The sequence below is a fragment of the Synechococcus sp. M16.1 genome, assembly GCF_014279895.1.
GTDB lineage: Bacteria > Cyanobacteriota > Cyanobacteriia > PCC-6307 > Cyanobiaceae > Parasynechococcus.
The window spans coordinates 815,035-866,174 of the sequence record NZ_CP047954.1; the positions used below are offsets into that span (position 1 = coordinate 815,035).

Here is a 51,140-nt window from a genome sequence, read left to right on the forward strand (position 1 = left end):
GCCACTTCCACGATGGGTCGTGCAGCCCCCAAAAGGCAATGAGCACGACAGCTGATTGCCGTCGGTCGCATCGCTGACGAGAGTGAGTGCATCTAGATCGGAGGAGCCCATGACGGCCGACACTCCACCTGAGCAAACCCCAGAAGCAGACTGACTTTCTGGCCCCTGCTCCAACAGTTTCCACCCATTCGTAAGCGATTCGTCTGGCGCGACAACGAAGAGCGTCAAGCCAGTCGACTCCCCTCTGCATCGTTCGTAGGTGCCCCGCAGGAGAGCCGCTTTACACCTGGACCCGATGGCCCCAGGGTGCCTTGAGCCAGACGCTTCGACCTTCCTGTCTCAGTTCCATTGCTAGAGGAGATTTTCCAAGACATCAGACACTGAAGTTGAGGTCGATTGCCATGCGCAAACGAGCGAGTTAGGCCGTCTTTCCATCGGGAAGGGCGGCCTTCCTTTTGTTCGTTAAAGCTCAGTCCTGGAAATCAAGCTTGTTGGCTGATCCTCCGCGGCCCAGTCGTTTGCGGGAGGGCGTGGCGTTCGCACGCTTCACCAACCAGTAAGCCGCTGAAAGTGAGACGACAGCGATCCCGAGGCCCACCAGCAGCTGGGGTTTGTTTTCAGCACCGGAGGGCAGCACGATCACCTTTCGAGCCACAGCCGTCAGCGCGGTGACCAGAACCAGTTCGATCTGCACCACGTGGCGCCTCAGGTAACTGGTGATGTTCTGCAGCACCTCCAACGCGATCAACACGGTGAGCAGATTGCCGAGGATCTTGATCAGGTCATCGCCCAACCACGTTGCCGCTGACCCAGTCAGCAATTTGGAGCCCAAGGAAACAATCAGCTGGATGATGGCGGCGCTGATCACCACGGCTGTGATCAGGGTGAGCAGTCGGGCGACTTCGCGCTCACCTGCATCAACGAAACCGAGAAAACTTCTCTTGGAAGGCGTGGGTTCACTCACGGGCTTCAGTCGTTGAAGGGGTTGTAGTAGGGGCGAGCCTTGGTGTCGCTGGCCGGGTTGACCACCTTGGTGTCGCAGGTGACGGAGCCGTCCTCTGCCTTGATGCAATCGGCTTCAATCTTGCTGTCTTTGCCTGTGGCGCTGCCAGGTCCCCGCAGCCACCCCTCGGTTTGCGCCTGGGCCGAGGCGGCGCCGAACACCGACATCATCAACAGAACAGAGGCGCTGAGGAGGTGATTTCGCGTCATCGGAGCGATATCTGAGCCACCACTTTGCCCGTGTCGGCCGTTAATCGGTGCAGTCGTCTCGAATTTCCTGCAAAAGCAGATCAAGTTGCCCGAACGGATCGTCGTCGGCCGTTGCCACACCGGCAGGTTCGCTGGAAGGCTGGCCGTGCCATTCGGCTTCAACGCTGCAGAGCCGATCAGCCAGTCCAGCCAGTCCACGCATGTTGTGTTCGCGCTCAAGCACCTCAAGCAGGGCGGGCATTCGGGTCGACACAGCGCGCAGGTTTCGACGCAGGTCGGCCTGGGTGCGCCCTTGCTGCTTCAACCAGTCCTTCAGCAGCAGAGTGAGATCCGCTTCAAATTCAGGGGTCCAGCCAGACATTGATCAGCGATTCAGTTCAGCGATTCAGTTCAGCGGTTTCAGTTCAGCGATTCAGGCCGCCAGGGGAAACCAGCGATCCAGTTTGCGCCGAGCTCGCATCCGGATGGCTGGAGTGACGTGATTGCTCCACAGACCCACCATGGCCGTAAGCGCCACCAGATCATCACTGAAACCGGCCACCGGCAGCAGGTCTGGAATCAGGTCGGCCGGCATCAGCAAATAACTCAGGGCAGCGAGCATCGTCAGCCGCGCGGCTGAGGGGGTTCCGGGGTCAAGCATCAACTCCAGGGCTTCCAGGGCTGGGGCGGCCAGACCTCTGCCGGCCCGCTGCAACAGGCGCCGCAGCAGGTTTTCGTCGATCACCTCCCGTTCAAGCACGTCCGCTTCAACGGTGGTTCGCGCAGCCTGGTCAGTCATGCGAAGGGAACCGGTTGGATCCACTCTCCCCAGTTCCTCCGCAAGACGCCAGCGGGGCGTGCCGATCTTCAGGGTGTGGATTCCACGAGTCCGCTTTGAATGCCCGTCTTGCGCAGTTTGCGCAGGGCCCGCTGCACCACCTGACGGCAATACTCCCGTGAACAGTTCATGTGGCGAGCCACCTCGGCAAGGGTGCGCCATTCGTTGGTGCCATCCAGCCCAAAGCGCAGGGTCACAACGGTGTGTTCTTTCGGGGTGAGATTGGCTTTGGCCAGCAAAGACCACACGGACGCGGTGCGTTCAGCGATCTCGGCCCGTTCCAGCGGCGGTAGCTCCTCGCTTGGCAGCACATCCACCAGCTCGGAGGGATCTGATTTCGATTTCACAACCCCCTGCAGGCTCACGGTGACGCTGCGCAGTTCACAGGCCAGCAGATCTTCCACCTCAGCGATGGGGATCTCCATGAACTCCGCGAGTTGCTCTCCGCTGGGGCTGAGGCCATTGCGCTGCATCAAGCGTGCCTTGGCAGCCCGCAATTTGGTGAGCTTTTCGTTCACATTCACAGGAATGCGAATCGTGCGGCTTTGGGTGGAGAGCGCTCGATTCAGCCCCTGCCGAATCCACCAGTAGGCATAGGTGGAGAAACGATGGCCGCGGGTGGGGTCGTATTTCTCGACGGCTCGGGTGAGGCCAAGGGTGCCCTCTTGAATCAGATCGAGAAGATCCAGACCCTTGCCCTGATAACGCTTGGCCAGATTGACGACAAGACGAAGGTTGGAGGTAATCATCTGATTCTTGGCCCGTTCGCCACGGCGAATCACGCCTTTTTCTTCATCGCTGTACTCACAGGCTGGGCCACTCCCGCCAGCCAGATGACAGCGTTCTGTGATGGTGACCATCGCCTGAACCTTCCTCCCCATCATGAGTTCCTGCTCTGGAGTGAGCAGTTGATGGCGACCAATTTCGCCGAGAAAAGCACTCAGAGAACTCGTCATCATGACGATACGGCTGAATTGAACCTAGAACCAAAGTGTTTTTTTCTGGCGGTCATAATAAAGACTCCCGAATTAATATTTTGTGCGCTATTTCACTCTTTCTTCCTGTTACTGAAGTGAATCTTTCATTGTTAATTCAATTGGGTGGCTAAGGTCGCCGCACCTTCCGCCGCCACGCCCATGCCCCTGGCCGTCGCTCTCACGTCCGACATCGCCAAAAACGCCGGCGTTGCCTACGTTCACTACCTCAGCTTCATGCTCTGCTTTGGCGCTCTGGTGCTGGAGCGGAAGCTGATCAAAGCGGATCCGAATCGCCAGGAAGCCACGGCGATGGTGATCACCGACATCGTTTATGGCATCGCTGCCCTGGCTCTTCTTGTCAGTGGAATCCTGCGGGTGATCCACTTCGGCCAAGGGGCTGAGTTCTACACCCAGAATCCGCTGTTCTGGTGGAAGGTTGGTCTGTACCTTTCCGTGGGAGGCCTGTCGCTGTATCCCACGATCACCTACATCCTCTGGGCGATTCCCCTGCGCAAGGGTGAGCTGCCGAAGGTGAGCGAAGCCCTGGCCAAGCGTCTGGCCTGGATCATCAACATTGAACTGGTCGGCTTCGCCAGCATTCCGTTGATGGCGACCCTGATGGCCCGCGGTGTGGGTCTTCCCGCCGCCTGATGCAGCCCGAGCTCTGTCCTCCACAACAGCAGGTTCGAACCCTGCAGGTGGCTTTGGAACGCCAGCCTCCAGGCCAAAGGCCGGGCTATGCCTCCTCCATCGCCACCACCTCCCTGGGCCCTCCGGTGTTGAAGCACTGGTGCGTGTGGGTTCAGCCCGCCGCCGCCACTCCGGCCAACCGCTGGGACCAACGCTGGCTTGATCAAGTGTCATCGGCGCTGACCACCTGGCGTGCACTGGTTCCGCTCACGCTGGTGGACAATCCGGACCAGGCGAACGTGTTGATTCACCGGCAGCGTCCGGCCCGCCGGCAGGTGGCTGGGGTGTGGCGCGCCAGCAACGGACGCACACAACTTCAGGTTGTGGACGTGCAGCGCCAGGGCCGCCGAAGGCTTGAACCCCTGGTGAAGGTGATGGTGTCACCAGGGCTGCGAGCTGAAGCACTGCAGGCCACCGCTCTGCATGAACTGGGTCACGCCTTCGGCCTCTGGGGCCACAGTTCGGTTCCCACTGATGTTCTGGCCATCAGCCAGGGCGAGCGTCCGGTGTTGGTGCCATCGCAGCGGGATCGCCTCACGCTGGCGTGGGTCATGCAGCAGACCACCCGTTTCGGTTCAACGCTTCGGAAGCCCATCGAACCGGCCGAATCTGAATCACTTGAGTGACGTCACCATGCGGGCGCGGCATGCTGCCGGCAGTCGTGGTTGATCGATGCACCTGGTCCGTTCTCTGGCGCTGGCTGGTCTGCTGCTGAGTCTGGTGGGTTGTCGTTCCAACAACAGCCTGCCCCAGCAGAACCCACAGGTTCGAGCACCGATTCGGATTCAGCTGGATGGCAGCAATCCAGCAGCCAGTGAAGGTGTGTTGGATCGTGCTGAGGGGCCGTTGCGTTTCACCGTTGGCCATGGTCGCCATGGCATTGCCTGTGAAGGCACCACCTTTGAAGAGGGCGTCACTCCGCTTGGAACCTTTCAGGTCAACGCCATCCTCAGCAACGACCGCTTCGAGATGGATCCCGCACTGGTGGAGCAATCCGGCAAATCAAAAGAGGAGCTGCGCGAGAGCCTCTTCACCAACATGAACTCCATCGACTTCAAAGGTGATGGGGAAACCGGGGAATACGGCATCGGTTACATCAGCCTGGCTCCTGTGCCTGCCACAGAGCAGCCCTTCCGTTTCAACACCTACGACGGCGTCTTCCGCTGGTACAGCTTCGCCATTCACGGCACCAATGACGAGTCCCGGATCGGCAAGGCGGTGACTGGCGGTTGCATCAATGCCGGAAAGCTCACGATGGGGGTGTTGTTGGACACCGTGGAGCTTGGCGATGAAGTTGTGATCAGCAGCGACAGCCCCTGTCTGCCTTAGTGCCGGCGCGGGGCACCACGACGTGCGGCCAGCACTTCCTGCACCTGCCGCCAGCTCACGCCGTGATGGGCCAGAGCTACCTGCATGTGGAAGACGATGTCCGCCGCTTCGCCGGCGATCTCGGCGGCGTTGTCGTCTTTGCAGGCCATCACGAATTCAGCACTCTCCTCGCCGATTTTCTTGAGGATGCTGTTGTCTCCCCCCGCCAGCAGCTTGTTGGTGTAGCTGCCTTCCTCAGGCTGCTCGCGTCTCCCCTCGATCACCCGGAACAGTTCGGTGCAGGCATCCGTTGGCGGCGCTAGAGCCTCGGCTCCACCTGGGGTTCGTGCATCGCTGTTTTCGTAGAAACAGCTGCGGGAGCCGGTGTGGCAGGCCACATCCCCAGCCTGCTCCACGGTCACCAGCAGCACGTCGGCATCGCAGTCGTAGCGGATCTCCCGCATCGTCTGGATGTGCCCGCTGGTGGCCCCCTTGTGCCAAAGCTCCTGGCGTGAGCGGCTCCAGTAATGCACTTCACCGCTGCGCAGGGTGGCTTCGATGGCCTCCCGGTTCATCCAGGCCACCATCAGCACCGCCCCGTCCAGCCAGTCCTGGGCCACAGCTGGTATCAGCCCCGCTTCGTTAAAACGGAGTTGGTCAATGAAGGCGGGGCTGAGGGGCTGCATCAGGCCTCGGACATTCGGGCAACGCCTGAATCTTCCCGCAGCGTGCTCCATTCCGCGTTTTCACCCCTTGCTCGTTTCTCCGACCCCCTACAGCTGCAGCAAAGCCTTCAGCGGCTATCCCTGCTGTCACAGGCAGTGGCGCCACCAGGGCCATTGCCGCTTCGTGCATGGCTACAGCCGCAGTTTCAACCTCTGGTTCGCCGCAACGGAGCTGGATGCCTGCGGGTTTGTTGTTGATTTCTCCAGCCTTCGCCCCTTCGAAGAACGCCTGAGGCAGCAGTTCGACCACACCTTTCTGGTCAATGCCGACGATCCACTGCTGGCGGAATGGCAGCGGTTGCATGACCTCCAGGCCATTGATCTCCGCGTGATGGAGAACGTGGGCATGGAGGCAACGGCGGCCTTGATTTGGACCTGGGCCAATGAGCTGCTGCGGGAGCGGGACGGCGGTCGCACCTGTTGCTTTGGTGTGGAGGCGCGGGAGAACAGCCGCAATGCCGCCACCTACAGCGCTGTTCCCGCCTGGTTTTCAGCGCAGAGCTAACGCGTCCGCTTCCAGCTCCACGCTGATCGCCTGCCCCTCGCTGTAACGACCCGCCAGGATCGCTTTGGCAATGGGTGTCTCCAGTTCCCGCTGCACAGCGCGTTTCAGCGGTCGTGCCCCGTAGACGGGGTCATATCCGGCATTGGCGAGCCAGTCGGCGGCCCCATCGCTCAGGCTGAGCTCCAGCTTGCGCTCAGCCAGCCGCTGGCGCAGACGTTCCACCTGAAGGGTGACGATCTGGCGCAGTTCCTCTCGCCTGAGGCTGTGGAAGATGATCTGATCGTCGAGGCGATTGAGGAATTCCGGCCGGAAATAGGCCCGGAGAGCGTCATTCACCCGGCTTTCCATCGCTCCATGCTGCTCGGGATCGCCGGCCAGCTCCAGGATCGACTGGCTACCGATGTTGCTCGTGAGAATCAGCACGGTGTTGGTGAAGTCCACGGTGCGGCCCTGCCCATCGGTGACACGGCCGTCATCGAGGATCTGCAACATCACGTTGAACACATCCGGGTGGGCTTTCTCCACCTCGTCGAACAGGATCACGGCGTAGGGCCGACGACGCACCGCTTCGGTGAGCTGGCCACCGGCCTCATAGCCCACGTAGCCGGGAGGTGCCCCGATCAAACGGCTCACGGTGTGCTTCTCCATGTACTCCGACATGTCGATGCGAACCATGGCGTCATCGCTGTCGAACAGCCGGTTGGCGAGGGCTTTGGAGAGTTCCGTCTTGCCCACACCCGTGGGGCCGAGGAAAAGGAAGCTGGCGATGGGGCGGTTCGGATCGCTCAGCCCTGCCCTGGACCGTTGAATCGCATCGGCGACGGCGGTGACGGCCTGGTGCTGGCCGATCACCCGCTGATGCAGATCATCTTCGAGTTGCAGCAGCTTCTCCATTTCGCTCTGCACCAGCCGCGCCACAGGGATTCCGGTCCACTTGGCGATCACCTCGGCGATGTCGTCTTCACTCACCTCCTCTCGCAGCAAGCCTTTCTCGCCCGGCTCCTCTGAGGCGATCTGGGCTTCCTGTTCGAGCAACTGCTTCTGCAGCGAGGCCAGTGTGCCGTATTCCAGTTCCGCTGCTTTGTTCAGGTCGTAGCTGCGTTTGGCCTGTTCCACCTGCAGCTGCACCCGTTCGATCTCTTCCTTGAGCGACGACAACTCATCGATCGCTCCTTTCTCCTGCTGCCATTGGGCATTCAGGGAACTTTGCTGTTCGCCCAGTTCCGCCAGTTCCCGTTCAATCCGTTGCAAGCGTTCCTGGCTGGCACTGTCGGATTCACGGCCGAGGGAGAGCTTCTCCATCTCCAGCTGCAGGATCTTGCGATCGATTTCATCGATCTCCTCCGGTTTGGAGGTGATCTCCATCTTTAGGCGAGCGGCTGATTCATCCACCAGATCGATCGCTTTGTCCGGCAGGAAGCGGTCGGCGATGTAGCGGCTGCTCAACACAGCAGCTGCTACCAGGGCACTGTCGGCGATGCGGACGCCGTGGTGCACCTCATAACGCTCTTTCAGGCCACGCAGGATGGAGATGGTGTCTTCCACCGTGGGTTGATCCACCAGCACCTGCTGGAAGCGTCGCTCCAAGGCGGGGTCCTTTTCGATGTGCTGGCGGTGCTCGTCGAGGGTGGTGGCGCCAATGCAGCGCAGTTCCCCCCGGGCCAGCATCGGCTTGAGCAGATTGCTGGCATCCATGGCTCCACCGGTGGCGCCAGCGCCCACCACCGTGTGGATTTCATCGATGAACAGCACGATCTGGCCTTCCGAAGCGGTGACCTCCTTAAGGACTGCTTTGAGCCGTTCCTCGAACTCACCGCGGTATTTCGCGCCGGCGATCAGGGCACCCATGTCGAGGGCGATGAGCTGACGGTTCTGCAAGGCCTGGGGCACATCGCCATTCACGATGCGCTGCGCCAATCCCTCAACAATGGCGGTCTTGCCAACCCCGGGTTCGCCGATCAGCACGGGGTTGTTTTTGGTGCGCCGGCTGAGGATCTGGATGGTGCGCCGGATCTCCTCGTCGCGACCGATCACCGGGTCCAGCTTTCCGTCACGGGCGGCGGCCGTCAGGTCCCGTCCGTACTTCTCAAGCGATTCATAGGTCCCTTCTGGGTTTTGATCGGTCACCGTCTGGTTGCCTCGCACGGCTGTAATGGCTTCTTTGAGTTTGCTGGTGTCAACGCCCGCTTGGCTGAGCAGTTGCCTGCCGCAGCGTTCATCGTCGGCCAGGGCCAGCAACAGATGTTCGATGGCGATGTAGCTGTCACTGAATCCATCGCGGGCTGTTTCGGCGCGATCCAGGCAGCTGTTGAGGGAGCGTCCCAGAAACACCGATTCCGGTGGAGAGCCAAGACTGGGCTGCTGTCTGAGATGGCTGTCGACGGCTGCCTGGAAATTGCCGACGTCGACCCCTGCTTTGCTGAGAATGCGTCCAGCCAGACCGTTCTGCTGCAACAGCGCAAGCAGCAGATGCTCCGTTTCAAGTTGCTGATGCCTGGCGCTCTGCGCCAGTTGCTGGGCGGCGACGATGGCGGCCCAGGCTTGTTCGGTGAACTGTTCCGCCGTGGGTTGCATCTCGGATGCGTTTCAACTGGGTTCACCGTATGGGGCTTGTTCCGTTTTCAGTGGGGGCAAACCGAAGCCTTTGGATCGGTCCCCACGCCAGGGAGCGGCAAACCGGGGTGTCTTTTTAGAGTTTGCCGAACCCTTGGATGCCAATGCCTGATCAGCCGCTGGTGGACTCCCTCGTGCAGCAGGGTCTGGCGCTCGCAGCAACGGCTGGCGGTGAGCTGGAACGCAGCTGTTGGATGGTGGTGCATGAGCACCACCACGGTGTGAAACCCACGGAGTACGACATCCGGGAAATTGACGAGGATCTCTATCTGGCTGTGTTGCAGGCGGCCAAGCAGGCTCAGTCCGCCGTTTAATCAGCCGTTGAGCAGCTCCCGTAGAAGCGCGCGGTGAGCGTTTTCGGCTTCGATGCTCTCCCGCATCTCTTTTGGGAGGCGGGCTTCAAGGATGTCCTGTTTTTTCATCTCCGTGGCATAGCGGCTGCTGAACGCGCTGAAGCGATCGATATACGACCTTGCGACCTCTGGGGTGAAGGCAATCACCTCCAGAGCGTGTTTGAAGTGGAGGTAGGACACGGTCCACTCCACCAGCTCGTCAAAACTCTGCAGGCCAAGCGGGTTCTCAGGAAGCGTCATCGCTGCATCGCCCATGGCTTCAACCAAAACCCTTGGCTTTGGCCTTGGCCTGGGCCGTTAGGTCCTTCAACCGGCCGTTGAGCAGAACATCGCGTTCACGGTCTGCTCCCACATGGGGTGCGATCTCCACCCCAGCGCTCCGCATGGCCTGCAGCGCTGCTGCTTCCTCAGCTGAGCCCGTGTCACTGCCGAGGTAGCGCTCCACGGCCGCAGCCCCTGGGGCGTCCGCAGCGAAGTACACCGTTCCCGGACCTCGCCGCTCGATGGTTTGCTGCCGCTGCCGGCGGCGCTGCTGCACGATCGCCCAGAGCCGGCCTTGATTGGCGGTCATGAAGGCGTTCAGATCCGCGGCGTCGGTGTCTTCCGCCAGGGCCATGCTGGTGCCGTCGATGAAATCACTGAGCAGGGTGACAACGGCCATCAGGTCTTTGGTGGTTGCGGGGCTGTTGATTGGGAGGCTGTTGATTGCGAGGGATTTGATTGGAAGGGTGGTGATTGAAACGAGCGCTGGATCCGGCTGGTTTCGAACCAACGGGTGATGGCTGATTCGCGGGCGTCGTAGCAGAGATCCCGCTGGATCACATTGAAGCCGTGGCGGCGTGCCAGGGCCAACAGTTGATCGTCATCACGGCATTGGGCCGCATCACGCCGCAAGCCCTGGTGGTGCTCCACAGCCCGCAAAAAATCGCGAAGAGCTTCACGACTCATCGCCTGGACCAGCCCAATTCGGCCCGTTGTTCCACGTAGGTGGCCACCGCCATGATCTCCTCTTCACTCAGTTTGTCGGCATAGCTGGGCATGGCATTCAGCCCATCCTCGATCTCATGCTCCAGGGCCTCCAGCGGGGAGCTGGAGTAGGCCTCCACATGGTCGTTCAAGTCGCTGATCTTCAGTGTTCTGTTGGCGCGGATCACATTGCCGCCCCCCATGTGACAAGCCGCACAGTTGCTGTTGAAAATCTGCTCACCTCGCTCCAAGGCGGAGCTTTCGATCGTGTCGATCGCCATCGCCGGAGCAGACAGCAGGCCTGTTGCGCCAACGATCAACAGCAATGTCAGCATCAGGCCTGATAGGCGTGCCATCGCAACCCCCCTCAATGCCCCAAGCTATCCATCGTTGCCGGCAAAAAAAAGAACCCCGGGCTGTGGTTGATACACAGCCCGGAGCTTTCAGTTCAGTTTGAGATGTTCAGAGATTTCCTCAGAAATCAAGGAATCACTCAACGATCACCTTGCCAACCATGCCAGCACCGCGGTGGGGCTCGCAATAGAAGTCGTAGGTGCCAGCGGTGGCGAAGGTTTCCTCCCAGGATTCGCCGGGGTTGAAGGCGAGGTCAGAGTGGCTGTACTCGTCGTGGCCTTCGAAAACAGCGTTGTGAGGAGCCAGTTTGTTGTTGACGAACTTGACGGTGTCGCCGGCCTTGATGTTCACGGTGGCGGGCTCGAAGGCGAGCATGCCGCCGTCGGTGCCGAGCTTCACTTCAACAGTGGCGGCTTGAGCGCTGCCGACGTTGAGGCCGATCAGCATCAGGAAGGCGCAGCAGGCGGCTGCAATGGTGCGGATGACGGAGCGCATGAAAGTGCTAGGTCGATTCATTGACCTTACGCGCGGGTCTGGTGGTTCCGCGGTTGGGTAGGCCGGAATCGCTAAGAACTGTTGCCAAGTCAGGGGCATGGCTGCTGCCGCCGAAACGTTCCGGCTGGGTCACAGGGTCATGAATGAAGTGGCGCTGGCGAATGCTGAACCGGTCCCAGGCATTCACTTCGATCGGCAGAACGCGGATCAGGGTCTCAATCAGCCATGGCCAGAGCGGAATGCCGGGCGTTCGGGCCACACCGCGCCAGCGGCAGAGGGTTTTCACGGTGTCGTTCACCGAGATGGCCGCTTGTCCCATCACCACCCGACGCAGGGCGCCTTGCCCGGGTTCTCGGTTCGGTTCATGGGGGCGGGTGGCCAAGAGACCACAGATGCGGGCGATGTCTTCCGCATGGATGAAGTGGAAGCTCGCATCCACCCGAAGCCAACGGGCCAGCCAGAGCCAACGGCTGACTTCAGCCAAACCTTCGGTGAGGTAGCTGGTGGGGAAGGGACTGGTGCCGTCGACCCTTCCACCGAACACCAAGGTGGGAAACACCGCCACGACTTTGCTGGCCAGAGGGTGCTGCTCAAGATCCCTGAGGCAGCGAGCCTTGGTTTGGATGTATTCCGTGCCGTAGGCCAGAGCTTCCGGCAGGGGGCGCAGGTGCCGGTCGAGCACGCTGGCCGTGGAGAAGTAAATGATCTGCTCCAGTTTGCTGGGATCCAGAAGCGTCAGCATCCGTTTCACCGCCACCACATTCACCTGTTCGGCCCGCTCGGGGTCACCCCAGGCTGTGGCGGTGTGAATCACCCGATTCACCGAGGCCAGCTCTTGGGCAAAACGGTCGGTGTCCCGCAGGTCCCCGACCAAGAGGCGGATGCGGGGATGGTCTGCTGGAACAGCGGTGAGTTTGGCGGGATCCCTCAGCCAGAGCAGCAGCTCGGCATCCGAGTGGTCCAGAAGCCAGCGGGAGACGTACTGACCGACGCATCCGCTGGCGCCGGTCACCAGGATGCGGGTCAAACGACAGCCCCGAGACGGTCCATCACGCTCTTGCCGGCCCGGAAGAAGGCTTCACCGTTTTCTTCCGGTGTACCCGGCAGGATTCCATGGCCGAGGTTGAGGATGTGCTTCCGGCCGCGGGCCTTGCGCACGCAGTCATCGATGCGGGCCTCAATTGCCTCCGGGGTGCCGAACAGCAGGCCGGGATCCACGTTGCCCTGAACACCAACGTGCTCCGGCAGACGTGCCAGGGCTTCGGCCATGTCCACGGTCCAATCCAGCGAAACGATGTCAACACCGGTGTTGGCCATCCGCTCGATCACGCCGGCGCTGCCGGAGATGTAGAGGATGAAGGGGGTGTCGGGGTGCGTCTGCTTGACCAGATCCACCACTTTCTTCTGATAAGGCGCAGCGAAGGTGTCGTAGTCCGCTGGGCTCAGCTGGCCCGCCCAGGAATCAAACATCTGCACCACCTGGGCGCCGGAATCAATCTGATAGCGCAGGTAGTTGGCGATCGACTCGGCGAAGTGGTCGAGCAGCTTGTGCAGGATCTCGGGTTCGCGGAAGGCCATGGCCTTGATCACCGCGTAGTTCTTGCTGCTCTTGCCCTCCACCACGTAGGCGGCCAGGGTCCAGGGGGCACCAACGAAGCCGAGAACAGCTGCTTCGTTGCCAACGCTCTGGCGCAGACGACCCAGTACTTCACCCACAAAGGGCATCGACTCGGCGGGGTTGAGGGGGCGCAGGGCATCCACCTGGGCCATGCTCCGGATTGGATCGCCGATCTGGGGGCCTTTGCTCTCGATGATGTCGAAATCGATTCCCATCCCCGGCAGGGGCGTGAGGATGTCGGAGAACAGGATCACGCCATCGGGCTTGAAGGCGTGAAACGGCTGCATGGAGATCTCATAGGAGAGATCAGGGTTTTCGGAACGCTCACGGAAGCTGGGGTACTTGTCCCGCAGGTCCCGGTAGATCTTCATGTAGCGACCGGCCTGGCGCATCATCCACACCGGAGGACGCTCCACCGATTCACCGCGCGCAGCACGCAGGAGCAGGGGTAAAGAGTCGCTCATCAAGCCCGGTCAGGTCAGCCGGAAACCTACCCGAATTGAGGCCTTGGCTAGAGCTTTACCCCCTCTTTGTCATCACGTTCGTCACACGATGTTGTCCGGCTCGCTGCTGCTCAGGCTGCGTTTCGGGTCGTGCTTGAACACCATCAGGCTCAGCGGCGGCAGGCAGAGATCCAAGGAGTTCTCGTAGCCGTGGATGCCCCATTCGTCCGTTGGTTTGCCGCCCATGTTGCCGAGGTTGCTGCCGCCGTATTTGGCTGCATCGGAGTTGAAGATCTCCTCGTAGAAGCCGGAGAGAGGAACGCCCACGCGGTAATGGGAGTGACTTTGGGGCGTGAAGTTCGCCACCACCACCAGCCAGGTGCCGCTGGCACTCTCCCGACGCATGAAGCTGATCACGGAGTGGCGGTTGTCGTTGCAATCGATCCACTGGAAGCCGAACTGGTCGAAGTCGTCCCGCCAGAGGGCCGGTTCTGCCTTGTAGAGAACGTTGAGGTCATCCACCAAACGCTGGATGCCCTTGTGGGGTTCGTAGTTCAGCAGATCCCACTGGAGATCGCCCCACACATTCCATTCAGCCCGCTGGCCGAATTCCATCCCCATGAAGATCGTCTTCTTGCCGGGGTGCGTCCACATGTAGGAGAGCAACGCCCGGGTGTTGGCGTACTTCTGCCAGTCATCTCCCGGCATCTTGTGCAGGAGATGGCTCTTCCCGTGCACCACTTCATCGTGGCTCAGGGCCAGCATGAAGTTCTCGGTGTAGGTGTACCAGATCGAGAAGGTGATGTTGTTCTGGTGGAACTGGCGGAACCACGGGTCCAGCTCGAAGTAATCGAGCATGTCGTGCATCCAACCCATGTTCCATTTGAGGTTGAACCCGAGGCCGCCGCTGTCCGTGGGCTGCGTCACCATCGGCCAGGTGGTTGATTCCTCCGCGATCGAGAGGGCCCCTGGGAAGTGCTGGAACAGCACGTGGTTGGCCTGCTGCAGGAAGCGAACGGCTTCGGTGTTCTCCCGACCGCCGTTCTCATTGGGGAGCCATTCCCCGTCGGGACGCAGGTAGTCGCGATAGAGCATCGAGGCCACGGCATCCACGCGTATGCCATCGATGTGGAACTGCTCGAACCAGAACACCAGGTTGGCGACGAGGAAATTACGAACCTCGTTGCGGCTGTAGTTGAAGATCAGCGTTCCCCATTCCTTGTGTTCCCCGATCCGGGGATCACTGTGTTCATAGAGATGGGTGCCATCAAAGAAGGCCAGGCCGTGGGCATCCTTCGGGAAGTGGCCCGGAACCCAGTCGATGATCACGCCGATGCCTTCGGCGTGACAGCGATCCACGAAGGCCCGAAATTCATCGGGCGTTCCGTAACGGCTGGTGGGGGCATACCAACCCGTCACCTGATAGCCCCAGGAGCCATCGAAGGGATGCTCGGTGATCGGCATCACCTCGATGTGGGTGAAGCCCCTCTCCTTGACGTACGGAATCAGGCGCTCGGCGAGTTCGGCGTAGGTGAGCAGGCGAGCGCCGGGTTTCATCTCCGCGGCGGGAACGGGCGTCCGAGGGGTGCCGTCGGGTTGAATCCAGGGCTCATCCGCTGATGCGTGGATCCAGCTGCCCAGGTGCATTTCATACACCGAGATCGGTTGATCGAGCGCGTTGCTGCTGTCGCGCTTCTGCATCCAGCCCTGATCGGACCATTGGTATCCGCCCAGGCGAGCCACAACGGAGCTGTTGTCCGGGCGAACCTCGTGCTGGAAGCCGTAAGGATCAGCCTTTTGGTAGCAGTGGCCTTCTTGGGTACGGATTTCGTACTTGTAGAGATGTCCCTCCTCGAGGCCGGGGATGAACAGTTCCCAGATGCCCCCGACGCGCTGCTGCATGGGGTGGTGACGTCCATCCCATGAATTCAGATCTCCAATCACGGAGACCGTGAGAGCGCTGGGCGCCCACAGGCAGAACATCACACCCCTGACCCCGTCACGCTCGGTGAGGTGGGCACCCATCTTTTGCCAGACGTGGTGATGGTTGCCTTCAGCGAACAGGTGGCGATCCATTTCGCCCATCCATTCGCCGCGGAAGGCCCAGGGGTCGTGTTGTTCGTGCACGATCCCGCCCCGCTCAACCCTGACCCGGTAAGTGCAGCCGGGGTCTCTGTTGAGCTGTGCCTCGAACACCCAGGGGTGGTTCGGCGTTGTCATGGCGATCTCGTCGCCAGCCTGCAACAGGGTGACTGTTTGGGCTTCCGGCATCCAGATCCGCACGGTCCAACCCTGATCAGAGGGTTGAGGACCAAGCACCGCAAACGGGTGGTCATGGCGACAATTCGCCAACCGTTCGCCGTCCTGCACCATCCAGTCGAGGACTGCGGCGACACCCATGGGAGATCTGTGAATTGGGCGAGATGTTAAGCCCGATTTACGAAACAGATCCGCTGTTGATCAGACGAAGTCTCGGGAAATGTCGACGTTGATGATCCGACCGCTTGCGTCAAAGATCACGAACAGGTTGGTGGTGGCCTGGCCGAAGGCGACAGCCACCAGCACGAGCTGCTGATCGCCGCCTTGATGGGCGATCACAGCGTCCTTGACCTTGCGGAACCCACCTGACACCTGGCTGAGCTTGGTCCATTTGCGTTCCAGATCTCCCGGGGCCAGCTCCTCCTGGAGTTGGAGGGACATCTTGGATCGCGCGGCAATCCAGCGTCCTGCTGCCAGGTCGCGGGTGAAGTCGAGGGCCGTTGTCTCGATCGGCTGGATCCGGTCGCTCCACTTCCAGGCGAGCAGTTTGCCGTCCTCATCCAGCACCATCAGCACCCCTTCGTCACCGGATGCAGTGGTCACCACCGCATCGATGGTTGTTGTGTTGTAGCCAGGGGTCACGCTGACAACGCGGGTTGCATCAATGGCCGCGAGTTGGTTCAGGCGTGCCTGGACGGTGTTCATATCAACGCTGGTCTGAACCGGGGCTGCGAGAGCGTCATGCATGACGTCTCCCTGGCGATTTTTGAGCGCCTCCAGCAGCAGTTCAGCCGCCGCCGTTGGCTGGGCTGGGGTGAGTTCGGTTCTGGTGAGTTGCTCCGCTGCTGCGGGACTGATCAACTCCATGGGAGCCGACAGAGCGATGGCCAGCAGGGCAGCGGAGAGCTACAAAGCACAAACGTCAGTCGAGCTTCAGTCTGCCGGAATTAAAGGGGTTCAGCTGCAGGGTGGAGCCAGCAAGTTTCAGTGTCAGTGTCACCACACGATGCTCTGGGCTTGGTGCTCCGCAGGCAACGGCATCGTGGCCAGGGTTGACGCCAATGGCGGGCCACGCTGCTGCGGCAACGGAGATCCTCAGTCGATCGCCACAAGCCAGGCTCGCGTGCAGCGGCTGGAGGATCACGCTGCGCCTGGCTGGCTGCAACGCCTCCTCTCCGCGAACCCGTACGACTCCCGTGCTCAGTTGATCAACGCTGTTGGTTTCCGCGGGCAGGCGCGAGAGGCTGATGCAGAGATCAAACCCGGGCTGGTCCGCTTCGGCGTCCAACAGGAGGTGCGGTTGACCTGACAGCAGAAGCTCATCGACCAGGGGTGCGGTGGTGAATGTCGCAACGTCGCTGCGTTGATCCACGGCCGTGCGCTCAGCGGGGCCAGGGTTTGTTCCGAGGTGTCCCCCGATGGCCGGAACCGGTCGCCAGGGGTCATGAACGATGACCACGCTTCCTTCTCCTTCTCCATCCGCCACAAGGGCGCCTTCACTTGGGTCGATGCAGGCCAGTCCATTGCTCCGCAGTCCCCATGACGCTGACCTGCCCGTGGCGGGTGCGGGGATCGCGTTCCACTGATGCTGGGTGATGTTCCAGAGCTGGTGACTGGGCTCCGGTTCCTGCGGGGGGCGATCCTGCAGATGTTGTTGGAAGAACTGAAGCATCAGCTGCTGGGTTTCCGGCCACCACTGCAAATGGGAGGCCGGCCCGATGTGCAGGGAGGGCTGCCCGCCGGCCGCTTGGCTGCGATGCCAGAGGTCCAGCAGACCCACCAGATGCGGATCCCACCATCCACCGATCAACAGCATCGGCCGCTGGAGCCAGCTCTCCGGGGCGTGATGAACCGTCCACTGCTGATCGTTGCTGGGGTCGTTGTTCAACCAGCTCCAGGCCATGCCTTCGGGGTCATGGCGCTCCAGCAGGGTTGGTCCGTCCCGCAAATAGCGGTTGTCTTCAAGGCTTCGGCGGATCTCCAGCCAGGCCGTTGCATCTCCGCGTCGCTGGGCCTGGAGGGCCGCCAGCTGCAGCCCCCATCCCAGGCCGAGGTGCCACCAGTGGGCACCGCCTTCACAACTCCAATGGCGTCGTTCGTCCAGGCCGGTCATCGCCGGAGCTGTGCACTCCGGCGGTGGGGCCGATTCCGCTGCGGTGAGCTGGGTCAGGCCCTGATACGAAAACCCGTAGACCCCCAGGCGTCCATTGCATTCCGGCAGCTGCCGCACCCAGGCATGGGTGGCGGGGGTGTCGGCTGCTTCCTGACCAAACCCCCGGAAACCTCCCTCCGACTCGCCTTGTCCTCGGACGTCCTGAACGACCACCAGGAAGCCATGGGACGCCCACCAACTGGGGTGGGCGTAGGTCACGGTTGAGGCGATGCGGCTCCCGTAGGGCTGCCGCATCAGCAGGGCAGGCCAGGGGCCTTCGCCGCTTGGATGCCACAACCGTGAACGCAGCACCACGCCATCGGCCGTCCTCAGCGCTGCAGACCGGCAGACAATTCCGCTGGTCTCAGCGGACATCGGCGCAATGCATCCCCACGATGTAGGTCATGAGGATTTCCGCATCCTGAAAACTCAGCTTCTCGCTGGCGGCGACCTGGTTGATGTAGGGCTTGGAGAATGGCGATCGGCCGTTGGCGTTCATTTGCCGGAACGAACGGCACATGGCCTTTGCTTTTTCAGGATTGCGTTTGACGCTGTTGAGCAAGTCCGAGTCAGCGGCAACCACGAGCAATGGTGAGCCCAGTAGCGCCAGAGCGATCAAAGCTGTGCGTAGGAGTTTCAAGCCCATAACAGGTTCATACGCAGGTTTGGATGCCAAGGCAGGGTGGCTGGGGTCAGTTCGCCAGTTGCCTGGCGCGGCGGATCCAATCGCCGGCCACCCGCAGATCCACCACGGCAGGCCGTTTGGTTCCAAGGCTGCGCTCCAGCCTTCCGGTCTGGCGCACGAGACGTTCAGGGGTGCATGCCGCAAGAGCGGCGGGCGTGGCGATGCCCGCATGCATCAGCAGCGCGGCGTCCTGGGGAGGCAAATCCAAGCGGCAGACCAAATCGGCCATGCCCCGCAGCCGCTTGAGGTTTCGGGCCGAAGCCTGGCCACTGCGGGCGAGTTGGCTCAGTTGCAGATCCGTTAGATCACGAATGCTGGACCAGCGCTTGATACCGGCCCGATCCAGTTCCTGTTGTTCCCTGCGAAACGACTGGGGGAGCTCCTCGATCGCGTCGTTGAAGTTCGGCATCAACGCAAGGTCTTGCTCACCTCGCCCAGGATGACGGGGCGTCCCAGCCCATCGCCCTCCGCCTGGATGCCTCGCAACCGCACCAGCACGGTGCTGCTGGAGCGACCTGAGCCGCGCAGGTTGCCCTCCAATTGCTCCAGGGTGGCTTGAACTGTGGTTGGGGCAAGGTCGGCAGGAACCTGGGCGACCACCAGGTCGTTGCCGTTATCGAACACGATCGGTGCCCGCACCGCACCCTCCACCACCACTGGCGGTGTGTAGCTCACGCCGAATGCCCAGCAACTCACGGCCAGCAGCAGGGTGAAGCTGCTCACGCCGACCAGTCGAAACCGAATGCCCCACTTGGTGAGGAAGGCAACTGCCGTTAGTGCTCCAAGCCCAAGCCCAGACCAACCCAGCCAGGGAGCGGCAGTAAGCAGCAGCTGATCGAAGGCCATGGGGTCTGGTGGACTGAAAACAGTCTCCTTATATTGCGCGAGATTCCGGGGAGACCGCCGCGTCTGATGGGAAAAACGCGGCGCAGGACCTGGTTGGTTGCGGGAAGTTTTGTTCTGGTCGGGGCTGGAGCAGCAGGCTTGATCGCCCTTGACCGCGCTGCCGAAGGCATCCTGAGCCGGGCGCGCCCCAGCTTGGAGCGCACGTTGTCGGGTCCTCTGGGCCACGACGTGGATCTTGGCCCTTACGAAGGACTTCGCCCCTTGGGCCTGGGGATCGCCATCGGGCCGAGTCGAATCTTGCCGTCGGCGGCGGATCGTTCTGAACTGAGCCTGGCGGGGCTGGAGGTGGGCCTTGCTCCCTTAGCGAGTCTTCGGCGTCTGCAACCGGTTCTGCAGATCACGGTGCACAGGCTGCGTGGTCAGTTGCAGGCCAATGAGGCTGGTCGGTACTGGACCTTTGGGCCCCTGAGCGGCGACGGCACCATGCCGCGACTTGGCGTGCAGTACCGGTTGGCCGATCCTGCATTGCTCCGTTTCGGTCCTCAGCAGCAGACCCTTGAACTCCGCAGTCGGGGCGCAGTGCGGCTCGGGGAGGCTTTTTTCAGTACCGCATCGGAACTTCGCTGGCTCGACGCAGAAGGGGTGCTGCGGCTAGATGCACAAGGGCATTGGGATCGCCCTCGCTTCAGGCTTCGAACGCGGCTGGATCGGCTCAACCTGAAACCGTTGGGGGCCGTCATCGCCCCCGCTCAGGATCTGGATGCCTCTGGAACCTTGGAGGGAGATGTTCAGATTGGCTGGGCCGATGGGTCGTTGAACTGTCGAGGTGGGCTCAGCCTCAAGCGTCTCGAACTTGCTGCGCTGAACAGCAATCGCCTCAGGGTCGCTTGCAAGGGCGATCAACTCACCTTGCAGCCCGCAACACTGCGTTTTGGAGCCTTTGAGGCTCGGGCCTCAGGGTCCGTTGCCTTTGACAAGAGCTTTGATCTCCAGGCTGACGTTCGCCATACAGACCTCAGCTCTGCAAGCCAGGACCGGTTGAAGCTCAGGATCCAGGGCCCCTGGGGGGAGCCCCGGTGGAGTGCAGATGGTGAGATCCAGCTGCCTGAGGCCACAGGGCTCAACACAGCCCTGACGCTGGACTCTCAGTGGCGCACCCCCTGGTTGCAAGACCAGCAACCGTCTGTTGCCGTGGACAGGCTCCGCCTCAGTGCCCCGGGACTGCGCTTCGGGCTGGCCGGGACGATTGGATCCCGATTGGATCTGCGCAGCACGGAGCTGCAGATCGATCCCCGCTTCTGGTCTGCGCTGCCGACCCTGCAGGCCGTACTGGGCCAAACCGCTCCGCTCCTTGGAAGCGTCGACGTCAGTGGTGGGTTGGCCTCACCGGAGCTGAGCCTGAAGCTCGGCCAGGCAGCCAACCCGATGCTGGACGAGTGGTCGTTTCAGACCCGATGGTCCTCGCAGGACTCCGCCCTGGTGCTGGATCACTTCACCAGTCCGCTGTTGCGGGCGGAAGCGCGCCTTCCTGTGCAACTGGCGCAGGGGCGGTTGCAAACCGGTGAGCTTCAGAGCGGCTTTGAACTCCAACCTTTCAGCCTGAGCCGTTTCACCCCCTTGATCGGTACGCCGCTGGGCGGGCAGGTGGCGGCGCGGGGTCGCGTGAAGGGTCCTCTGTCGGGGCTTCAGCCCGACATCAGCCTGACGCTGAATCAACCCCGCGTTGGTGCCTTGCAGGTTCCCGAACGCTGGCAAGGCAGCCTCAACGGTGAACTGGGCCTTGGGGCTCGTCTGGCGATGGCGGCCCAGCAGCCTGTCGTGCCCGGCTCGCTCGTGGCTGAACTCGATGCCGATGCTTGGCCCAAGACCGTGCTCTTGCGCCGGGGTGAGGGGCAGTTGCGCTTGCACGGGCTGGATCCGGCTGGAGAGCAACGCCGCTACCACTGGCGTGCAGCGGACCTCAACATCGATGGACTTCGTTTCATCGTGCCGCCGCTCAACCAGCCCAAAGCGGTGGCAGGTCAGCTCTCGGGTGCAGGGAGCCTTGCCATGGGCCCCCTCGCGATCCGTGGGTCTGCCGTCATTGCGGACGGCTCGATGGCGGGAGTTGCCGTGCAGAGCCTCGAGCTGGAGGGTTCCCTCGGGGATGGCCGTTTTCAGGCCGATGCAGCACTGACGCCATTGCAGGGCAGCATTCGGCTGAAGGCCCGTGGCGATCTGGGTGGCTGGATGCACAGCGGCATCGAGGCCGAAGGCCTGGATGTCACCTGGCTGACGCTTCTGGCCCGTCAGTTGAGAGGGAGCGATCCCGAACCGGGCCTGGCCCCCGGCCGTGCCGAGGATCTCGGAACCCTGTTCATCAACACCTTTGGTGGGTCGCTTGATGGTCAGTTGCAAGCTCTGGCGGCATCGCGCCGGGCGATTGAGGCCTATGCCCTGGCTCACCCCCGCAAGGGCCCTGAGCTGGAGCGTCTGGAGGGGCGGGTCAATCTGTCGGGAACGATCGACGGTCCTGATCCAAAGCGCCTGAAGGCCGATCTGATCGCCAAGGCCCACCTTTGGATTGAAGGGGATGACCAGGCCAAGGCACTCCAGCTTGAACCGATGGTCGCCACGCTTCGCGGCCCGTTGCTCGGTGGATCCGGTGACCTCTCCCTGCTGCAGGTTCCGCTCTCTCTGCTGGCGTTGTTGGCTCCTGTGCCGCCGCAGCTCCGCGGCAGTGTTGGCATCCGCGGCCGCTACGACCTCAGCGGAACGGCCCCCCTGCTGGTTTCCGATCTGCTGCTCGACTCCGCCAGCCTGGCGGGCCAGCCCCTGCAGTTGGAGCAGCGATCGGTTGTCGTTGAGCGTGATTTGATCCGCCTGAACCTGGCCCTGAAGGGAGGCGAGAGCAAGGAAGCCGTCACCGTGGCCGGCACGCTGCCCTTTAATCCTGATTCGGATTTGAACCTGAGGCTGGAAAGCCATGGGGATGCTCTTGGCGTTTTGACGCTTCTCGCCGGAAATTCCTTGGCCGTGAAGCGGGGGAGCACCAATCTGCGGCTGTTGCTGCGCGGGCCGTTGAACCAACCGCAAGCCAATGGCTTTGTGGTGGTCAGCAATGGAGATCTCAGCATCGGTGAACAGGAGCTGAGTCGGATCAACGCCTCGATCCTGTTCGATTTCGATCGCGTCTTGGTGCAACGCCTGGAGGCTGAAGTGGGCCGCGGCGGCTCGCTGCGCGGTTCAGGAAGCCTTGGCTTGTTCACCCCCCAGAGCGGAGCTTCACCGCTCACCCTGCAACTCAGCCAAGCTCAGATTCGTCAGCCGATCGTGCAGTTCCAGGCCGATGGCGAACTGCAGGTGTCTGGAGCTTTGCTGCAACCCGTCCTCTCCGGAAATCTGGAACTCTTGCGGGGCACGCTTCGGCCCCAGTCCGGTTCCTTCGGACTTGTACAGCGGGGTGGACTTAAGCGATTGGTCCCCAACAGTGAGGAGGGTGCCACTACTGCGGAGCAGCCCGGTCCCCAATCGTTCAAAACACTTCTGGAGGAGGACTGGGATTTCAAGAAACCTCTGGTCCTGATGGGATCCAAAACAACCATCCAGGGCCCAGGTCAGCCCCAACGGTTCATGCCGACGCTGCCGGCTATCCGATTTGAAAATCTTCGGCTGGCCCTCGGCCCTGATAGCCGGGTGCTATTGCCCTCGATCAGTTTCAAAGGGGGTGGTGTGGTGACGTTGAACGGCCCCTTGGATCCCTCTCTGCAGGCAAGGGGCTTGATTCGGCTCAATTCCGGCAGGATTTGGATTCCCCCTCTCGCTCCACTCCGTTTGGATCCTCAGGAGGAGAACGTTGCAGTATTTACCCCCTCTTTGGGGCTCGTCCCCTACGTGGATATCGCTTTGCAAGCCAGGGTTTCCGACACCGTCAGCGCGGGCACCAGCGATCAAATCACCACTGCAAATCTATTCGCATTGAATGGCACGGGTAGCTCTCCCGCCGGGGTTGGTCAGCTCCGGCTGGTAAAGGTCATGGTCCAGGCCACAGGCCCGGCAAACCGTCTTGGTGACAGCAAAAATCTTGTTTTGCGTAGCTCCCCACCGATGAGCGAGCAGCAGCTGTTGGGTTTGATCGGTGGTAACTCCTTGGCTTCTTTAGGCAGTACTGGTGGTGCCGCTTTGGCCACAATGCTGAGCCAATCGCTGCTCTCACCGGTACTGGGCACGTTGACCGATGCCATGGGTCAACGGCTCCAGATTGCGATTTTCCCGACCTACGTCAATCCTGAGGTCAAATCAGAGGAGGAGCGCACCTCGGGCCGTGTATCGCCAACACTCACATGGGTTACTGAGTTCGGTGTGGCATTGACCGACCGGTTCAACCTTTCCGTTCTGATGGCACCGAACACAACCGATGTTGATGTTCCTCCCCAAGGGACTGTCTCCTATCGGTTGACGCCGAACACGACCATGTCTGCGTCGATGGATGCCGATGGCACCTGGCAGAGCCAGTTGCAGGTGTTCTTCCGGTTCTGAGCCATGCCCTCCGCGCAGGTGATTGGAGTGGATCTCGGGGGCACGGCGATTAAGCTGGCCCGGATTCGTGCTGATGGAACGGTGCTGGCGGAGGCGCAATGCCCCACACCGCAGCCCGCCGTACCTGGCGCCGTGACGATGGCCCTGTGTGAAGCCATTGAACAGATTGATCCTGAGCATGCGGCTGAGGCGGTCGGCATCGGCCTCCCCGGTCCCATGGATGCGGCGGCTCGGGTGGCCCGGGTTTGCATCAACCTGCCCGGCTGGGAGGACGTGCCGCTGGCGGATTGGCTGGAGTCCAGGCTCAATCGCCAGGTCACCCTCGCTAATGACGGCAACTGTGCGGTGGTCGGTGAGGCCTGGCTCGGCGCAGCCCGTGGTGTTGATGATGTGGTGCTGCTGACCCTCGGAACCGGTGTGGGAGGGGGGGTGCTTCTAAGGGGTGAGCTGTTCACGGGCCACAACGGCGCTGCAGCGGAACCCGGTCTGATCGGGGTTCAGCCCGATGGTCCGGCCTGCAACAGCGGTAACCGTGGCTCCCTGGAGCAGTTCGCCAGCATCACCGGCCTGCGGCGCTTGTGTGATCGCGATCCCCGCGAGCTCAGTGCAGAGGCCGATGCTGGTGATCCGGAGGCCCTGGAGGTTTGGAGCCGTTACGGCGAGCGCCTGGGCTGTGGCGTTGCTTCGCTGGTGTACGTGTTCACGCCGCAGTTGGTGTTGCTGGGTGGCGGCCTGGCCGGTGCTGCCCGCCACTTTCTGCCAGCGGTGCGCCGCGAGGTGGAGTCGCGGGTTCAGGCCGTCTCAAGGGAGGGGTTGCGGATCGAAGCCGCCTGTCTGGGGAACGGCGCTGGACGCCTGGGGGCTGCGCGACTCGCTCTGCAGCGGCTGAACGGGATGATGGCTCCAGATTGATTGCCTTGATGTCCAGCGTTCCAGAGCCTTCTGCTGCGTTGCTGCAGCGTGCCGCGGCTGTCCGCCGTGCTGCTGTTGATCTGGGGCAGACCGATGACGGTCAGAGAGCTCAGGCGCTTCAGGCGATGGCGGACGCGCTGACCGACCGTGCGGAAAGCATCCTCGCGGCCAACCGTGAAGACCTCCAACGCTCTGCAGCTGAGGGGTTGGCGCCGGCTTTGATGGCGCGGCTGAAGCTGGATGACACCAAGTTGGCGGCGGCCATTGATGGCGTCCGCAAGGTGGCCAGCCTCAGTGACCCGCTGGGTTGTCGTCAGTTGCATCGGGAGCTGGATCAGGGCCTGGTGCTGGAACGGGTCTCCGTTCCGCTCGGGGTGGTGGGTGTGATCTTTGAAGCCAGGCCGGATGCGGTGATGCAGATCGCCTCGCTGGCGATCCGTTCGGGCAACGGTGCTCTGTTGAAAGGGGGCAGTGAGGCTCGCTGCACCAATGAGGCTGTGATGGAGGCCCTGCAGGCAGGCCTGGCGGCCAGTCCGGTGTCTGCCGATGCCCTGGCTCTGCTTACCACCCGTCAAGAAAGCCTGGCCTTGTTGCGTCTCGATGGCCTCGTGGACCTGATCATTCCGAGGGGAAGCAACGAACTGGTGCGCTTCATCCAGGACAACACCCGCATTCCGGTGCTGGGCCATGCCGATGGGGTCTGCCACCTCTACGTGGATGCGGCGGCCGACATCGACAAAGCCGTTCGGGTGGCGGTGGACAGCAAGAGCCAGTACCCCGCCGCCTGCAACGCCATTGAGACCTTGTTGGTGCACCGCTCGATTGCGCAGCCTTTTCTCGCCGCGGCGCTGCCGGCCTTCGCTGCTGCCGGGGTGCAGCTGCGGGGCGATGCCGAGAGCGTGGCCCTTGGTGTGGCGGAAGCGGCCATGGAGGAGGACTGGAGCACGGAGTATCTGGATCTGATCCTGGCGGTGAAGCTGGTGGACGATCTCGAGGCAGCCACCGATCACATCCGCTCCTATGGCTCGCGTCACACTGAAGTGATCCTGACGGAGGATGCCCAGGCGGCTGATCGTTTCCTTGCGTCGGTGGATAGCGCAGGCGTCTATCACAACTGCTCCAGCCGCTTCGCCGATGGCTTCCGTTACGGATTCGGCGCTGAGGTGGGCATCAGCACCCAGACCCTGCCGCCCCGCGGACCCGTTGGTTTGGAAGGGTTGGTGACCTACCGCTATCGGTTGCGCGGCGAGGGCCACATCGCTGCCGACTACGCCAACGGCAGCCGCGTCTTCACCCACATCGATCGGCCGCTCTGATGGATTGCATCGGTGTGAGGGACCTGCGGTTGTGGGCCCACGTCGGGGTATTGGAACACGAACGTCGGTATGGCCAATGGTTCAGCCTTGATTTCAGTGTTCAGCTCGATCTGAAGGCTGCTGCCGTGGCCGACGATCTGAGCCGGAGCCTGGACTACGGCGTGGCCATTCAGGCCCTGCAAGGCTTGTCCCGGAAGGTTCGTTGCCTCACGATCGAGCACTTCAGCGAGCAGATGCTTGATCGGCTGGAAACGTTGTACGGGCCCATCCCGGTCTGGCTGCGATTGACCAAATGTGCTGCACCGGTTCCAGGATTTAACGGCCGCGTGTTCGTGGAACGCTCCCGCCATGGCGGTAGATCAGCCCTGTGAGCATCCCGTTGGTGCTGGTCCATGGTCTTTGGGACACGCCCCGCCTCTTTCATCGATTGATTCAGGGGTTGGACCAGCCCGATCGCCCGCTGCTGGCGCCGCATCTGCCCCATGGTCTGGGTTGGATTCCCCTGCGGCAGCTGGCCTCTCGCCTGGATCAGCACATCCAGCAGCGCTTTGGTGCTGACACCAGGGTCGATCTTCTGGGGTTTTCGATGGGGGGCGTGATCGGCAGGATCTGGCTGCAGGAACTGGGGGGGGGGCAGCGCACCCGGCGCTTCCTCAGTGTGGGCAGCCCGCAGCAGGGCACCCTGGCTGCTCAGATGATTCCCCGCCCGCTCCTCGCCGGTGCGGCAGACATGAAAGTGGGAAGTCGCCTGCTGCGCGAGCTGAATCGCCAACCCGATGCCCTGGCTGGGGTCGAGTGCTCCAGTTTCTTTTGCCGCTGGGATCTGATGGTGTGCCCCGGCTGGAGGGCCGTTCTGCCCATGGGCCGGTGTGAGGAAATACCGGTCTGGACCCATCAGCAACTGATCAGCCACCCCGCCGCGATTCGACGGCTCTGCAGCAGCATGCGCGCCTGAGATCAGGCCGCGGGCACCAGGCCGGAATGGCGAATCAAGGCTTCGGTGCTGGCAGGACGGCCTCGGAAGGCTTCAAACACCTCTGCTGGAGATCGGCTGCCACCGAGGCTGAGCACGGTGTCGCGGAAGCGGGCTCCCGTTGCACGCACCTGATCCTCCTGATCCAGACCCACCTCCTCAAAAGCGGAGAAGGCATCTGCGCTGAGCACCTCAGCCCACTTGTAGGAGTAGTACCCAGCGGAGTAGCCCCCCGCGAAGATGTGGCCGAAGGCACAGAGGAACTGATCCTCCGGGATGGGATCCATCACCGTGGTGGTGGCCGCGATCTCACGGCGCAGTCCGTCTGGGCTGACGCCGAGTTCCGGGGTCCACTGGCTGTGGAGACGAAGGTCACTCAAGGCAAAGTGAACCTGCCGCAGGGTGGCGAGGCCTGCATTGAAGGTGCGGCTGCTGCGCAGCTTGTTGAATTCCGATTCAGGCAGGGGTTCACCGGTTTGCCAGTGGCGCGCCATGCCCATCAAGGTGGCGTGATCAAGGCACCAGTTCTCCATGAACTGGCTGGGGAGTTCCACGGCATCCCATTCCACGTTGCTGATGCCGGCGGCTTCCGGTTCCTCAACGGTGGTGAGCATGTGCTGGAGCCCATGGCCGAATTCATGGAAGAGGGTCTCTACTTCCTCAAAGCTCATCAGGCTGGGCGTGTCGCCCACAGGTGGGGTCTGGTTGCAGACCAGGTAGGCCACCGGCAGCACCACAGAGCCATCGGGTTTCTTGCTCAGGCCCAGGCATTCATCCATCCAGGCTCCGCCGCGTTTGCTGGCGGGCCTGCTGTAAGGGTCGAGGTAGAAGCCGGCAATCGGTGTGCCATCGGAGCGCTTCACCCGGAAGAAGCGCACATCGTCGTTCCAGGTCGGTGCCTCGCCGTCGGCGGCAACGATCTCGACGTCGAACAGACGCGTACAAAGGCTGAACAGGCCTTCGAGCACCTGCGGCAGCGGGAACCAGGGACGCAGCGCCTCTTGGTCCAGATCGAACCGGGATTGGCGCAACTTCTCCGACCAGTAGGGGATGTCCCAAGGGGCCAGCTCATCGGCTTCGGGGGCCTTGTGCTCCCTGGCGATGGCTTGGAGATCCTGCAGCTCTTGCTCAGCTGCTGGGTATGCCGCAGCGCGCAGTTCTTCCAGCAGTGCTTCCACCGCCGGAACATCGTCAGCCATCTTGGCGCTGAGGCTGAGGTCAGCCCAATGGGCATAGCCCAGGCGGGACGCTTGCTCGCGCCTCAGGGTCAGGATCTCCTCGATCAGTGCCCGGTTGTCGAGTTCGCCTTCACTGGCCCGCCCCACATGGGCGCGATAGGCCTTCTCCCGCAGGGATCGGTTGTTGGCGTGGGTGAGGAAGGGCAGATAGCGGGGCATGTCCAGTCCCAGCAACCACGGTCCGGACTCCGCAGACGCATCAGCATCCCCTGCTTCACGCGCTGCGGCGGCCAGTGCCTCCAAGGCCCGTTGCGGCAGGCCTTCCACCTCATGGGGCTGGCTGAGTTTCAGGGTCCACTGCTGCGTTGCATCGAGCACGTGGTTGCCGAACTGGGTGGAGAGAGCAGCCAGGCGTTCACTGGTGCTGTTGAAGGCTGCCTTCTCATCGCCACTGAGGCCAACACCGCGCTGCTGCATCGAGAGCAGCTCGGATTTCAGGATCCGCTCCTGGGTTGGGTTGAGCGGTTCGGAGGGATCGCTTTGGAGGGCCATCAAGGCCCGATGAAGAATCTGGCTTTGGCCAAGCCGGTTGCTGAGGCGCACAACATCCGGTTGCTGGGCCGCATGGGCATCGCGCAGCTCAGGGGAATTGCAGACGCCATTGAGGTGTGACACCACACCCCAGCTCCAACGCAGCCGTTCGCCGATGGCCTGCAGCGGTTGCATCACCCGATCCCAGGACAGCTTTGAGGGTCCGGCGAGAGCTGTCTCAAGAGCCTGCTCGAGCGCAGTGAAGTCCTGATCCAGCTGTGCGAGCAAAACCGGGATGTCTGTGCTGACGAGCTCAGGGGAAATGGCCCGGAACTCGGGAAGCCCTTGGCCGCGCAGGAGGGGGGAAACAGTCGACATCTCAGCTGGCAATGAACTGCAGGGCCAGAGCGTTGGTGGAAGCTTCGTAGAGGTCCATGGCAATGCGGGGCCAGATGCCGATCACCAGGGTTGGCACCAGCAGGCTCAGGCCAATCACCAGCTCCCTGGGGCGCATGTCAGCGACGCTGGCCAGGGCCGGAATCCTGGGGCCGAAGAACACCCGTCGGCACATGGAGAGCAGATAAATCGGTGTGAGCACCAGTCCGATGGCGGCCAGCAGAACGGTGATCGATCGGAACACTGACGTGAAGGCTTCCTGGCTGGTGATGCCGAGGAACACGGTGATTTCACTGATGAAGCCACTCATGCCCGGCAGCGCCAGCGACGCCAGGGAGCTGGCCAGGAAGAAGGCAAACGTGATGGGCAGTGCCTTGGCCAGTCCGCCCATGTTGGGGATCGAGAGGGTCTTGGTTCGCTCGTAGAACACCCCCGTCACGAAGAACATCGCGGCTGCGATCAGGCCATGGCTCACCATCTGGAGCATGGCTCCACTGATTCCCAGGGCATCAACGGCACCGATCCCCACCAGCACAAAGCCCATGTGGCTCACGGAACTGCAGGCGATCCTGCGTTTCACGTTGTCCTGGGCGAAGGCGTTGAGCGCGCCGTAAACGATGTTCACGATCCCAAGGATCACCAGGGCTGGCGCCAGGGTGGCGTGCGCTTCGGGAAGCATCTGCACGTTGAAGCGCAGCAGGGCGTAGCCGCCCATCTTCAGGAGCACCCCGGCCAGCAGCATCGATACCGGAGCGTTGGCCTCACCGTGGGCATCGGGCAGCCAGGTGTGGAGCGGGAACATCGGCAGTTTCACGCCGAAGCCAATCAAGAAACCCAAGTAACACAACAGGCCGAAGCTGCCGCCGGGAGAACGGGCCGCCAGTTCCGTGATGTTGAAGGTGAACGTGTCACCGGAGAGGGCCAGTGCCAGGCCGCTGATCAGGATCAGCAGAGAGGCCAGGGCCGTGTAGAGGATGAATTTGGTGGCGGCGTACTGGCGGTTCTGTCCGCCCCAGATGGCAATCAGCAGGTAGACGGGAACCAGTTCCAGCTCCCAGGCCAGGAAGAAGAGCAGGAAGTCCTGCGACAGAAACACCAGGCCCTGGGCCGAGGCCTGAACAAGCATCAGGGCGAAGTACAGCCGTGACTTGCGCTGAACCGACCAGCTGGCCGCCACAGACAGAAACGTGACCAGGCCGCTGAGCACCACAAGCGGTGCTGAAAGACCATCCACACCAAGGGACCATTCGAGGCCGAGTGCCGGGAGCCAGCTCACCCGCTCCACCAGCTGCAGCCCTTCAGTGCTGGGGTCGAAGCGGGTGGCAAACACCCCCATCATCAAAAGAAGATCGACCAGAAGGACGACCAGGGTGATGATCTTGGGCGCGGGGGAAGGCTTCTCTTCGCTGCTCGGAACCAGTGGCAGCACCAGAGCTGCTGCCGCCGGCAACAGCACAATCAGCGACAACCAAGGGAAGGGACTGCCCGAGACAGCAAGCTCTGCTAACCCAGCATCCATTCCGTGTCCGCAATCTTTAACAAAGCTAACAGGGCTGAATGCCCTGTTTAGGTGGATCTACTCATCGTCGGCCGGTTGCCAGTGGCTGCCTGAGGTCTGCAAATTCAGCACCGGCGCGCGGCTGGCGACCCCGGCAGCTTCCCAGGCTTTGACCATGGCTCGGCTGACGGCTGGGCCATTGTCTTCCTCGCACAGAGCCAGAACACTTGGTCCGGCTCCGCTGATGGCGCAACCCCAGGCTCCCGCGTCCATGGCGGCCTGTTTGACCTGGTCGCCGCCTTTGATCAGGCGCCAGCGGTAAGGCTCGTGCAAGCGATCGTGCATGCCGTCGGAGATCAGATCACCATTGCCGGTGCGCAGCCCTTGCAGCAGCAGTGTCAGGGCACCCAGGTTGACCACAGCGTCGCCAACGGGGATGGCCTTGGGCATGGCCCGGCGGGCTTCGCTTGTGCTCAGGCGAATCGATGGAATCGCCACGACGGCCTTCACGCTCGGCGTCCATTCGCAACGCACCACGCGCCAGCGCTGAGAGGCGGCCTTGGCGGTCATGCAGAGGCCCCCCAGAAGGGAGGGCACAACGTTGTCCGGGTGACCTTCGATATCGATGGCCAGCTCCAGCAGCTTCTCTTTGGAGAGAGGCTCACCGACGAGGGCATTGGCTCCCATCAATCCCGCCACGATCGCCGTGGCACTGCTGCCCAGCCCCCGTGCCGGCGGGACGGCAAGACGCACCCGTGCCTCAAGGGCGACGGGTTCCAGCCCAGCCGCTTTCCACACCCGTTGGGCCGCTCGGTAAACGAGGTTCTCCGGCCCACCCCGGAGGTGACTGCCCTCCGTTCCCTCAATAATCAGCTCAAATCGTTCACCGCCCCCTTCGATCCGCCGCATCGCGAAGCGGTTGTTCAGATCAAGGGCTGCACCGAGGCAGTCAAATCCGGGGCCGAGATTGGCGGTGGTTGCCGGGACGTCCACGACCACTTTCTGACCGATGCGCGGCTGCGCCATCGCTGATCCTCTGCTCAGGCCAGTGTCCCACCTGACTCCGCCAGCATCCTGGCGCGACAGGCTGCACTGAACAGTCCGGCATCGGGATCGATCACCGCTGTGACCTGCATCCCTTCGATCAGTTCGCGGAAGCGTCCCTTGTCGCGCATCGCATTGAGAAAGCTGGCGGATTGCAGTCCTTTCAATTGTTTTGATGCGGTGCCCCCGCCAACCCAGAGGCCTCCTGTGCAGAGTTCCTGAAGGGCAAGATCGCCTGCCGCTGAGCCATAGGCCTCCAGCCAAAGCTGTAGGGCGCGTTGCATCAAGGGATCACCCCCTTCAGCGGCAACGCTCACCTGAGCGGGAAGATCGTTGGAACTGTTGCGCCGCCAAGCCTCAGCCACGCTGTGCAGGGGGTGCATGGCGGCATCAGGTTTCTGAAGCAGCCAGTGGGCCACATGCCCCAGGCCGGTGCCACTCACGATGCGTTCGATCGAAAGGCGGCTGACGCCGAGGTCTTGTTTGAGCCAGCAGGCCAGCTCCCATTCCGCTTCGTTGCGCGGAGCAAATTCGCGGTGCCCGCCTTCGCTCGCCAGGGCCACCAGTCCCTGTTCGCTCTGCAGGCCTCGCGCCATGCCGAGACCGGTGCCTGCCCCAAGAATGGCCAGGGGGCCCTTGTCTTGGTGGCCCTTCTGAAGGATCGCCTGCTGATGGCTGTCGAAATGGGGCAGCCCGTAAATCAGCACGCCGAAATCATTCACCAGCTCGAGCTGTTCCATGCCAGCAGCCCGCGCCAGGTCGGCCTCCCGCAACCGCCAGGGCAGGTTGGTGATCCTTGCCTCCCTGTGTCGCACCGGACCGGCAACGGCGATGCAGGCATGCGCTGGAGCCGGGAGATCGGCGGGGCGATTGTTGAGGAAGGCCTCGAGCATCGGCTCAAGGGATGGCCATTCTCCCGAGCGGAAGCGTTCCTGGTGCAGCAGGCGCAGCTGGTCCGCCTCACTCCCGTAGAGAGCAAGCAGAGTCTTGGTGCCTCCCATATCCCCCGCCAGGAGTGTGCTGGTGGCCATCCAGGGCTGCGGCAACTCCTACCAGCGTGGTTGGCTCAGGAGAAGAAGTCCAGTGGAAGCGGTCCCCAGGTGGTGCTTGGCGTGGTGTCGTCGTCACCATGGCCACTGATCAGAATTCCTTCGCCAAGGCCGTGCTCGATCCGAATGCGGATCGTGCCCCCCTTCTGATTGGCTTTCAGGAAAACAGGGCCCGGCTCCTCGGGGCTGTCGACGAGCTCCAGCGACTCCCACTGTTGGTTTTGCTCGAGGCTCCGCAGCGCTGTGAGGGCCTGCTCCCTGGACGGGGCCATGACGCCGATGGTGAACCAGCTGGCCTGGGCCATCGCCTGATCGAGTTCTCCTCGCAGCTCGTTTCTGATCTGGGGAGGCAACTCCGGCGCTCCCCGCAGACGCGCGAGATCGGCCAGGTGCTGCACAGGTGAATCCGTCATCGGTTCAGCTCCAGGCCCGCGGCGCGCTCGCTGTTGGCCATCTGGGCAGCACTGAGAAGGTCGGCCACCGCTGTGACCCCGAGGTCACCTTCCCGTCGGCTGCGAAGGCTCACGGCGTTCTGCTCCGCTTCTTTGGCACCGATGACCGCCAGCACGGGGATCTTCATCTGTTCGCCTGTGCGGATCAACTTGCCGAGCCGCTCACCGCTGCGGTCGATCGTGGCGCGCACGCCAGCTTTGGTGAGTTGCTCCAACACTTGTTCGGAGTAGGGCTGCACCTCGTCGGTGACCGGCAGCAGACGCACCTGCTCGGGGGCCAGCCAGAAGGGGTAATCGCCGGCGTAGTTCTCGGTCATGATCCCGAAGAACCGCTCCAGCGAACCGAAGATGGCGCGGTGGATCATGATCGGCCGCTGCTTGCTGCCGTCGGCGGCGATGTAGTCGAGCTCGAACCGTTCCGGCAGATTGAAATCCAGTTGGATCGTGGAGCACTGCCACATCCGGCCGATGGCGTCTTCGATCTTGAGATCGATTTTCGGGCCGTAGAACGCACCGCCGCCCTCATCGATTTTGTAGGCCCAACCCTTGCGCTCCAGCGCTTCAATCAGTCCCTTGGTGGCCAGGTCCCAGACGGCGTCATCGCCGATGGACTTCTCGGGGCGGGTGGAGAGGTTGATCTCGTAATTGCTGAAATCGAAGGCGGAGAGGATCCGTTCGGTGAGATCGAGGATCTTCAGGATCTCGTCGCTGATCTGCTCCGGCAGGCAGAACACGTGGGCATCGTCCTGGGTGAAGCCCCGCACCCGCATCAGACCGTGCATCACACCGGGCCGCTCGTAGCGATACACCGTTCCAAGCTCCGCCCAGCGGATCGGCAGTTCCCGGTAGCTGCGCAGTTTGCTGGCGTAGGTGAGCACGTGGAACGGGCAGTTCATCGGCTTGAGCTGATACTCCCGTTCGTCCACCTCCATCGGACCGAACATGCTCTCGGCGTAGAAGTCGAGGTGGCCTGAGGTCTTCCAGAGGCTGATGTCCGCCACGTGGGGGGTGTAAAGGAGCTCGTATCCGCCCTCGAAGTGGGCCTGGCGCCAGAACTCCTCGATCAACAGGCGCATGCGGGCACCGCGGGGGTGCCAGAACACCAGACCAGCCCCGGCCTCATCCTCGATCGAGAAGAGGTCGAGGTCTTTGCCGATGCGGCGATGGTCGCGGCGAAGCGCTTCTTCCTTGCGACGTTTGTGCTCCGCCAGCTGTTCCGGGGTTTCCCAGGCCGTGCCGTAGATGCGTTGCAGCTGCGCTTTGGTTTCATCGCCTCGCCAGTAAGCGCCTGCCACGCTTTCCAGCTCGAAGGCTTTGGCATTGAGTTGGCCGGTGTGATCCACGTGGGGGCCAGCACAGAGGTCCCACCAGTCCTCACCAAGGGTGTAGAGGGTGATCGGCTCCTGCAGTCCTTCAAGAATCTCGAGCTTGTAGGGCTCGTTCTGGGCTTTGATTTTTTCCTCGGCCTCGTTGCGGCTCACCTCGACGCGTTCGAGAGGCAGCTTCTTGTTGATGATCTTGATCATCCCCTTCTTGATGGCCTTCAGGTCGGCCTCGGTGAAGGGATCGGGATTGTCGAAGTCGTAATAGAAACCTGTTTCCGTCCAGGGGCCGATGGTGACGCGTGCCTTGGGAAACAACTGCTGCACGGCCATGGCCATCACATGGCTCATGGAGTGCCGAATCTTCAGTAGTTGATCGCTTTCGCTGGTCTTGGGCAGAACCACCGGTGCTGAAGGGGCTGGGGTGGTTGCTGCAGCGCTGCTCACCGGTTCAGGTTCAGGGCCCGCCATCCTATGGGCGAGACCCGAGGGCATCAGGTGGGTGAGTCAACCAATCAGGAAGCTGGCGCACTCTTGGATGAGTTGCTGGCATCTCTGCTCGATGACTTCGAGCATTGGTTTCAGCGCGGTGAGGAGCTTCTGCAGGCCTGTCCAGAGGAGGTGATGCCGTTGCAGGAGCGCCGACGCATGCAGGAGCGGCTGCAGGACGGCAAGAAGGCCATTGCTGCAACACGCTCCCTTGTGGCTGCTTCAACGCAGCCCGTGGCGGTCTCGATGGAGGTGATGAACCCGTGGCATGGCTTGGTCACGGAGGTGTGGGCCCTGGCCGCGAGGTTGGGCTCGAACCGTTCGCCTCAGGCCCCGAGCTGATTGCGCAGCTGGCGCAGGTTGTTGCTGTAGAAGCTCGCCAGTTCTTGAGGGCTCTTAACCGGTTGACCGTAGGCGGAGCGGCCGGTCCAGGTGGGGAAGGATGCCCATTCGGGAGCCAGCTTCGCCATGGCGTTTCTGGTTAGCCCTTTCCGGTCAATTTCATTGAGAGCACCGCGACGCTCAACAAGGTGCAGAGCGGCTTGGTCCTGGTGCCTGGGCTCGAAGCTGGACAGCTTGAGCTCCTTCGCCACGCCCTTCCAGGTCTTGGGCAGGAATTGATAGGCCCCCGCTGCGGCGCTTGTGTAGCGCTTCACGATCACCCGCTCGGGATGACGTGAGAGGTCCTGAAACTGCCCGCCGCCGTACATGATCCGGTAGCCCTTGTCTTCACCGTCTTTCCAGGTGCCCTCGGCGTAGCGAATGGTGTTGAGCAGGGCGCGTCGCTCAGGTGTCAGCTCGTAATGACCACCCTCCTTGCCGGAGGACAGGGTGGCGCGGCTGCTGGTGGCGCTTTGCTCTGCCTGTTCTGCGGGCGCCTCTGCGTTCTGGAGCGGCTGTTTGGCTCCTGCGGACAGCACCAATCCTGCGGTCAGGGCTGCACCGACGACAGGCCGGCTCCAACGTGTGGCTGGGCTGAACGCAGAAAAAAGGCGATGCACGCAGAACAATCAGGTGGACGATCACAGTGCTGGCCCACGAGGCCTGGACGCGAGATCGGTGCCTGAGGGGTTGACGCGTTGTCTGTGCTGTGTATGTGCAGCTGAGAGAAGGCTGAGAGTCTTGCGAGACTCGCGTCTGCGGCTGACGTTGTCTCCCTCAGGCCTCAGGGGCCATGGCTTGAGCCCATGGCCGTCGCATTGATCAGAGCAGCTAATGCTTCTCTTTGTTGCTGATCAGGCTGGCCGGGCGAAACCCAAGGCATCCCGAACCCGTTCAAGCGTGGCGTTGGCCACGGTTTCGGCCTTCTCACGGCCTGTTCTCAGCACCTGATCGAGCTCTGTGGGGTCCTGCATCAGCTCCCGGTAGCGGGCCTGGATGGGCTCTAGCGCGCTCACGGTGGCTTCGGCCAGCAGCGGCTTGAACTGTCCCCAACCCATCTCGGCGCATTCAGTGGCGGCCTGCTCCCGCCCCTTGCCGCTCAGGATTGAGTAGAGCCCAAGCAGGTTGTCGGTTTCCGGTCGATCGGGGTTGCCGAATTCGAGGCCACGCTCTGGATCGGTCTTGGCGCGTTTGATCTTTTTGGTGATCAGCTCCGGAGGGTCCAAAAGCGTGATGCGACTCCCCTCGTTGGGATCGCTCTTGCTCATCTTGCTGCGGCCATCCGTCAGGCTCATCACCCGTGCCCCCTCCTTGAGGATCAGCGGTTTGGGCACTTTGAGCACCGGCGTGTCCTTGCCGCCGAAACGGGCATTGATGCGCTGCTGGGCGATGTCGCGCGCCAGCTCCAGATGCTGCTTCTGGTCCTCACCGACGGGCACCAGGTCAGCGTCGTAGAGAAGGATGTCGGCGGCCATCAAGACCGGATAGTCCAGCAGGCCCACGGAGACGTTGTCCCCCTGCTTCACCGCTTTCTCCTTGAACTGAATCATCCGCTCCAGCCAGTTGAGCGGCGTGACGCAGTTCAGCAACCAGCACAGTTCGCTGTGGGCTGCCACCTGGCTCTGCACAAACACCGAACAGCGTTTGGGGTCCATGCCACAGGCCAGGTAAAGCGCTGCTGTGGAACGGGTGTCCTCAGCCAGGCGGCTGGGGTCATGGGGAACGGTGATGGCATGGAGATCCACAACACATACAAAGGTGTCGTGGGTCTCCTGCAGATCAACCCAATTGCGGATGGCACCCAGCCAATTGCCGAGGTGCAGTGCTCCGGTCGGTTGCACCCCGGAAAGAACCCTTGGCCGGCTCATCAATCAGGCCTCGGTTGCTGCGGTATTGGTGTCGTCGCTGGCGGTTGCTTCTGACTCCACCACCGGCTCCGCCACTGGTTCGGCCTCCGGCTCGGCAACCGGTTCAGCTGCAGCCTCCGGCTGGGGTTTGGCCGGTCGGGCAAAGGGATTCGGACGGGACCCGCGGCCACCACGCTCATCGTCAAAGCGGCGGCCACGACCACCACCGTCACGACCAGCACCATCACGCCGGCCACCTCGGGCAGGCTGATTTTTCTGCTGTTCGATCAGAGCGTCCAGTTGGCCGTCCTCCAGCATTTGGCCAAGGCTGCGGACCGCGAAACCCAGCACAGCCACGGTCGAGCGGAGATTGAAGGCCTCCTGCAGGGCCCGGGCTGAGCGCATTTCGTTGTCACTCAGGCGAATCCGGAAGCCTCCGCCTTCACGGCCGCCACCACGGTTGCCACGACTGCGCTGACCATCTCGGCCGCCGTCTCCCTGTCCCGCCTGTTGTTGGGGATCGCTGTAGGAATCACTCATGGCCCATGGCCTGGAATCAGGCGCAAGTGTGACGCATCACCGGGGTGTTTTCGGTAATCCAGAGCAGCTGGTGGCATTCAACGCTGTTCTTCCGAGCCAGCACCAGCATCGGAACCACCGTGATCCCCCGTTCAATCCGTTCGCGATAGCTGCTCACCAGTTGTCGGTACCGCTCGGCTGTCCAACCGTGGATGGCTGTGTCACGACTGTTCCAGTAGTCCTGCAGCGCTCTTTGGCAGTCCTCGATGCCGAACTCCCGCCAGCAGCTCTGTTGGGCCAACAGTGGATCCATCCCCTGCTGCAGCAACCGCCGGTAATGCACCAGTTCCGGGGCTTCATCACGCCCATCCGGAGGGAGCCAACGATGCAGCTCGGTCAGGGGAGTTCGAGACAGCCGCAGCCAGCAGCGCTCCCGCAGCAACACCGGCAGTTGCCACGACCAGCCCTCGGCACGACGGACTTCATCGAGCACCTCAATCAGCCCCCGCTGCTGACGCTCGGTCAGTCCAGCCAGCGCATTGGTTGTTGTGTCGACCTCAGCCATGGGCGCCGGTGTAGGTGATTCCGTCCTCCACGTAGTCCTTGGGTTCCAGATGGATGGTGCACCGCACCGGCCCGAAACTTTCGTCCAAGCGCTCTTCCACCTCTTCGGTGATCCGGTGCGCCTTGGTGAGGTCGTCTGCGTCGACAACCATATGCATTTCGATGAACACCTGCTGGCCCAGAACGCCCCGGCTGGCGATGTCGTGGCAGTTCAAGACGCCGGCGGTGGCCATCGCTTCGGCATAGATGGCTTCAGGTGCCACCGCCATGTGGTCCACCAGCCAGGGCAAGGTTCCGCGTAGCACCTGCCAGCACACACGGATCAGCAGGAGTGCCATGGGGATGGCCAGCGCAACGTCGAGCCAGCTCACCTGCAGCCACACCGCCCCGGCCATGCCCACCAGCACCACCACGGTGGTCCAAACGTCGCTCGCCGCATGTTGAGCATCCGCTTTGAGCAGGTTGCTGTTCAGTCGCCGACCTTCCCGCAGCTCATATCCCGCCAGCAGGAGGTTGAACCCCAGCACCAGCGTGAGCAGCACCAGCTCCTGGCTGGTCACCCGGATCGGTGGCAGGCCCTCGAGCAGCCTTTCCCCCGAACGCAGCAGGATCTCAAGGGCTGTGAACAGGATGAAACCAGCGATGCCCAGGGCTCCCACTGCCTCGTATTTGCGGTGGCCGTAGGGGTGATCCCTGTCGGGGCGCGGATCGGACAGTTTGTTGGTGACCAGTCCCGTGAGGCTGGACAACGCATCGGTGGCGCTGTGCATGCCATCGGCGATCACCGCCAGGGAACCACTCATGGCCCCCACCAGAAGCTTCAGCAGCGACATGCTGATGTTCAGGCCCAGGGCGACCATCAGAACCCTGCGCACCCCCCGGCGGTTGTCGACCATCGCATTGGGATGACTGTGTGTCACGGCTGACTCCGGCCTGTTCCCAACTTATGGAGAACTCGTGTTTCTGGCCTGAAGTTCTGGTGTCAGGTGGTGGGTTGAGCTAAGAAGGGCCACTGCTACAGCAGCCGTTCTGTTGAAACTCCCGGCTTCATGGCCAGAACTGGTGATGCCACCGTCGTCGCTGCTGCGGCCTTTGGCTCTGGCTGGAGCTGGTCTGCTTGCTGGACAGTGGCTGATCAGTGATGTGATGCATGTTCCCGGCGGGGGGCTGGGTCTGCTGGCCGCCGGTGGCGTTGTGATCTGGCTTGGCCGCAAGCCAAGTCAGCCGCGGTTTGCGGCGCCGGTATCGCTGGCTGGCTGGATGGCTCGGTGCCAGGAGGTGCTGGATCAATTCGCACGTTTTGAGCAGCAACCTTCTGCCGATCTGGCCCGTCGCGCTGAACTGAAACGGGTGCTGGACCGCTGCGGTCCTGTGCGCATGGCGATGGTCGCCTTGGGGGGCTCTCAGGGACCGAATGAGGCAGACCTCAGCAGCTCTCTTGCTGGCCCGGCGCCGGTGACGCTGTCGCTCTGCCATCCCCTGACCACCGACGACGGCAGCCGTTCCTGGCCCGGCGGCCTGCTGGATCAGGATCTGATCCTGTTCAGCCTGCAGGCGCCTCTGCTGGCTTCAGATCTGCTCTGGCTGCAGCAGGTGCCGGACGATCAGCCTGCCTGGCTGCTTCTATCGAACGACGCGCAGGACGCATCCACCGATGCTGTAGAGGCTGTTCGGGACGACCTTCCCGAGCGCTGGCGTGAGCGGATCCTGGTTCAGGAGTCTTCGATGCAGCTGCGCACTGCCCTGGCACCGTTGCGCCGTTCGCTGAAACAGGCTGCGGTGGAGACGCGTCCGCGACTCCTGGCGGACTTGCATCGCCGTTGGCAGCGTGACCTCGAATCGCTTCGGCGCGAACGCTTTCTGCAGATTCAGCAGCGCACCCAGTGGGTGGTGGCCGGGTCGGTGATGGCCTCCCCCATCGCCAGCCTTGATCTTCTTGCCGTGGCGGTGGCGAACGGTTTGATGATCAAGGAGATGGGAGAGATCTGGGGAACATCGCTGCAACCGGATGTGCTGAGGGAAGCGGCGGCCCAGTTGGCTCGGGTGGCCCTCGCCCAGGGTGTGGTGGAGTGGACCGGACAGACCTTGCTTGGGCTGGCCAAGCTGGATGGGGGGAGCTGGCTGATCGCCGGTTCAATGCAGGCCCTCAGTGCTGCTTACCTCACCCGTGTGGTGGGACGCTCCATGGCGGATTGGCTGGCGATCAATGCCGGCGTTGACGAGCTTGATCTTGTGGCGTTGAAGCAGCAGGCACCGTTGTTGGTGGCTCGGGCTGCAGAGGAGGAACGGGTGAACTGGAATGGCTTCGTTCAGCAATCCCGTGAGTGGCTGCTTCATGTAACTTCATGAATGCTTAGTAAAGCGCTTAATGAAGTTTTTTTGAGACCTGATTCTGATTGTTGAGTTGTCATGTAACGGAACGTTCCGTCCATACACTTGATCCACCTGTCCCTTTTTGTGGGAGAGGTTCATCCGTCTTCTTTTCTTCCATGTCCACCGCAATTCGCAGCGGACGCCAGAGCAATTGGGAAGCCTTTTGTCAGTGGGTGACCGACACCAACAACCGCATCTATGTGGGTTGGTTCGGCGTGCTGATGATTCCCTGCCTCCTGGCGGCCACCATCTGCTTCACCATTGCCTTTATCGCCGCTCCCCCGGTTGATATCGATGGCATCCGCGAGCCCGTCGCTGGCTCCTTGATCTACGGCAACAACATCATCTCCGGTGCTGTTATTCCGTCTTCAAACGCCATTGGCCTGCACTTCTACCCCATCTGGGAAGCTGCTTCCCTCGATGAGTGGCTGTACAACGGCGGCCCTTATCAGTTGGTCTGCTTCCACTTCCTGATCGGCATTTCCGCCTACATGGGTCGTCAGTGGGAACTCTCCTACCGCCTGGGCATGCGCCCTTGGATCTGCGTCGCTTACAGCGCTCCGCTGTCTGCAGCGATGGCTGTTTTCCTGGTGTACCCCTTCGGTCAGGGTTCCTTCTCTGATGGCATGCCCCTGGGCATCTCTGGCACCTTCAACTTCATGTTGGTGTTCCAGGCTGAGCACAACATCCTGATGCACCCCTTCCACATGCTGGGCGTCGCAGGTGTTTTCGGCGGCAGCCTGTTCTCCGCCATGCACGGCTCCCTGGTGACCTCCTCCTTGGTGCGTGAAACCACCGAGGCTGAGTCCCAGAACTACGGCTACAAGTTCGGCCAAGAGGAAGAGACCTACAACATCGTGGCTGCCCACGGTTACTTCGGTCGCCTGATCTTCCAATACGCCTCCTTCAACAACAGCCGTAGCCTTCACTTCTTCCTGGGCGCCTGGCCTGTTGTCGGCATCTGGTTCACGTCCATGGGCATCAGCACCATGGCCTTCAACCTGAACGGCTTCAACTTCAACCAGTCCATCCTGGATAGTCAGGGCCGCGTCCTGAACACCTGGGCTGATGTGCTGAACCGCGCCAACCTCGGCATGGAAGTGCAGCACGAGCGCAATGCTCACAACTTCCCCCTCGACCTGGCTGCTGCTGAGTCCACTCCTGTGGCTCTGCAGGCTCCTGCCATCGGTTGATCTGGAATCACCCTGTTCCCTTTGGAACAGCCAAAACGATTCAGATCAACTGAATCGGAAAGCCCCCTCCTCTGAGGGGGCTTTTTGTTGCTGTGTTGGCTGTGAAGGTTGGGCGGCGCATCAGGCCCCTTCAGGGCACCAGCCGATCTGCTTCTCCAGCCGTTGCATCCATTGATGGCAGCGGTGTGTGAGGTGTGCTCCTTGGGGGATGCGCTGTTGGTGGTGTGCGCAGGCTGGCTGGGTGACCCCCGCCTCAGCAAGGGTGTGTTGAAAGTGCTGGCAGGTGAGGCACACCATGAGGGACCGGCTCGGTCGGAGTTGCCCTGATCCCATCGGTGGCCAGGCGCTTGGTGGCGGAGCGTTGACGATGCCCATACGCGTCTTGTTGGTAAATATGTACTACTCGCAGTCCTTTTGGTTGTCAACGTGGTGTTGGGGAGAATGGAGCCATGAGTGAGCCTCGCCCCACCCTCCAGTTCGATCTGGACCTTGAAGCTGTACGCCTGCTCCACCGCTCGGTGAGCTTTCACCTTGAGAAATGGCCCGGGGGGCCAGATCCCAGAGAGCAGGAGGCCCTGCAGTCGATGAAGACCTTGCTCACGGCAGCGTTGCTTGAGTTCAGCCTTGACCAAGACGGTCAGCGCTGAAACCTGCTCCCTTCACGGCTGAGCAGGGAAGCAGCGACAGCGCTGCGTTGGCCGCTGTACAACGCATTGAGTCGGTTCAGGCCTGGCTGGACTGCATCGCCACCTGTTGCATTAACGATGGAAGAGGACTGGGCTCCAGCAGCTTTGGTTCCTGCGTTGTTCTCTTAAGCCGTTGTCCCCGTGGGTTGGTTGATCGCCCTTGCCATCGTCGTGGTGCTGTCCTGGCTGGGATGGCGTTGGAATCAGCTCGAATGTGCTGAAAGCCGCTCCGTCAGCGGTCGTTTGGTGAAGCGGATGCGTCGTCATTCGCGGCGACGCAAGCACCACCACTAAGCGTCGTGGTCTCTGCAGATGTGCCCATCTTTCCAGCTCCAGATCCATGGAACTGTTGCCTTTGCCTTGAGCAGATCCTCGCGTTCTTCAAGCCTTACGGGAACGAATTCCGTTCTGTAATCAAATCCGTGATCCCGCATGGACTGGTTCAGAACCAGGCTTCCTTCGTTGCTGGACACGGAGCGGTGATAGGTGCCGATAGGGATTTGTAGAGCACCCATCGCTCGGATCAAATGAATGATGTGATGGGGATGATCCCAGGCTGGATTGAGCAACGTGAAGGTCCGAGAACCTTCAAGGACAAGGTTGTTGTCCACCTGATGACGGTGCACGTAGTACTGCTCTGTAGCATCTTGGTCAGGGGGTGACGTGGCAGCGCCATGGTGGGCGACCACGTCGGTGCCATTGCTTCCAGGAACCCCTGCATCAAAGAACGTCACCGATGGGGTTTCTCGGAAGACATGAATCGGTATGAAGTGAAGCCTCACCGTGCCTCCTCTTGTTCTTCTTACTTCTGCTTTAAATCTGTCCTGCGAGAAAAGCGGATGATTAGCTCCAGATCAAATCAATCGTCATGGATGGCTCCAAATTGCGTTTCACCGGGCAGTCATTCACAACACGCCTGAATAACTGAATCTGTTCCTCCGATAAGCCTTGGGGCAGGGTGATCCATACCCGAAGAGTTTCGATCTTGCGGGGCCCCGTTTGGCTCATGATCTTCTCAACAGATGCTTCTGCATCGGTGACAGACCAGTTACGGCGTTTGGCCGTGATTCCCATCACGGTCAAGATGCAAGTGCCTAGAGCAGTGGCCAATAAATCTGTTGGTGAAAAGCTTTCTCCTCGCCCGTCATGATCAGGAGGAGCATCGGTGCTTAACGACACACCGGAGGGCTCATGTTCGGCTGAACAGTGCAGATCGCCGGTGTAGCGGCAGGAGATGCGAGTCATCAGAGCCCTGCCCGCAATTAGGCCATGGGCATGCGACAACCCATTTGAATCGTGCCTTCGTCGATCAACCGGCCCAGCCGTTGGGCGACAGCCTCTTCAGTTCGTGTGAATTGATCCTGGCGGGCGGTCACCCAAGCCATTTCACCGTTGGTGATCACGCCGGTGGACATGGCTTCGAGAAAGAGTTCGCCGAGTGTCATGACACTTGTGCCGTTGCGATCACGTTGATGGGACTCCCAAGGGGGTGCATGACCTGCTCACCTTTCTTCATGGCAAGGGATCAAGGATGGTTTGGAGGGCCCGGTTGATCTGATCGCTGAGCTGTGAGCCGGCGGGATTGAGGCGGATCAAGCTTGCGAATCCTTCGCTGAGGTCGGGCCTGTTGGGGGGGCTATTCAGGCTCAGGTGCATCGCTCGAATCACGGCCTCTGGAACGCACCGTTGGCGGCAGCGGTTCCAGACCAGGCACTGATCCAATGGTGTCTGCAACCACCAGCCGGTCCATGGCAGGTGCTGGCCCCCCATGCTTCGCTGCATCAACCCCTGGCGCCAGTTGAGTTGCGCATGGGTTGCATCCACCAGCACGTTGTCGCCATCGGCGATGGCGCGGTCGATGGCGCCATGCAGATGCGGTTCCAATTCAGACCAAGGACCCTGCACATTCGCATCTCCCCACAGTTGTTCCCTCAGTACGTCATTGGCGATCACCCGTGCAGGGAGCAGCGGAGCGAGGATCGCCGCGAGGGTGGACTTGCCGCTGCCCGGGGGGCCGATCAACAGATGGCCCTGGGGCCGTGGTTCAGGCAACGAAGCGTTTGTAAAGCCACCGCACCAATCCACCAATTACGGGCACTGGAGCAAACGTGGGGCCGACGAAATCGAAATAATCGCGGTGGTCCCCGATCTTTCCATCTGGATTGAAGCGGAGCCGGGTCGCCCCGGGGTAGATGAACTCAATCCCTTTGATCTTGAGGCCCATGCGCCATTCAACAAAGGCTGTTTCACCGTTCACCACCACCGATTCCGTTTCCAGGAACACGTCATCACAGCGCTGCATCAGACCATCCTGGGCAAGGATGTAGGCGTCAATGCCCTGCCGTTCCTGGGTTGGATCGGTGAAATGCACGTCACTGGCATAGACGGCTTTCCACTGCGCAGCTGTAGGGCCTGGCGTGCCGTAGGGCTTGGTGAACAGGGCACGAATCTGTTCTGCGTCCAGCGGAGGATGAAGCATGGGTGTTGTCATCAGAAGTCGGCGCCCACCTGAGCTGTCATGGTCTCGGCCCAGCTCACGCTGGGAACCAGGCCGAGGCCGAGAAGTCCAGCGGTGGCGAGGAATCGATGCATGGCGTCAGTTGAAAAACCCCTTGGACTGAAGCCAGAGGCCGATGGCGACCAGGGGTCCGAAGCCGGCGATCAACACGGTGATCTTGAGGCGCAGCGGCGACACCTGGGGTTTGGTCTCTCGAAGAGCCATGGCAAGGCACGAAGGCAAGTGAACCTAAACGCTGTGCTGGGTTCGTGCCGGCTCAGAGCTCGTACTCCTCTTCAAACTGCTCAATCAAGCCCTTGTAGAGCGCCAGAAGGCCCTCGGTTTCTTCGCAGAATCCGTCCGTTGTGTACTTCGCGATCAGATTCACCACGGCGCTGCGGATCTGCGTGAAGGCGCCGAGGTACTCACCCTGGATGTCTTCATCGCGGATGTCGTTGATCAGCGCGCCCACCAGCTCAATCTTGCGCTTGGCAGCGGCCATCTCCGCTTCCATCTCTTTGTTGAGCTTGCGGCGTTTCTTCGGCATCCCCTCAACCGGTTCAATCAGCGACATTACGGGAGCCGCAGGCCTTCCTCGTTCGAGCGACTTCCCTTAGCGTCGGGTTCGCTCGACCCTTGGCCTTGTGAATCGGACCTTCCGCGGTGTTGCCTACGTGTCCGTCTGGGTGGTGATCTGGGGAACGGTGGCGTCCTTGATGGACTGGATGCTGCTGACAGGTGAGGTTTACGAAACGGCCAGCTCTGGTCAGGCGGTGACGTTTATCGCCTACGGGGCCGCAACAGTGGTGTTGGCCACGCGTTTTTCGGGGCGTTTCCTTGCAGATGCCGATTCAGAGGCTGCGGATCAGGAGTGATCCTCCCATCAGCAGCGCCAAGATCTCGAACGCTTTTTTGACCAGGCGGCTTCCTTTCACCAGGGAATAGTGGGCCCCCAGGAAGCCTCCGATCAGTGAACCCAGCACCAGCGGTGGAAGCCAGTCCCAACGGATTTCGCCGCTCAAACCCAGCACCAGCGCCCCGGTGCCATTCCACCCCAGGCCCACCAGCACCAGGGTGTGAGCAACGGCTCTGGCGTAGCTCAGCCCAAACCAGCGCACCAGCCACAGGGTGACGAACAACCCCGTGCCTGAGGTGAGGGAACCGTTGAGAACGCCAATGATGAACAGCCCGCAACTGCCAAGCCCAACGGTGCGGGCTGTTAGCGGGTAGGGCTGGTCTGTCGTCCCCAGATCCGGTTTCCGAGCCGAATAAACCCCCAGCCCAAGGGTCAGCAGCCCAAGGCTCGCTGTGGCCACTTGATCGGGCAGCGCAAGAACCATGCTGGCTCCCACAAACACACCTGGAAGACCGGCCGCCAACACCAGCGCTGAGCGTTTCAGATCAAGACTGCTGGCACGCCAATGACGCCCACTCGCTCCCAGCCCCAGCGCAACACTGGCCACCTTGTGGGTGGCCAATGCCATGGAGAAAGGAAGGCCCAGAAGGATGAGGGCGGGCAGTTGCACCAGTCCTGCTCCCCCTCCCGCCAGAGCCGAGAGGGCATTGGCGCCAATGGCGATGCCCAGCAGGGCGATTTGCATCAGCAGTTCGGACACACTCAATCTCGTGTCAGGAAGGCGATGGGAACTGAAAAAGTGATGATGCGGTGGGGATCCCCCGGAAGAATGGCAACGCAGGCCACTTCACGATCAGCGTGAGCCTCGCGGGACTGCACCACAAAGGCTGTGGCGTCTTCGATGCTCCACATCGGGGCATCACCACAACGGCGTTCATCCCTGTAGGCCTGCCAGACCTCGCAGAACGCCTCCCCATCCTCACCACTCTTCATTTCCGTCAGCGCCTGTTCCAGGCCCACGTCTTCGAACCGTTCGAACAGGCGCACCATCAACGGGTGGGCAATGGTGGATGAGGCCTTCAGGGTTGAGTTGATCGTGCCGATGGCACTCACCATCAGCTTTGGTTTGGAGCGTCGTGCATCGATCACTCCCACAGGCAGATTGAGATCCCAGCTTGGGTGTCCGCTGACGGCACAGGCCAGATCGAACAGCCCCAAGCTGCATTGCTTGATCAGGCTCTGAATGGTCTCTCGATCCATAGCTCAGTTCCGCGTGGCCCGATTCACCGTTTGCGTTCCAGTGTTGCCAGGATGGCCGTCGGTTGATGCCGCTGTGGATGTCCCTGGTTCAGATCTACCTTGATGCCGTCACCCACCAGGTGATCACCAGTGAAGAGCTTGCCTATGTGGCCGGCCATCAGGAGCAATTTGATCGAACCGAACGGAAACTCACTGCACGGCTTGAACAGTTGATTGGCGCAGGGAATATCAGTGTTGGAACGCGTTGATTATCCGAACAAAAAGCGTTGAAGCCGTTTCAGGAATTGCCGCAGGGGCTTTTTGTCACGGCTAAAAATCTGCCGCTCATCTGACAGCATCGCGCGACTCACCCGATCTGCGCTTCTGATAGGCGGGAAAGGCTGTCCCGTCAACCTTCACGGCAGGGCAACCACCCCAGACCAACTCTGCAGAACGTCAGGTGCGCCTTGGGTCAGGGCGGCAACAGCAGTGGCTGAGCCAATTCCGATTCCCACCACAACGCCTACGGCGAAGACAAGCAGCCCCGTCAGAACGCTGCGTTCGGAAAATTGCATCCACTCAACATCAGCCAACCCGACTTTCCTGCGGCCATCGTCCAATGGCCACTGTGGTGTCACAGGACGTGATGGGGCCCGGAGCGGATCTGGTGTGTGGTTTCGGCCACAAAGGTAGATCTACCGACTGATCGATCGGGGTGGTCTTCGCTAACAACCGAATGTCAGCCAGATGACAGTTTCAGTCATGAAAACGATTGACGAGCACATTCAGAAGGACCAGGAGGAGTTCCTTAAGGCCCTTTCTGAGCACAACGAAGGCAAGGTGCGTCATCTCACGGAGGAGCTGCAGTGGCTGTTGGATCACAAGAAGGAATTTCCTGATGATCCCCATGACCCCTCACCCCTTGAGCTGTTCTGCGAGCAGAACCCCGATGAGCCCGAGTGCCTGGTCTACGACGACTGAGTAGAAGTACTCATTCCTTGCTCCGCCCTGGCGCGAAGCCGCGTTGCTACACGCAACTTATTTAAGTTGTGTGTAGTCGATGCGTTCTGTGGTGATTCGCGCCATTCTGACCCGCCCCATTGCTGGCGATCTCGGTCTGCTCCTGCTTCGGGTGTTCACCGGCGCGCTGCTGATTCACCACGGTTACGAAAAGCTCGCCAATATCGAGAACTTTGCGGATGCATTTGTTCGCCCTCTGCATCTGCCCTTCCCGATCCTTCTCTCCTACGTCGCAGCGTTCTCGGAGGTGATCGGCAGCTGGCTGTTGATCACTGGCTTGCTGACGCGGATGGGAGCCTTGGCAGTCGCCGGGACCATCTCCGTCGCCATCTATCACGCCATCGTCACAGCGGGCTTCAACATCTATCTGCTGGAGCTTCTTGGCCTTTATTTCGCGGCTGCCGTGGCCGTTCTCGCCTGTGGACCAGGCGTCTTTTCGATTGACGAGCTCATCGCCCGTCGCCTTGAGCCCGACATGCAGTTTTCCGCTGCGGAAGACACGGATTTCGCCGCTGGCGAAGCCGCTGTTCTGGAAGAAGCCGTGGCCAGCCGCTGAACACCAGCGTGATCAGGTAAAAAAGCCCCGCCATCGCGGGGCTTTTTTGATGGCTGGCGACGGTATGGGTGAAAGACGCGTCAGAATCATCGAAGTTGGATCAACGCGATGAAAGAGGTCAGCCTGCTCGAGATGATTGGCCGTTCTCTGGCAAAGGTTGCAGCAGGGGCTGGTGTTGCAGCAGTGCTGATTTGGCTCACCTACGTGATGCTTGATGTTGGTCATATGCAGTCGGGCTTCACCCTGCCCCAATCCAGTTACTGAACTCAGATGCAATGGAATGATCTTGAATCTCCGGTTCTGATCATTGCTTCGCTGTTGATTGTTCTGCAGGTTTGTTGGATTGGAGCTGTGCTTCGGCGCAACCAACGCAGGCGCTTGGGGGAACCCCTCAGTCCCACAGCATTTCAACGTGAACTCCAGCGGATTTTCTCAAGAGCGAACGGACTGTCCTGAGCCATGAAGCAACTTCCAGGTCGACAGAGCAGAACCCTGCCGCGATGGCTGAAGACGGTCATGGCAGGTGCAATCACCGTGATTGCCACCATTTGGCTGGTGTCGTTGCTCCCCTTTCTGCTTCTCGCAGCCTTGGTGCTTTCAATCGCGCTCATCCCAATCACCCGTCGGCTGCGACGGGAGATGGAAGAGGCTGGATTCAGTGTTGATGAACCCAGGTCGAATGTTCAGCGCCCTGATCTCAACATCACCCCCTGGCACCGACAGATTCGCAATCTCTGGAGAGACTTCAGCTCTTGAACAGGTCGTTAGCCATTGAGCGATAACGACCAAGAGAACTGCCTGCGCGACGAGACTTTGTGGGCACTCTTTGTCCCGGCAACAGGTTCAACGGAGCGAAATTCACCAACGTCAGCTCTGGGCGCTGCTGCTGTTCGGCTTCCAGCAATTCGGCAATGGCTTCTGCTGTGGTTTGTGCGGGAGCTGCGCTCTCCGAAACAGCTTCGGTGGTCTCCACCGGCTCGGTCTTGAGAGATGTTTTGGCCTTGGAGGTGCCGAGGGGCCACAGAAAAACCAGACTCAGCAAAAGAGCAACGGTGGCCGTGAGGGTGCCGGTGAGTCCAAAGGCCAAACCCTGAAAATTCCACAGCAACCCGGAACCCGCCATGCCGAAGGTGCCGAGGATTGCCAGCATCAGGCCGAGGAAGGATGCTTGTGGTGCCTTGAATTTGAGCGGCTGGCTGGCTTCAGGGACTTCAACGGGTGAAAGTCGTGGTTCAGGCCGAAGCAGAACAAAGCTGATTCCCAGCAGAACCAATGCTGTAACCGTGCTGCCAAGCCCCAGAGTGCGGCCCTGAAAATTCCAAAGCAAACCACCGCCGGCAAGACCTGAAACTCCGAGGGTTGCCAATGCAAGTCCGCTCAAAAAAGGAAGACGATTGCGCATGGCTCAGTTGCTCCGGTTTTGCATGGCGGCGTAAGCAACGGCTCCGCCAGTGATCACAGTGAGGAGGCCTGTGGTGAGTAAGAAGCTCACCAACATGGCGAATCCAAGAACAGATCCCAGGAGGGACATCTTGATTCGCAGCAATTTCGACTTCATCAACAACACCAACAGCAAGACCACGGTGGTCTTCAAGCCAGCGATTTTTGCCGCACTGATCGGGCAAAAAGGATTGATCAACACCATTGGCTGGTCTTGGTCTTATTAAGCATTTATGAAGTCTGGCGAAAACCAGAGCGCACCGTGAAAAGAGAACCGTGAAGAGGGCGACGGATGGGCACAAAAAAACGGGCCCGAGGGCCCGTTTGCAGCTGACGTGTCGTGCGAGCTCAGCGACGACGGTTGCGTGAACGCTGCTTCAGCTTGCCCTTGTATTTCTCAACGGGGGTCTCGTGGTGACGGATCCGACGCAGATCAGAAAAGATGCCGGCTTTGGCGACGGAGCGCTTGAAGCGACGCAACGCGGATTCAATACCTTCGTTTTCGCCGACTGTGACCTGACTCATCCGTTCCCCGAAAGAGAGCAATAAACAACAACTTTACCAGCCGCCCTCTACCCCATCCCCCACAACCTGCCCGGGGTGGGATGGGTCTCTTGCATGACGCTTGTTGAAGAGATCGTGGCGCGTCCCGGCTTCTGCTTTGGGATGGGTCCATCACTCCGGCAGGCCCCTGTCTTGACCCTCACGCACTGCCCCTTGTGCATTGGTCTGGCTGTTCTTTCGGCCGTTCGATTCATGGCCCACTGCGTGATGGCCGTTCAGCTCGAACGCAGCACGGCAGGGGAGTCAACCCATCCCGCAATGCTGCTGGGCACTCTGTTTGAGCTCTAAGGCAGTTCCGCCTCAGGGATCCCTTGGATCAACCAGCTGCAGATAGGCCGTGTCCGCGTTCTGCAGGGCTACATCATCGTGATGAGCGTCAACGCTGTAGATGAGGTGAAGCAGGCGGCCGCGATCCATGCCACGGTCGGCCACGTCTTTCCAGAGGCGTGAACTGAGCTCCGCATCACGCCATTTGAGCTGGGCATCGACCAGCGCCCGCGTCATCGCGATGTAGCTCTGCCGGTCGTTGCGCAACCGGTCTTCGGAGAAGCTGTGTTGAGTTGCCGGCTTGAGCAGATTGCGAATCGTCTGTGAGGCCGCCTTCAGCACCTTTGGCATCGTCGTTGTCCGACTCAGTTCAGTCTGATTCGGACGTCTGGGCCGACAACGGAGTGAAATGCCTATGCCTGGATCAGAAATGAGTATTTGA

The 51,140-nt window shown here is 61.3% G+C and carries 68 protein-coding genes; 23 read left to right on the forward strand and 45 right to left on the reverse strand.

Annotation, left to right across the window (positions count from 1 at the left end; translation table 11 throughout):
- Positions 1 to 469: 469 nt before the first annotated feature.
- The 5 genes from SynM161_RS04570 to SynM161_RS04590 form a co-directional block, all read right to left on the reverse strand.
- Complete coding sequence (locus SynM161_RS04570) at positions 470 to 964, reverse strand: phosphate-starvation-inducible PsiE family protein (protein WP_186542123.1); 495 nt, start codon at positions 962 to 964, stop codon at positions 470 to 472.
- A 5-nt stretch (positions 965 to 969) separates the two neighbouring features.
- Positions 970 to 1,212: a hypothetical protein gene (locus SynM161_RS04575; RefSeq protein WP_255441939.1), complete on the reverse strand. Its 243-nt coding sequence runs from the start codon at positions 1,210 to 1,212 to the stop codon at positions 970 to 972.
- A 40-nt stretch (positions 1,213 to 1,252) separates the two neighbouring features.
- Positions 1,253 to 1,573, reverse strand: coding sequence for a hypothetical protein (locus tag SynM161_RS04580; protein WP_114988339.1), 321 nt, complete (start codon positions 1,571 to 1,573; stop codon positions 1,253 to 1,255).
- 51 nt (positions 1,574 to 1,624) lie between these two features.
- The gene (locus SynM161_RS04585; RefSeq protein WP_186542124.1) at positions 1,625 to 1,990 is read right to left on the reverse strand and encodes a YkvA family protein; all 366 of its coding nucleotides are present in this window, start codon (positions 1,988 to 1,990) and stop codon (positions 1,625 to 1,627) included.
- A 68-nt stretch (positions 1,991 to 2,058) separates the two neighbouring features.
- Complete coding sequence (locus SynM161_RS04590) at positions 2,059 to 2,985, reverse strand: sigma-70 family RNA polymerase sigma factor (RefSeq protein ID WP_186542125.1); 927 nt, start codon at positions 2,983 to 2,985, stop codon at positions 2,059 to 2,061.
- 180 nt (positions 2,986 to 3,165) lie between these two features.
- Here SynM161_RS04590 and SynM161_RS04595 point away from each other — a divergent pair, with 180 nt between their 5' ends.
- The 3 genes from SynM161_RS04595 to SynM161_RS04605 are packed head-to-tail and all read left to right on the forward strand — an operon-like array spanning position 3,166 to position 5,025.
- Positions 3,166 to 3,657 carry a DUF2214 family protein gene (locus SynM161_RS04595; protein ID WP_011363983.1) on the forward strand — a complete coding sequence of 164 codons (492 nt, stop codon included), beginning with the start codon at positions 3,166 to 3,168 and terminating at the stop codon, positions 3,655 to 3,657.
- Entirely contained in the window at positions 3,657 to 4,322 is a 666-nt protein-coding gene (locus SynM161_RS04600) for a peptidase (RefSeq protein WP_186542126.1), read from the forward strand. The genes SynM161_RS04595 and SynM161_RS04600 overlap by 1 nt, the downstream gene beginning before the upstream one ends.
- A 46-nt stretch (positions 4,323 to 4,368) precedes the next feature.
- Positions 4,369 to 5,025, forward strand: a complete 657-nt coding sequence (locus tag SynM161_RS04605; protein ID WP_186542127.1) for a L,D-transpeptidase — start codon at positions 4,369 to 4,371, stop codon at positions 5,023 to 5,025.
- Here the strand turns inward: SynM161_RS04605 and hisIE are convergent.
- The gene (gene hisIE, locus SynM161_RS04610) at positions 5,022 to 5,690 is read right to left on the reverse strand and encodes a bifunctional phosphoribosyl-AMP cyclohydrolase/phosphoribosyl-ATP diphosphatase HisIE (protein WP_186542128.1); all 669 of its coding nucleotides are present in this window, start codon (positions 5,688 to 5,690) and stop codon (positions 5,022 to 5,024) included. The genes SynM161_RS04605 and hisIE overlap by 4 nt on opposite strands.
- 67 nt (positions 5,691 to 5,757) lie before the next feature.
- Between hisIE and SynM161_RS04615 the strand changes: the two genes are divergently transcribed.
- Entirely contained in the window at positions 5,758 to 6,234 is a 477-nt protein-coding gene (locus SynM161_RS04615) for a 6-carboxytetrahydropterin synthase (protein ID WP_186542129.1), read from the forward strand.
- Here the strand turns inward: SynM161_RS04615 and clpB are convergent.
- Positions 6,220 to 8,808: an ATP-dependent chaperone ClpB gene (gene clpB / locus SynM161_RS04620; protein WP_186542130.1), complete on the reverse strand. Its 2,589-nt coding sequence runs from the start codon at positions 8,806 to 8,808 to the stop codon at positions 6,220 to 6,222. The genes SynM161_RS04615 and clpB overlap by 15 nt on opposite strands.
- Positions 8,809 to 8,951: 143 nt before the next feature.
- Here clpB and SynM161_RS04625 point away from each other — a divergent pair, with 143 nt between their 5' ends.
- Positions 8,952 to 9,161 (forward strand): hypothetical protein, encoded by a 210-nt coding sequence (locus tag SynM161_RS04625; RefSeq protein WP_186515053.1) that lies wholly within the window; start codon positions 8,952 to 8,954, stop codon positions 9,159 to 9,161.
- Here the strand turns inward: SynM161_RS04625 and SynM161_RS04630 are convergent, their stop codons facing one another.
- The 13 genes from SynM161_RS04630 to SynM161_RS04690 all read right to left on the reverse strand — a co-directional run bounded on the left by SynM161_RS04630 (position 9,162) and on the right by SynM161_RS04690 (position 19,018).
- Positions 9,162 to 9,440 carry a hypothetical protein gene (locus SynM161_RS04630; RefSeq protein WP_255441940.1) on the reverse strand — a complete coding sequence of 93 codons (279 nt, stop codon included), beginning with the start codon at positions 9,438 to 9,440 and terminating at the stop codon, positions 9,162 to 9,164.
- 19 nt (positions 9,441 to 9,459) lie between these two features.
- On the reverse strand, positions 9,460 to 9,861 hold the full coding sequence (locus tag SynM161_RS04635) for a hypothetical protein (RefSeq protein ID WP_186542132.1): 402 nt from the start codon (positions 9,859 to 9,861) through the stop codon (positions 9,460 to 9,462).
- Complete coding sequence (locus tag SynM161_RS04640) at positions 9,861 to 10,148, reverse strand: Nif11-like leader peptide family natural product precursor (RefSeq protein WP_186542133.1); 288 nt, start codon at positions 10,146 to 10,148, stop codon at positions 9,861 to 9,863. The genes SynM161_RS04635 and SynM161_RS04640 overlap by 1 nt, the downstream gene beginning before the upstream one ends.
- Complete coding sequence (locus tag SynM161_RS04645; RefSeq protein ID WP_186542134.1) at positions 10,145 to 10,522, reverse strand: c-type cytochrome; 378 nt, start codon at positions 10,520 to 10,522, stop codon at positions 10,145 to 10,147. The genes SynM161_RS04640 and SynM161_RS04645 overlap by 4 nt, the downstream gene beginning before the upstream one ends.
- Positions 10,523 to 10,655: 133 nt before the next feature.
- The gene (gene petE, locus SynM161_RS04650; RefSeq protein ID WP_038555756.1) at positions 10,656 to 11,015 is read right to left on the reverse strand and encodes a plastocyanin; all 360 of its coding nucleotides are present in this window, start codon (positions 11,013 to 11,015) and stop codon (positions 10,656 to 10,658) included.
- 7 nt (positions 11,016 to 11,022) lie between these two features.
- Positions 11,023 to 12,042 carry an NAD(P)-dependent oxidoreductase gene (locus tag SynM161_RS04655; protein WP_186542135.1) on the reverse strand — a complete coding sequence of 340 codons (1,020 nt, stop codon included), beginning with the start codon at positions 12,040 to 12,042 and terminating at the stop codon, positions 11,023 to 11,025.
- A complete protein-coding gene (gene hemE, locus SynM161_RS04660; RefSeq protein WP_038555750.1) occupies positions 12,039 to 13,097 on the reverse strand; it encodes a uroporphyrinogen decarboxylase in 1,059 nt (352 codons plus the stop codon). The genes SynM161_RS04655 and hemE overlap by 4 nt, the downstream gene beginning before the upstream one ends.
- Positions 13,098 to 13,178: 81 nt before the next feature.
- Complete coding sequence (gene glgB, locus SynM161_RS04665; RefSeq protein ID WP_186542136.1) at positions 13,179 to 15,476, reverse strand: 1,4-alpha-glucan branching protein GlgB; 2,298 nt, start codon at positions 15,474 to 15,476, stop codon at positions 13,179 to 13,181.
- A 60-nt stretch (positions 15,477 to 15,536) separates the two neighbouring features.
- The gene (locus SynM161_RS04670; protein WP_255441941.1) at positions 15,537 to 16,202 is read right to left on the reverse strand and encodes a DUF3887 domain-containing protein; all 666 of its coding nucleotides are present in this window, start codon (positions 16,200 to 16,202) and stop codon (positions 15,537 to 15,539) included.
- A gap of 55 nt (positions 16,203 to 16,257) precedes the next feature.
- Positions 16,258 to 17,862 (reverse strand): CocE/NonD family hydrolase, encoded by a 1,605-nt coding sequence (locus SynM161_RS04675; RefSeq protein WP_186542137.1) that lies wholly within the window; start codon positions 17,860 to 17,862, stop codon positions 16,258 to 16,260.
- Entirely contained in the window at positions 17,852 to 18,163 is a 312-nt protein-coding gene (locus SynM161_RS12010) for a hypothetical protein (protein ID WP_255441943.1), read from the reverse strand. The genes SynM161_RS04675 and SynM161_RS12010 overlap by 11 nt, the downstream gene beginning before the upstream one ends.
- A 16-nt stretch (positions 18,164 to 18,179) precedes the next feature.
- Positions 18,180 to 18,581 (reverse strand): DUF4332 domain-containing protein, encoded by a 402-nt coding sequence (locus SynM161_RS04685; RefSeq protein ID WP_115160670.1) that lies wholly within the window; start codon positions 18,579 to 18,581, stop codon positions 18,180 to 18,182.
- The gene (locus tag SynM161_RS04690; RefSeq protein ID WP_186542138.1) at positions 18,581 to 19,018 is read right to left on the reverse strand and encodes a Ycf51 family protein; all 438 of its coding nucleotides are present in this window, start codon (positions 19,016 to 19,018) and stop codon (positions 18,581 to 18,583) included. Before SynM161_RS04690 ends, SynM161_RS04685 begins: the two co-directional genes overlap by 1 nt.
- A 66-nt stretch (positions 19,019 to 19,084) precedes the next feature.
- Between SynM161_RS04690 and SynM161_RS04695 the strand changes: the two genes are divergently transcribed.
- The 5 genes from SynM161_RS04695 to SynM161_RS04715 are packed head-to-tail and all read left to right on the forward strand — an operon-like array spanning position 19,085 to position 26,719.
- Positions 19,085 to 23,536, forward strand: a complete 4,452-nt coding sequence (locus SynM161_RS04695; protein ID WP_255441945.1) for a translocation/assembly module TamB domain-containing protein — start codon at positions 19,085 to 19,087, stop codon at positions 23,534 to 23,536.
- Positions 23,537 to 23,539: 3 nt separating this feature from the next.
- Positions 23,540 to 24,448, forward strand: a complete 909-nt coding sequence (locus SynM161_RS04700; protein ID WP_186542139.1) for an ROK family protein — start codon at positions 23,540 to 23,542, stop codon at positions 24,446 to 24,448.
- Positions 24,449 to 24,456: 8 nt separating this feature from the next.
- Positions 24,457 to 25,764 (forward strand): glutamate-5-semialdehyde dehydrogenase, encoded by a 1,308-nt coding sequence (locus SynM161_RS04705; protein ID WP_186542140.1) that lies wholly within the window; start codon positions 24,457 to 24,459, stop codon positions 25,762 to 25,764.
- Entirely contained in the window at positions 25,764 to 26,135 is a 372-nt protein-coding gene (locus tag SynM161_RS04710) for a dihydroneopterin aldolase (RefSeq protein ID WP_186542141.1), read from the forward strand. The genes SynM161_RS04705 and SynM161_RS04710 overlap by 1 nt, the downstream gene beginning before the upstream one ends.
- A complete protein-coding gene (locus SynM161_RS04715) occupies positions 26,132 to 26,719 on the forward strand; it encodes a triacylglycerol lipase (protein ID WP_186542142.1) in 588 nt (195 codons plus the stop codon). The genes SynM161_RS04710 and SynM161_RS04715 overlap by 4 nt, the downstream gene beginning before the upstream one ends.
- Before the next feature lie 2 nt (positions 26,720 to 26,721).
- Here the strand turns inward: SynM161_RS04715 and SynM161_RS04720 are convergent, their stop codons facing one another.
- The 6 genes from SynM161_RS04720 to thrS are packed head-to-tail and all read right to left on the reverse strand — an operon-like array spanning position 26,722 to position 34,678.
- Entirely contained in the window at positions 26,722 to 28,824 is a 2,103-nt protein-coding gene (locus SynM161_RS04720; RefSeq protein ID WP_186542143.1) for a M3 family metallopeptidase, read from the reverse strand.
- A gap of 1 nt (position 28,825) precedes the next feature.
- On the reverse strand, positions 28,826 to 30,361 hold the full coding sequence (locus SynM161_RS04725) for an NAD(P)H-quinone oxidoreductase subunit 4 (RefSeq protein ID WP_186542144.1): 1,536 nt from the start codon (positions 30,359 to 30,361) through the stop codon (positions 28,826 to 28,828).
- Between the two features lie 57 nt (positions 30,362 to 30,418).
- On the reverse strand, positions 30,419 to 31,366 hold the full coding sequence (thrB, locus tag SynM161_RS04730; RefSeq protein WP_186542145.1) for a homoserine kinase: 948 nt from the start codon (positions 31,364 to 31,366) through the stop codon (positions 30,419 to 30,421).
- A 14-nt stretch (positions 31,367 to 31,380) separates the two neighbouring features.
- Positions 31,381 to 32,415, reverse strand: a complete 1,035-nt coding sequence (locus SynM161_RS04735; protein WP_186542146.1) for a glucokinase — start codon at positions 32,413 to 32,415, stop codon at positions 31,381 to 31,383.
- A gap of 35 nt (positions 32,416 to 32,450) precedes the next feature.
- On the reverse strand, positions 32,451 to 32,846 hold the full coding sequence (locus SynM161_RS04740) for a DUF1824 family protein (RefSeq protein ID WP_186542147.1): 396 nt from the start codon (positions 32,844 to 32,846) through the stop codon (positions 32,451 to 32,453).
- Positions 32,843 to 34,678 carry a threonine--tRNA ligase gene (gene thrS / locus SynM161_RS04745; protein ID WP_186542524.1) on the reverse strand — a complete coding sequence of 612 codons (1,836 nt, stop codon included), beginning with the start codon at positions 34,676 to 34,678 and terminating at the stop codon, positions 32,843 to 32,845. The genes SynM161_RS04740 and thrS overlap by 4 nt, the downstream gene beginning before the upstream one ends.
- Positions 34,679 to 34,705: 27 nt before the next feature.
- Between thrS and SynM161_RS04750 the strand changes: the two genes are divergently transcribed.
- Positions 34,706 to 35,038: a DUF2605 family protein gene (locus SynM161_RS04750; protein ID WP_370593113.1), complete on the forward strand. Its 333-nt coding sequence runs from the start codon at positions 34,706 to 34,708 to the stop codon at positions 35,036 to 35,038.
- On the opposite strand, the gene SynM161_RS04755 is transcribed toward SynM161_RS04750, so the two are convergent.
- From SynM161_RS04755 to SynM161_RS04775, 5 genes are all read right to left on the reverse strand, one after another.
- Complete coding sequence (locus SynM161_RS04755; RefSeq protein WP_186542149.1) at positions 35,023 to 35,697, reverse strand: glycoside hydrolase family 104 protein; 675 nt, start codon at positions 35,695 to 35,697, stop codon at positions 35,023 to 35,025. The two genes, SynM161_RS04750 and SynM161_RS04755, sit on opposite strands and share 16 nt — an antisense overlap.
- Before the next feature lie 234 nt (positions 35,698 to 35,931).
- Positions 35,932 to 36,945 (reverse strand): tryptophan--tRNA ligase, encoded by a 1,014-nt coding sequence (gene trpS / locus SynM161_RS04760; protein ID WP_186542150.1) that lies wholly within the window; start codon positions 36,943 to 36,945, stop codon positions 35,932 to 35,934.
- Between the two features lie 3 nt (positions 36,946 to 36,948).
- Positions 36,949 to 37,464 carry a hypothetical protein gene (locus tag SynM161_RS04765; RefSeq protein WP_186542151.1) on the reverse strand — a complete coding sequence of 172 codons (516 nt, stop codon included), beginning with the start codon at positions 37,462 to 37,464 and terminating at the stop codon, positions 36,949 to 36,951.
- Positions 37,465 to 37,480: 16 nt separating this feature from the next.
- On the reverse strand, positions 37,481 to 38,008 hold the full coding sequence (locus SynM161_RS04770; RefSeq protein WP_186542152.1) for a hypothetical protein: 528 nt from the start codon (positions 38,006 to 38,008) through the stop codon (positions 37,481 to 37,483).
- Complete coding sequence (locus tag SynM161_RS04775; RefSeq protein WP_115132448.1) at positions 38,001 to 38,903, reverse strand: cation diffusion facilitator family transporter; 903 nt, start codon at positions 38,901 to 38,903, stop codon at positions 38,001 to 38,003. Before SynM161_RS04775 ends, SynM161_RS04770 begins: the two co-directional genes overlap by 8 nt.
- A 136-nt stretch (positions 38,904 to 39,039) precedes the next feature.
- Here SynM161_RS04775 and SynM161_RS04780 point away from each other — a divergent pair, with 136 nt between their 5' ends.
- The 5 genes from SynM161_RS04780 (at position 39,040) to SynM161_RS04800 (ending at position 42,553) form a co-directional block, all read left to right on the forward strand.
- Positions 39,040 to 40,356 carry a YcjF family protein gene (locus SynM161_RS04780; protein ID WP_370593115.1) on the forward strand — a complete coding sequence of 439 codons (1,317 nt, stop codon included), beginning with the start codon at positions 39,040 to 39,042 and terminating at the stop codon, positions 40,354 to 40,356.
- A 140-nt stretch (positions 40,357 to 40,496) separates the two neighbouring features.
- Positions 40,497 to 41,573: a photosystem II q(b) protein gene (psbA, locus tag SynM161_RS04785; protein ID WP_006850794.1), complete on the forward strand. Its 1,077-nt coding sequence runs from the start codon at positions 40,497 to 40,499 to the stop codon at positions 41,571 to 41,573.
- Positions 41,574 to 41,681: 108 nt separating this feature from the next.
- Positions 41,682 to 41,900, forward strand: coding sequence for a hypothetical protein (locus SynM161_RS04790; RefSeq protein ID WP_170951302.1), 219 nt, complete (start codon positions 41,682 to 41,684; stop codon positions 41,898 to 41,900).
- Between the two features lie 122 nt (positions 41,901 to 42,022).
- Entirely contained in the window at positions 42,023 to 42,220 is a 198-nt protein-coding gene (locus SynM161_RS04795; RefSeq protein WP_006851951.1) for a hypothetical protein, read from the forward strand.
- Between the two features lie 180 nt (positions 42,221 to 42,400).
- The gene (locus SynM161_RS04800) at positions 42,401 to 42,553 is read left to right on the forward strand and encodes a hypothetical protein (protein ID WP_170950581.1); all 153 of its coding nucleotides are present in this window, start codon (positions 42,401 to 42,403) and stop codon (positions 42,551 to 42,553) included.
- Here SynM161_RS04800 and SynM161_RS04805 read toward each other — a convergent pair.
- From SynM161_RS04805 to SynM161_RS04830, 7 genes are all read right to left on the reverse strand, one after another.
- Positions 42,550 to 42,993: a hemagglutinin gene (locus SynM161_RS04805; protein WP_370593116.1), complete on the reverse strand. Its 444-nt coding sequence runs from the start codon at positions 42,991 to 42,993 to the stop codon at positions 42,550 to 42,552. The genes SynM161_RS04800 and SynM161_RS04805 overlap by 4 nt on opposite strands.
- Before the next feature lie 109 nt (positions 42,994 to 43,102).
- A complete protein-coding gene (locus SynM161_RS04810) occupies positions 43,103 to 43,504 on the reverse strand; it encodes an OsmC family protein (RefSeq protein ID WP_186542154.1) in 402 nt (133 codons plus the stop codon).
- Positions 43,505 to 43,521: 17 nt separating this feature from the next.
- Positions 43,522 to 43,704, reverse strand: coding sequence for a hypothetical protein (locus SynM161_RS04815; RefSeq protein ID WP_186542155.1), 183 nt, complete (start codon positions 43,702 to 43,704; stop codon positions 43,522 to 43,524).
- Positions 43,705 to 43,771: 67 nt separating this feature from the next.
- Positions 43,772 to 44,281 carry an ATP-binding protein gene (locus tag SynM161_RS04820; protein WP_255441946.1) on the reverse strand — a complete coding sequence of 170 codons (510 nt, stop codon included), beginning with the start codon at positions 44,279 to 44,281 and terminating at the stop codon, positions 43,772 to 43,774.
- Between the two features lie 22 nt (positions 44,282 to 44,303).
- Entirely contained in the window at positions 44,304 to 44,750 is a 447-nt protein-coding gene (locus SynM161_RS04825) for a nuclear transport factor 2 family protein (RefSeq protein ID WP_255441947.1), read from the reverse strand.
- Between the two features lie 105 nt (positions 44,751 to 44,855).
- Positions 44,856 to 44,981, reverse strand: coding sequence for a hypothetical protein (locus SynM161_RS12015; RefSeq protein ID WP_006850359.1), 126 nt, complete (start codon positions 44,979 to 44,981; stop codon positions 44,856 to 44,858).
- Positions 44,982 to 45,033: 52 nt separating this feature from the next.
- Complete coding sequence (locus SynM161_RS04830; RefSeq protein ID WP_006850218.1) at positions 45,034 to 45,303, reverse strand: hypothetical protein; 270 nt, start codon at positions 45,301 to 45,303, stop codon at positions 45,034 to 45,036.
- Between the two features lie 97 nt (positions 45,304 to 45,400).
- Here SynM161_RS04830 and SynM161_RS04835 point away from each other — a divergent pair, with 97 nt between their 5' ends.
- Positions 45,401 to 45,631: a hypothetical protein gene (locus tag SynM161_RS04835; RefSeq protein WP_115008869.1), complete on the forward strand. Its 231-nt coding sequence runs from the start codon at positions 45,401 to 45,403 to the stop codon at positions 45,629 to 45,631.
- Here SynM161_RS04835 and SynM161_RS04840 read toward each other — a convergent pair.
- Positions 45,608 to 46,357 carry a sulfite exporter TauE/SafE family protein gene (locus SynM161_RS04840; protein ID WP_114989185.1) on the reverse strand — a complete coding sequence of 250 codons (750 nt, stop codon included), beginning with the start codon at positions 46,355 to 46,357 and terminating at the stop codon, positions 45,608 to 45,610. The genes SynM161_RS04835 and SynM161_RS04840 overlap by 24 nt on opposite strands.
- A 17-nt stretch (positions 46,358 to 46,374) precedes the next feature.
- The gene (locus SynM161_RS04845; protein ID WP_115132452.1) at positions 46,375 to 46,872 is read right to left on the reverse strand and encodes a hypothetical protein; all 498 of its coding nucleotides are present in this window, start codon (positions 46,870 to 46,872) and stop codon (positions 46,375 to 46,377) included.
- A 65-nt stretch (positions 46,873 to 46,937) separates the two neighbouring features.
- Between SynM161_RS04845 and SynM161_RS04850 the strand changes: the two genes are divergently transcribed.
- Positions 46,938 to 47,120 (forward strand): hypothetical protein, encoded by a 183-nt coding sequence (locus tag SynM161_RS04850; RefSeq protein ID WP_115009249.1) that lies wholly within the window; start codon positions 46,938 to 46,940, stop codon positions 47,118 to 47,120.
- Positions 47,121 to 47,267: 147 nt separating this feature from the next.
- Here SynM161_RS04850 and SynM161_RS04855 read toward each other — a convergent pair whose 3' ends face one another.
- A complete protein-coding gene (locus tag SynM161_RS04855) occupies positions 47,268 to 47,426 on the reverse strand; it encodes a hypothetical protein (protein WP_170951537.1) in 159 nt (52 codons plus the stop codon).
- Positions 47,427 to 47,613: 187 nt separating this feature from the next.
- On the opposite strand from SynM161_RS04855, the gene SynM161_RS04860 reads away from it, so the two are divergent.
- From SynM161_RS04860 to SynM161_RS04875, 4 genes are all read left to right on the forward strand, one after another.
- A complete protein-coding gene (locus SynM161_RS04860) occupies positions 47,614 to 47,832 on the forward strand; it encodes a CP12 domain-containing protein (protein ID WP_006852050.1) in 219 nt (72 codons plus the stop codon).
- Positions 47,833 to 47,923: 91 nt separating this feature from the next.
- Entirely contained in the window at positions 47,924 to 48,427 is a 504-nt protein-coding gene (locus tag SynM161_RS04865) for a DoxX family protein (protein ID WP_250397550.1), read from the forward strand.
- A 108-nt stretch (positions 48,428 to 48,535) separates the two neighbouring features.
- Positions 48,536 to 48,691, forward strand: a complete 156-nt coding sequence (locus tag SynM161_RS04870; protein WP_006850963.1) for a hypothetical protein — start codon at positions 48,536 to 48,538, stop codon at positions 48,689 to 48,691.
- Positions 48,692 to 48,943: 252 nt separating this feature from the next.
- Positions 48,944 to 49,183: a hypothetical protein gene (locus SynM161_RS04875; RefSeq protein ID WP_115132799.1), complete on the forward strand. Its 240-nt coding sequence runs from the start codon at positions 48,944 to 48,946 to the stop codon at positions 49,181 to 49,183.
- Here SynM161_RS04875 and SynM161_RS04880 read toward each other — a convergent pair.
- The 3 genes from SynM161_RS04880 to rpsU all read right to left on the reverse strand — a co-directional run bounded on the left by SynM161_RS04880 (position 49,173) and on the right by rpsU (position 50,392).
- Positions 49,173 to 49,829 carry a hypothetical protein gene (locus SynM161_RS04880; RefSeq protein WP_186542158.1) on the reverse strand — a complete coding sequence of 219 codons (657 nt, stop codon included), beginning with the start codon at positions 49,827 to 49,829 and terminating at the stop codon, positions 49,173 to 49,175. The two genes, SynM161_RS04875 and SynM161_RS04880, sit on opposite strands and share 11 nt — an antisense overlap.
- Positions 49,830 to 49,832: 3 nt before the next feature.
- Positions 49,833 to 50,072: a hypothetical protein gene (locus SynM161_RS04885; RefSeq protein ID WP_114988968.1), complete on the reverse strand. Its 240-nt coding sequence runs from the start codon at positions 50,070 to 50,072 to the stop codon at positions 49,833 to 49,835.
- Positions 50,073 to 50,215: 143 nt separating this feature from the next.
- On the reverse strand, positions 50,216 to 50,392 hold the full coding sequence (rpsU, locus tag SynM161_RS04890; RefSeq protein ID WP_186542159.1) for a 30S ribosomal protein S21: 177 nt from the start codon (positions 50,390 to 50,392) through the stop codon (positions 50,216 to 50,218).
- Positions 50,393 to 50,485: 93 nt separating this feature from the next.
- Between rpsU and SynM161_RS04895 the strand changes: the two genes are divergently transcribed.
- Entirely contained in the window at positions 50,486 to 50,719 is a 234-nt protein-coding gene (locus SynM161_RS04895) for a hypothetical protein (protein ID WP_006851686.1), read from the forward strand.
- Between the two features lie 12 nt (positions 50,720 to 50,731).
- On the opposite strand, the gene SynM161_RS04900 is transcribed toward SynM161_RS04895, so the two are convergent.
- Entirely contained in the window at positions 50,732 to 51,049 is a 318-nt protein-coding gene (locus SynM161_RS04900) for a hypothetical protein (RefSeq protein WP_186542160.1), read from the reverse strand.
- Between the last annotated feature and the right edge of the window lie 91 nt (positions 51,050 to 51,140).

Coding starts and splice junctions, on each gene's coding strand:
- SynM161_RS04690 (WP_186542138.1), bottom strand. CDS start 19,018: ATGGCCTTCGATCAGCTGCTGCTTACTGCCGCTCCCTGGCTGGGTTGG.
- trpS (WP_186542150.1), bottom strand. CDS start 36,945: ATGAGCCGGCCAAGGGTTCTTTCCGGGGTGCAACCGACCGGAGCACTG.
- SynM161_RS04765 (WP_186542151.1), bottom strand. CDS start 37,464: ATGAGTGATTCCTACAGCGATCCCCAACAACAGGCGGGACAGGGAGAC.
- thrS (WP_186542524.1), bottom strand. CDS start 34,678: ATGGCGGGCCCTGAACCTGAACCGGTGAGCAGCGCTGCAGCAACCACC.
- SynM161_RS04735 (WP_186542146.1), bottom strand. CDS start 32,415: ATGGCCACCAGCACACTCCTGGCGGGGGATATGGGAGGCACCAAGACT.
- SynM161_RS04815 (WP_186542155.1), bottom strand. CDS start 43,704: ATGACACTCGGCGAACTCTTTCTCGAAGCCATGTCCACCGGCGTGATC.
- SynM161_RS04590 (WP_186542125.1), bottom strand. CDS start 2,985: ATGACGAGTTCTCTGAGTGCTTTTCTCGGCGAAATTGGTCGCCATCAA.
- rpsU (WP_186542159.1), bottom strand. CDS start 50,392: ATGAGTCAGGTCACAGTCGGCGAAAACGAAGGTATTGAATCCGCGTTG.
- SynM161_RS04645 (WP_186542134.1), bottom strand. CDS start 10,522: ATGGCACGCCTATCAGGCCTGATGCTGACATTGCTGTTGATCGTTGGC.
- SynM161_RS04705 (WP_186542140.1), top strand. CDS start 24,457: ATGTCCAGCGTTCCAGAGCCTTCTGCTGCGTTGCTGCAGCGTGCCGCG.
- SynM161_RS04860 (WP_006852050.1), top strand. CDS start 47,614: ATGAAAACGATTGACGAGCACATTCAGAAGGACCAGGAGGAGTTCCTT.
- SynM161_RS04720 (WP_186542143.1), bottom strand. CDS start 28,824: ATGTCGACTGTTTCCCCCCTCCTGCGCGGCCAAGGGCTTCCCGAGTTC.
- SynM161_RS04670 (WP_255441941.1), bottom strand. CDS start 16,202: ATGGAGTTGATCAGTCCCGCAGCAGCGGAGCAACTCACCAGAACCGAA.
- SynM161_RS04695 (WP_255441945.1), top strand. CDS start 19,085: ATGGGAAAAACGCGGCGCAGGACCTGGTTGGTTGCGGGAAGTTTTGTT.
- SynM161_RS04875 (WP_115132799.1), top strand. CDS start 48,944: ATGGCAGGTGCAATCACCGTGATTGCCACCATTTGGCTGGTGTCGTTG.
- SynM161_RS04895 (WP_006851686.1), top strand. CDS start 50,486: ATGACGCTTGTTGAAGAGATCGTGGCGCGTCCCGGCTTCTGCTTTGGG.
- SynM161_RS04700 (WP_186542139.1), top strand. CDS start 23,540: ATGCCCTCCGCGCAGGTGATTGGAGTGGATCTCGGGGGCACGGCGATT.
- hemE (WP_038555750.1), bottom strand. CDS start 13,097: ATGAGCGACTCTTTACCCCTGCTCCTGCGTGCTGCGCGCGGTGAATCG.
- SynM161_RS12015 (WP_006850359.1), bottom strand. CDS start 44,981: ATGGCTCTTCGAGAGACCAAACCCCAGGTGTCGCCGCTGCGCCTCAAG.
- SynM161_RS04850 (WP_115009249.1), top strand. CDS start 46,938: ATGCCGCTGTGGATGTCCCTGGTTCAGATCTACCTTGATGCCGTCACC.
- SynM161_RS04885 (WP_114988968.1), bottom strand. CDS start 50,072: ATGGTGTTGATCAATCCTTTTTGCCCGATCAGTGCGGCAAAAATCGCT.
- SynM161_RS04810 (WP_186542154.1), bottom strand. CDS start 43,504: ATGACTCGCATCTCCTGCCGCTACACCGGCGATCTGCACTGTTCAGCC.
- hisIE (WP_186542128.1), bottom strand. CDS start 5,690: ATGCAGCCCCTCAGCCCCGCCTTCATTGACCAACTCCGTTTTAACGAA.
- SynM161_RS04770 (WP_186542152.1), bottom strand. CDS start 38,008: ATGGCTGAGGTCGACACAACAACCAATGCGCTGGCTGGACTGACCGAG.
- SynM161_RS04900 (WP_186542160.1), bottom strand. CDS start 51,049: ATGCCAAAGGTGCTGAAGGCGGCCTCACAGACGATTCGCAATCTGCTC.
- clpB (WP_186542130.1), bottom strand. CDS start 8,808: ATGCAACCCACGGCGGAACAGTTCACCGAACAAGCCTGGGCCGCCATC.
- SynM161_RS04880 (WP_186542158.1), bottom strand. CDS start 49,829: ATGCGCAATCGTCTTCCTTTTTTGAGCGGACTTGCATTGGCAACCCTC.
- SynM161_RS04870 (WP_006850963.1), top strand. CDS start 48,536: ATGAAAGAGGTCAGCCTGCTCGAGATGATTGGCCGTTCTCTGGCAAAG.
- SynM161_RS04685 (WP_115160670.1), bottom strand. CDS start 18,581: ATGCCGAACTTCAACGACGCGATCGAGGAGCTCCCCCAGTCGTTTCGC.
- SynM161_RS04600 (WP_186542126.1), top strand. CDS start 3,657: ATGCAGCCCGAGCTCTGTCCTCCACAACAGCAGGTTCGAACCCTGCAG.
- SynM161_RS04725 (WP_186542144.1), bottom strand. CDS start 30,361: ATGGATGCTGGGTTAGCAGAGCTTGCTGTCTCGGGCAGTCCCTTCCCT.
- SynM161_RS04840 (WP_114989185.1), bottom strand. CDS start 46,357: ATGCAAATCGCCCTGCTGGGCATCGCCATTGGCGCCAATGCCCTCTCG.
- SynM161_RS04575 (WP_255441939.1), bottom strand. CDS start 1,212: ATGACGCGAAATCACCTCCTCAGCGCCTCTGTTCTGTTGATGATGTCG.
- SynM161_RS04630 (WP_255441940.1), bottom strand. CDS start 9,440: ATGACGCTTCCTGAGAACCCGCTTGGCCTGCAGAGTTTTGACGAGCTG.
- SynM161_RS04595 (WP_011363983.1), top strand. CDS start 3,166: ATGCCCCTGGCCGTCGCTCTCACGTCCGACATCGCCAAAAACGCCGGC.
- SynM161_RS04830 (WP_006850218.1), bottom strand. CDS start 45,303: ATGCCGAAGAAACGCCGCAAGCTCAACAAAGAGATGGAAGCGGAGATG.
- glgB (WP_186542136.1), bottom strand. CDS start 15,476: ATGGGTGTCGCCGCAGTCCTCGACTGGATGGTGCAGGACGGCGAACGG.
- SynM161_RS04740 (WP_186542147.1), bottom strand. CDS start 32,846: ATGACGGATTCACCTGTGCAGCACCTGGCCGATCTCGCGCGTCTGCGG.
- SynM161_RS04605 (WP_186542127.1), top strand. CDS start 4,369: ATGCACCTGGTCCGTTCTCTGGCGCTGGCTGGTCTGCTGCTGAGTCTG.
- SynM161_RS04710 (WP_186542141.1), top strand. CDS start 25,764: ATGGATTGCATCGGTGTGAGGGACCTGCGGTTGTGGGCCCACGTCGGG.
- SynM161_RS04580 (WP_114988339.1), bottom strand. CDS start 1,573: ATGTCTGGCTGGACCCCTGAATTTGAAGCGGATCTCACTCTGCTGCTG.
- thrB (WP_186542145.1), bottom strand. CDS start 31,366: ATGGCGCAGCCGCGCATCGGTCAGAAAGTGGTCGTGGACGTCCCGGCA.
- SynM161_RS04775 (WP_115132448.1), bottom strand. CDS start 38,903: ATGGTCGACAACCGCCGGGGGGTGCGCAGGGTTCTGATGGTCGCCCTG.
- SynM161_RS04635 (WP_186542132.1), bottom strand. CDS start 9,861: ATGGCCGTTGTCACCCTGCTCAGTGATTTCATCGACGGCACCAGCATG.
- SynM161_RS04675 (WP_186542137.1), bottom strand. CDS start 17,862: ATGTCCGCTGAGACCAGCGGAATTGTCTGCCGGTCTGCAGCGCTGAGG.
- SynM161_RS04625 (WP_186515053.1), top strand. CDS start 8,952: ATGCCTGATCAGCCGCTGGTGGACTCCCTCGTGCAGCAGGGTCTGGCG.
- SynM161_RS04845 (WP_115132452.1), bottom strand. CDS start 46,872: ATGGATCGAGAGACCATTCAGAGCCTGATCAAGCAATGCAGCTTGGGG.
- SynM161_RS04585 (WP_186542124.1), bottom strand. CDS start 1,990: ATGACTGACCAGGCTGCGCGAACCACCGTTGAAGCGGACGTGCTTGAA.
- psbA (WP_006850794.1), top strand. CDS start 40,497: ATGTCCACCGCAATTCGCAGCGGACGCCAGAGCAATTGGGAAGCCTTT.
- SynM161_RS04825 (WP_255441947.1), bottom strand. CDS start 44,750: ATGACAACACCCATGCTTCATCCTCCGCTGGACGCAGAACAGATTCGT.
- SynM161_RS04855 (WP_170951537.1), bottom strand. CDS start 47,426: ATGCAATTTTCCGAACGCAGCGTTCTGACGGGGCTGCTTGTCTTCGCC.
- SynM161_RS04640 (WP_186542133.1), bottom strand. CDS start 10,148: ATGAGTCGTGAAGCTCTTCGCGATTTTTTGCGGGCTGTGGAGCACCAC.
- SynM161_RS04795 (WP_006851951.1), top strand. CDS start 42,023: ATGAGTGAGCCTCGCCCCACCCTCCAGTTCGATCTGGACCTTGAAGCT.
- petE (WP_038555756.1), bottom strand. CDS start 11,015: ATGCGCTCCGTCATCCGCACCATTGCAGCCGCCTGCTGCGCCTTCCTG.